General features: G+C 56.8%; 55 protein-coding genes and 3 pseudogenes (1 of these 58 running past the window's edge). 25 read left to right on the top strand and 33 right to left on the bottom strand.

Annotated elements, in window-relative coordinates; genetic code table 11:
* The 3 genes and pseudogenes from AAC076_RS07665 to gshA form a co-directional block, all read left to right on the top strand.
* Nucleotides 1-1,054: pseudogene (locus AAC076_RS07665) on the top strand (Tex family protein); its annotated part reaches 1,124 nt to the left of the window's first position; the annotation flags it as partial.
* 176 nt (nucleotides 1,055-1,230) lie between these two features.
* Nucleotides 1,231-1,617 (top strand): PaaI family thioesterase, encoded by a 387-nt coding sequence (locus AAC076_RS07670; RefSeq protein ID WP_150276626.1) that lies wholly within the window; start codon nucleotides 1,231-1,233, stop codon nucleotides 1,615-1,617.
* A gap of 62 nt (nucleotides 1,618-1,679) precedes the next feature.
* Nucleotides 1,680-3,260 carry a glutamate--cysteine ligase gene (gshA, locus tag AAC076_RS07675; RefSeq protein WP_339844103.1) on the top strand — a complete coding sequence of 527 codons (1,581 nt, stop codon included), beginning with the start codon at nucleotides 1,680-1,682 and terminating at the stop codon, nucleotides 3,258-3,260.
* A gap of 47 nt (nucleotides 3,261-3,307) precedes the next feature.
* Here the strand turns inward: gshA and AAC076_RS07680 are convergent, their stop codons facing one another.
* Nucleotides 3,308-3,709: a flagellar basal body-associated FliL family protein gene (locus AAC076_RS07680; RefSeq protein ID WP_339844104.1), complete on the bottom strand. Its 402-nt coding sequence runs from the start codon at nucleotides 3,707-3,709 to the stop codon at nucleotides 3,308-3,310.
* 163 nt (nucleotides 3,710-3,872) lie between these two features.
* On the opposite strand from AAC076_RS07680, the gene AAC076_RS07685 reads away from it, so the two are divergent.
* Nucleotides 3,873-4,853 carry an NADPH:quinone oxidoreductase family protein gene (locus tag AAC076_RS07685; protein ID WP_339844105.1) on the top strand — a complete coding sequence of 327 codons (981 nt, stop codon included), beginning with the start codon at nucleotides 3,873-3,875 and terminating at the stop codon, nucleotides 4,851-4,853.
* A 7-nt stretch (nucleotides 4,854-4,860) separates the two neighbouring features.
* Here the strand turns inward: AAC076_RS07685 and trmL are convergent, their stop codons facing one another.
* The 5 genes from trmL to glnA all read right to left on the bottom strand — a co-directional run bounded on the left by trmL (nucleotide 4,861) and on the right by glnA (nucleotide 10,537).
* Complete coding sequence (gene trmL, locus AAC076_RS07690) at nucleotides 4,861-5,325, bottom strand: tRNA (uridine(34)/cytosine(34)/5-carboxymethylaminomethyluridine(34)-2'-O)-methyltransferase TrmL (protein ID WP_339844107.1); 465 nt, start codon at nucleotides 5,323-5,325, stop codon at nucleotides 4,861-4,863.
* A gap of 185 nt (nucleotides 5,326-5,510) precedes the next feature.
* Nucleotides 5,511-6,941, bottom strand: coding sequence for a nitrogen regulation protein NR(I) (gene ntrC / locus AAC076_RS07695; RefSeq protein WP_339844108.1), 1,431 nt, complete (start codon nucleotides 6,939-6,941; stop codon nucleotides 5,511-5,513).
* Nucleotides 6,928-8,025 (bottom strand): nitrogen regulation protein NR(II), encoded by a 1,098-nt coding sequence (gene glnL / locus AAC076_RS07700; protein WP_339844109.1) that lies wholly within the window; start codon nucleotides 8,023-8,025, stop codon nucleotides 6,928-6,930. Before glnL ends, ntrC begins: the two co-directional genes overlap by 14 nt.
* 349 nt (nucleotides 8,026-8,374) lie before the next feature.
* A complete protein-coding gene (locus AAC076_RS07705; RefSeq protein WP_339844111.1) occupies nucleotides 8,375-9,004 on the bottom strand; it encodes a DUF4124 domain-containing protein in 630 nt (209 codons plus the stop codon).
* 129 nt (nucleotides 9,005-9,133) lie between these two features.
* Nucleotides 9,134-10,537, bottom strand: a complete 1,404-nt coding sequence (glnA, locus tag AAC076_RS07710) for a glutamate--ammonia ligase (protein WP_339844113.1) — start codon at nucleotides 10,535-10,537, stop codon at nucleotides 9,134-9,136.
* Nucleotides 10,538-10,972: 435 nt separating this feature from the next.
* Here glnA and typA point away from each other — a divergent pair, with 435 nt between their 5' ends.
* Together typA and AAC076_RS07720 are read left to right on the top strand one after the other, a co-directional pair.
* A complete protein-coding gene (gene typA, locus AAC076_RS07715; protein ID WP_339844115.1) occupies nucleotides 10,973-12,781 on the top strand; it encodes a translational GTPase TypA in 1,809 nt (602 codons plus the stop codon).
* Nucleotides 12,782-13,185: 404 nt separating this feature from the next.
* Nucleotides 13,186-15,360, top strand: coding sequence for a glutamine synthetase III (locus AAC076_RS07720; RefSeq protein ID WP_339844116.1), 2,175 nt, complete (start codon nucleotides 13,186-13,188; stop codon nucleotides 15,358-15,360).
* Nucleotides 15,361-15,447: 87 nt separating this feature from the next.
* Here the strand turns inward: AAC076_RS07720 and AAC076_RS07725 are convergent, their stop codons facing one another.
* The 4 genes from AAC076_RS07725 to AAC076_RS07740 all read right to left on the bottom strand — a co-directional run bounded on the left by AAC076_RS07725 (nucleotide 15,448) and on the right by AAC076_RS07740 (nucleotide 21,451).
* Nucleotides 15,448-16,350, bottom strand: a complete 903-nt coding sequence (locus AAC076_RS07725; protein ID WP_339844118.1) for a MotB family protein — start codon at nucleotides 16,348-16,350, stop codon at nucleotides 15,448-15,450.
* A complete protein-coding gene (pomA, locus tag AAC076_RS07730; RefSeq protein WP_339844119.1) occupies nucleotides 16,350-17,123 on the bottom strand; it encodes a flagellar motor protein PomA in 774 nt (257 codons plus the stop codon). Before pomA ends, AAC076_RS07725 begins: the two co-directional genes overlap by 1 nt.
* 249 nt (nucleotides 17,124-17,372) lie before the next feature.
* Nucleotides 17,373-19,280: a hypothetical protein gene (locus AAC076_RS07735; protein ID WP_339844121.1), complete on the bottom strand. Its 1,908-nt coding sequence runs from the start codon at nucleotides 19,278-19,280 to the stop codon at nucleotides 17,373-17,375.
* Nucleotides 19,281-19,357: 77 nt separating this feature from the next.
* On the bottom strand, nucleotides 19,358-21,451 hold the full coding sequence (locus tag AAC076_RS07740) for a hypothetical protein (protein WP_339844122.1): 2,094 nt from the start codon (nucleotides 21,449-21,451) through the stop codon (nucleotides 19,358-19,360).
* A 169-nt stretch (nucleotides 21,452-21,620) separates the two neighbouring features.
* On the opposite strand from AAC076_RS07740, the gene AAC076_RS07745 reads away from it, so the two are divergent.
* The 4 genes from AAC076_RS07745 to AAC076_RS07760 all read left to right on the top strand — a co-directional run bounded on the left by AAC076_RS07745 (nucleotide 21,621) and on the right by AAC076_RS07760 (nucleotide 24,751).
* Nucleotides 21,621-22,265, top strand: coding sequence for a response regulator transcription factor (locus tag AAC076_RS07745; protein ID WP_339844123.1), 645 nt, complete (start codon nucleotides 21,621-21,623; stop codon nucleotides 22,263-22,265).
* A 77-nt stretch (nucleotides 22,266-22,342) separates the two neighbouring features.
* The gene (locus AAC076_RS07750; RefSeq protein ID WP_339844124.1) at nucleotides 22,343-23,362 is read left to right on the top strand and encodes a hypothetical protein; all 1,020 of its coding nucleotides are present in this window, start codon (nucleotides 22,343-22,345) and stop codon (nucleotides 23,360-23,362) included.
* A gap of 219 nt (nucleotides 23,363-23,581) precedes the next feature.
* Nucleotides 23,582-24,424: a DNA ligase gene (locus AAC076_RS07755; protein WP_339844125.1), complete on the top strand. Its 843-nt coding sequence runs from the start codon at nucleotides 23,582-23,584 to the stop codon at nucleotides 24,422-24,424.
* A gap of 195 nt (nucleotides 24,425-24,619) precedes the next feature.
* The gene (locus AAC076_RS07760) at nucleotides 24,620-24,751 is read left to right on the top strand and encodes an entericidin A/B family lipoprotein (protein WP_339844127.1); all 132 of its coding nucleotides are present in this window, start codon (nucleotides 24,620-24,622) and stop codon (nucleotides 24,749-24,751) included.
* Nucleotides 24,752-24,833: 82 nt separating this feature from the next.
* On the opposite strand, the gene AAC076_RS07765 is transcribed toward AAC076_RS07760, so the two are convergent.
* From AAC076_RS07765 to AAC076_RS07775, 3 genes are all read right to left on the bottom strand, one after another.
* Nucleotides 24,834-26,462 (bottom strand): NAD(P)/FAD-dependent oxidoreductase, encoded by a 1,629-nt coding sequence (locus tag AAC076_RS07765; RefSeq protein ID WP_339844128.1) that lies wholly within the window; start codon nucleotides 26,460-26,462, stop codon nucleotides 24,834-24,836.
* Nucleotides 26,463-26,616: 154 nt separating this feature from the next.
* Entirely contained in the window at nucleotides 26,617-27,495 is an 879-nt protein-coding gene (gene yghU, locus AAC076_RS07770) for a glutathione-dependent disulfide-bond oxidoreductase (protein ID WP_339844129.1), read from the bottom strand.
* 84 nt (nucleotides 27,496-27,579) lie between these two features.
* A complete protein-coding gene (locus tag AAC076_RS07775; RefSeq protein WP_339844130.1) occupies nucleotides 27,580-27,891 on the bottom strand; it encodes an EthD family reductase in 312 nt (103 codons plus the stop codon).
* Between the two features lie 388 nt (nucleotides 27,892-28,279).
* Between AAC076_RS07775 and AAC076_RS07780 the strand changes: the two genes are divergently transcribed.
* The 6 genes and pseudogenes from AAC076_RS07780 to AAC076_RS07805 form a co-directional block, all read left to right on the top strand.
* Nucleotides 28,280-30,340 carry an autotransporter domain-containing protein gene (locus tag AAC076_RS07780; RefSeq protein ID WP_339844131.1) on the top strand — a complete coding sequence of 687 codons (2,061 nt, stop codon included), beginning with the start codon at nucleotides 28,280-28,282 and terminating at the stop codon, nucleotides 30,338-30,340.
* A 27-nt stretch (nucleotides 30,341-30,367) separates the two neighbouring features.
* A complete protein-coding gene (locus AAC076_RS07785) occupies nucleotides 30,368-31,228 on the top strand; it encodes a hypothetical protein (RefSeq protein ID WP_339844133.1) in 861 nt (286 codons plus the stop codon).
* A gap of 230 nt (nucleotides 31,229-31,458) precedes the next feature.
* Nucleotides 31,459-31,878 (top strand): hypothetical protein, encoded by a 420-nt coding sequence (locus tag AAC076_RS07790; RefSeq protein WP_339844135.1) that lies wholly within the window; start codon nucleotides 31,459-31,461, stop codon nucleotides 31,876-31,878.
* Nucleotides 31,879-31,967: 89 nt separating this feature from the next.
* Nucleotides 31,968-32,087: pseudogene (locus AAC076_RS07795) on the top strand (transposase); the annotation flags it as partial.
* 62 nt (nucleotides 32,088-32,149) lie between these two features.
* Complete coding sequence (locus AAC076_RS07800; RefSeq protein WP_339844136.1) at nucleotides 32,150-32,560, top strand: RDD family protein; 411 nt, start codon at nucleotides 32,150-32,152, stop codon at nucleotides 32,558-32,560.
* Between the two features lie 35 nt (nucleotides 32,561-32,595).
* Nucleotides 32,596-32,790: pseudogene (locus tag AAC076_RS07805) on the top strand (transposase); the annotation flags it as partial.
* A gap of 97 nt (nucleotides 32,791-32,887) precedes the next feature.
* Here the strand turns inward: AAC076_RS07805 and AAC076_RS07810 are convergent.
* Nucleotides 32,888-33,589: a VTT domain-containing protein gene (locus AAC076_RS07810; RefSeq protein ID WP_339844138.1), complete on the bottom strand. Its 702-nt coding sequence runs from the start codon at nucleotides 33,587-33,589 to the stop codon at nucleotides 32,888-32,890.
* 33 nt (nucleotides 33,590-33,622) lie between these two features.
* On the opposite strand from AAC076_RS07810, the gene AAC076_RS07815 reads away from it, so the two are divergent.
* From AAC076_RS07815 to dtd, 4 genes are all read left to right on the top strand, one after another.
* Nucleotides 33,623-34,162: a DUF924 family protein gene (locus tag AAC076_RS07815; protein ID WP_339844139.1), complete on the top strand. Its 540-nt coding sequence runs from the start codon at nucleotides 33,623-33,625 to the stop codon at nucleotides 34,160-34,162.
* A gap of 95 nt (nucleotides 34,163-34,257) precedes the next feature.
* On the top strand, nucleotides 34,258-34,839 hold the full coding sequence (locus AAC076_RS07820; RefSeq protein WP_339844142.1) for an NnrU family protein: 582 nt from the start codon (nucleotides 34,258-34,260) through the stop codon (nucleotides 34,837-34,839).
* 124 nt (nucleotides 34,840-34,963) lie between these two features.
* Nucleotides 34,964-35,938: a prolyl aminopeptidase gene (gene pip, locus AAC076_RS07825; protein WP_339844145.1), complete on the top strand. Its 975-nt coding sequence runs from the start codon at nucleotides 34,964-34,966 to the stop codon at nucleotides 35,936-35,938.
* A 3-nt stretch (nucleotides 35,939-35,941) separates the two neighbouring features.
* A complete protein-coding gene (gene dtd, locus AAC076_RS07830) occupies nucleotides 35,942-36,379 on the top strand; it encodes a D-aminoacyl-tRNA deacylase (protein WP_339844147.1) in 438 nt (145 codons plus the stop codon).
* Here dtd and AAC076_RS07835 read toward each other — a convergent pair.
* Nucleotides 36,376-36,969: a 2-hydroxychromene-2-carboxylate isomerase gene (locus tag AAC076_RS07835; protein ID WP_339844149.1), complete on the bottom strand. Its 594-nt coding sequence runs from the start codon at nucleotides 36,967-36,969 to the stop codon at nucleotides 36,376-36,378. The genes dtd and AAC076_RS07835 overlap by 4 nt on opposite strands.
* 25 nt (nucleotides 36,970-36,994) lie before the next feature.
* Nucleotides 36,995-37,723, bottom strand: coding sequence for an SDR family oxidoreductase (locus AAC076_RS07840; protein WP_339844151.1), 729 nt, complete (start codon nucleotides 37,721-37,723; stop codon nucleotides 36,995-36,997).
* A 104-nt stretch (nucleotides 37,724-37,827) separates the two neighbouring features.
* On the opposite strand from AAC076_RS07840, the gene AAC076_RS07845 reads away from it, so the two are divergent.
* Complete coding sequence (locus AAC076_RS07845; RefSeq protein ID WP_339844153.1) at nucleotides 37,828-38,307, top strand: helix-turn-helix domain-containing protein; 480 nt, start codon at nucleotides 37,828-37,830, stop codon at nucleotides 38,305-38,307.
* Nucleotides 38,308-38,380: 73 nt separating this feature from the next.
* Here the strand turns inward: AAC076_RS07845 and AAC076_RS07850 are convergent, their stop codons facing one another.
* From AAC076_RS07850 to ubiE, 10 genes are all read right to left on the bottom strand, one after another.
* Nucleotides 38,381-40,057 carry a carboxylesterase family protein gene (locus AAC076_RS07850; RefSeq protein WP_339844155.1) on the bottom strand — a complete coding sequence of 559 codons (1,677 nt, stop codon included), beginning with the start codon at nucleotides 40,055-40,057 and terminating at the stop codon, nucleotides 38,381-38,383.
* Nucleotides 40,058-40,205: 148 nt separating this feature from the next.
* A complete protein-coding gene (locus AAC076_RS07855) occupies nucleotides 40,206-40,913 on the bottom strand; it encodes a 16S rRNA (uracil(1498)-N(3))-methyltransferase (protein WP_339844158.1) in 708 nt (235 codons plus the stop codon).
* Entirely contained in the window at nucleotides 40,910-41,689 is a 780-nt protein-coding gene (gene tatC, locus AAC076_RS07860) for a twin-arginine translocase subunit TatC (RefSeq protein ID WP_339844159.1), read from the bottom strand. The genes AAC076_RS07855 and tatC overlap by 4 nt, the downstream gene beginning before the upstream one ends.
* Nucleotides 41,679-42,071: a Sec-independent protein translocase protein TatB gene (tatB, locus tag AAC076_RS07865; protein ID WP_339844160.1), complete on the bottom strand. Its 393-nt coding sequence runs from the start codon at nucleotides 42,069-42,071 to the stop codon at nucleotides 41,679-41,681. The genes tatC and tatB overlap by 11 nt, the downstream gene beginning before the upstream one ends.
* 6 nt (nucleotides 42,072-42,077) lie before the next feature.
* Nucleotides 42,078-42,320, bottom strand: coding sequence for a twin-arginine translocase TatA/TatE family subunit (gene tatA, locus AAC076_RS07870; protein ID WP_339844161.1), 243 nt, complete (start codon nucleotides 42,318-42,320; stop codon nucleotides 42,078-42,080).
* 22 nt (nucleotides 42,321-42,342) lie between these two features.
* Entirely contained in the window at nucleotides 42,343-42,675 is a 333-nt protein-coding gene (locus tag AAC076_RS07875; protein ID WP_339844163.1) for a phosphoribosyl-ATP diphosphatase, read from the bottom strand.
* Entirely contained in the window at nucleotides 42,668-43,072 is a 405-nt protein-coding gene (gene hisI, locus AAC076_RS07880) for a phosphoribosyl-AMP cyclohydrolase (protein WP_339844233.1), read from the bottom strand. Before hisI ends, AAC076_RS07875 begins: the two co-directional genes overlap by 8 nt.
* 58 nt (nucleotides 43,073-43,130) lie before the next feature.
* Complete coding sequence (gene ubiB / locus AAC076_RS07885; RefSeq protein WP_339844164.1) at nucleotides 43,131-44,669, bottom strand: ubiquinone biosynthesis regulatory protein kinase UbiB; 1,539 nt, start codon at nucleotides 44,667-44,669, stop codon at nucleotides 43,131-43,133.
* Nucleotides 44,666-45,289, bottom strand: coding sequence for an SCP2 sterol-binding domain-containing protein (locus tag AAC076_RS07890; protein WP_339844166.1), 624 nt, complete (start codon nucleotides 45,287-45,289; stop codon nucleotides 44,666-44,668). Before AAC076_RS07890 ends, ubiB begins: the two co-directional genes overlap by 4 nt.
* Nucleotides 45,289-46,050 (bottom strand): bifunctional demethylmenaquinone methyltransferase/2-methoxy-6-polyprenyl-1,4-benzoquinol methylase UbiE, encoded by a 762-nt coding sequence (ubiE, locus tag AAC076_RS07895; RefSeq protein ID WP_339844167.1) that lies wholly within the window; start codon nucleotides 46,048-46,050, stop codon nucleotides 45,289-45,291. Before ubiE ends, AAC076_RS07890 begins: the two co-directional genes overlap by 1 nt.
* Before the next feature lie 153 nt (nucleotides 46,051-46,203).
* On the opposite strand from ubiE, the gene AAC076_RS07900 reads away from it, so the two are divergent.
* From AAC076_RS07900 to AAC076_RS07915, 4 genes are all read left to right on the top strand, one after another.
* Entirely contained in the window at nucleotides 46,204-46,479 is a 276-nt protein-coding gene (locus AAC076_RS07900) for a polyhydroxyalkanoic acid system family protein (protein WP_339844168.1), read from the top strand.
* A 98-nt stretch (nucleotides 46,480-46,577) separates the two neighbouring features.
* Nucleotides 46,578-47,000: a phasin family protein gene (locus AAC076_RS07905; RefSeq protein WP_339844171.1), complete on the top strand. Its 423-nt coding sequence runs from the start codon at nucleotides 46,578-46,580 to the stop codon at nucleotides 46,998-47,000.
* 20 nt (nucleotides 47,001-47,020) lie between these two features.
* A complete protein-coding gene (locus AAC076_RS07910; RefSeq protein WP_339844172.1) occupies nucleotides 47,021-47,758 on the top strand; it encodes a phasin family protein in 738 nt (245 codons plus the stop codon).
* A 163-nt stretch (nucleotides 47,759-47,921) separates the two neighbouring features.
* The gene (locus AAC076_RS07915) at nucleotides 47,922-48,335 is read left to right on the top strand and encodes a phasin family protein (protein WP_339844173.1); all 414 of its coding nucleotides are present in this window, start codon (nucleotides 47,922-47,924) and stop codon (nucleotides 48,333-48,335) included.
* Nucleotides 48,336-48,418: 83 nt separating this feature from the next.
* On the opposite strand, the gene AAC076_RS07920 is transcribed toward AAC076_RS07915, so the two are convergent.
* From AAC076_RS07920 to hslV, 7 genes are all read right to left on the bottom strand, one after another.
* Entirely contained in the window at nucleotides 48,419-49,033 is a 615-nt protein-coding gene (locus AAC076_RS07920; protein WP_339844175.1) for a TetR/AcrR family transcriptional regulator, read from the bottom strand.
* Between the two features lie 8 nt (nucleotides 49,034-49,041).
* A complete protein-coding gene (locus AAC076_RS07925; RefSeq protein WP_339844176.1) occupies nucleotides 49,042-50,679 on the bottom strand; it encodes a class II poly(R)-hydroxyalkanoic acid synthase in 1,638 nt (545 codons plus the stop codon).
* 89 nt (nucleotides 50,680-50,768) lie between these two features.
* The gene (gene phaZ / locus AAC076_RS07930) at nucleotides 50,769-51,626 is read right to left on the bottom strand and encodes a poly(3-hydroxyalkanoate) depolymerase (protein ID WP_339844177.1); all 858 of its coding nucleotides are present in this window, start codon (nucleotides 51,624-51,626) and stop codon (nucleotides 50,769-50,771) included.
* 23 nt (nucleotides 51,627-51,649) lie between these two features.
* Nucleotides 51,650-53,329 carry a class II poly(R)-hydroxyalkanoic acid synthase gene (gene phaC / locus AAC076_RS07935; RefSeq protein WP_339844178.1) on the bottom strand — a complete coding sequence of 560 codons (1,680 nt, stop codon included), beginning with the start codon at nucleotides 53,327-53,329 and terminating at the stop codon, nucleotides 51,650-51,652.
* A 209-nt stretch (nucleotides 53,330-53,538) separates the two neighbouring features.
* Nucleotides 53,539-53,919, bottom strand: a complete 381-nt coding sequence (locus tag AAC076_RS07940) for a DUF971 domain-containing protein (protein ID WP_339844181.1) — start codon at nucleotides 53,917-53,919, stop codon at nucleotides 53,539-53,541.
* An 87-nt stretch (nucleotides 53,920-54,006) separates the two neighbouring features.
* The gene (hslU, locus tag AAC076_RS07945) at nucleotides 54,007-55,347 is read right to left on the bottom strand and encodes an ATP-dependent protease ATPase subunit HslU (protein ID WP_339844183.1); all 1,341 of its coding nucleotides are present in this window, start codon (nucleotides 55,345-55,347) and stop codon (nucleotides 54,007-54,009) included.
* Between the two features lie 19 nt (nucleotides 55,348-55,366).
* Nucleotides 55,367-55,897, bottom strand: coding sequence for an ATP-dependent protease subunit HslV (gene hslV / locus AAC076_RS07950; RefSeq protein WP_150276671.1), 531 nt, complete (start codon nucleotides 55,895-55,897; stop codon nucleotides 55,367-55,369).
* Nucleotides 55,898-56,020: the final 123 nt, after the last annotated feature.

A 56,020-nucleotide genomic window follows, 5' to 3' on the forward strand; every position in this document is an offset into this window, starting at 1 on the left:
CAGCAAGCACAGCGTGACATTGCTGGCGATTGGCAACGGCACCGCCTCGCGGGAGAGTGACAAGCTGGCTGGCGAACTGATCAAGCTATGCCCGCAACTGCCCATGCAGAAAATCATGGTGTCGGAGGCGGGCGCCTCGGTGTATTCCGCGTCGGAACTGGCAGCCAAGGAATTCCCGGAGCTGGATGTGACCTTCCGCGGCGCAGTCTCGATAGGTCGGCGCCTGCAGGACCCCCTGGCCGAGCTGGTCAAAATCGAGCCCAAGGCCATTGGCGTCGGCCAGTATCAACACGATGTCTCCCAGGTAAAGCTGGCCCGCAGCCTGAACGCGGTGGTGGAAGATTGTGTGAACGCGGTGGGTGTGGATCTCAATACCGCGTCTGCGCCACTGTTGACCCGCGTATCAGGTCTGAACCCGACGATCGCCCAGAACATTGTCGACTACCGCGACCAGCATGGCGCCTTTGGCAGTCGACGCGAGTTGCTCAAGGTAGCGCGTCTGGGCGACAAGACCTTTGAGCAGGCAGCAGGTTTCTTGCGGGTCATGAACGGTGACAATCCGCTGGACGCCTCCGCGGTTCACCCTGAAGCCTATCCGTTGGTCGAGCGTATTGCCGGCGAGACCGGGCGCGATGTGCGCAGTCTGATTGGCGATTCGGCTTTCCTGCGCAAGCTCGACCCGAAGAACTTTACCGATGCGCATTTTGGTATCCCGACCATCAGCGACATTCTGCTCGAACTGGACAAGCCGGGCCGCGATCCGCGTCCGGAGTTCAAGGCAGCTGCGTTCCAGGACGGGGTCGAGACCATCCGTGATCTGAAGCCGGGCATGCAGTTGGAAGGGGTAGTGAGCAACGTGGCCAACTTTGGTGCCTTCGTGGATATTGGCGTGCATCAGGATGGTCTTGTGCACATTTCCATGCTGGCCCATCAGTTCGTCAAGGATCCCCGGGACGTGGTCAAGGCCGGCGATATTGTCCGTGTGAAAGTCATGGAGGTGGATATCCCGCGTCAGCGCATCAGCCTCAGCATGCGCATGGACGACGAGCCCGGCGCCGCAACCCAGGGACGTCCCGGTGACTCGGATCGATCCAGCAGGGCGCAGGGCGATCGTGCCAAAAACAAAGGCCAGGGCCGTGGCCAGAGTGCTGGCGCTGGTGCGCAGCCAGCCGCCGGTGGTACCTTTGCCAACCTGTTTGCCAATGCCAAAGACCTGAAGAAGCGCTGAGAATGAGCCCACATCCCACATTAAATCGCATGAGCGCCTTTACCCGGATGCTCGGTCTGGAGTTCAAGTCCATTGAAGTCGGCACTTGTACGCTGACGCTCCCGATCCGCGAAGATCATTTTAACTCGACCGAAAGGGTGCATGGCGGGGTGATTTTCTCGCTATTGGATTCGGCCATGGGCGCTGCCGCTTTCAGCGTGCTGGAGCCTCACGAATCCACTGCTACAGTGGAGTGCAAGATCAATTACACGCGCGCGGTGGTGGGTGGTGAACTGGAATGCATTGGCAAGGTTGTGCATGCAGGCACCCGCACTGTCGTGGTCGATGGCGAGATACGTCAGGACGGTGCTCTGGTAGCCAAAGCCCTGGGCACTTTCGCGCGGATCTGATCCGGTATTCACTAGCTGCAAGCGCAGTGCGCGGCGGCCCGTACGGCTAAGGAGTGACAACCTTGTCACCAGCATTCAGCAAGACTCTTGATCTGTTCGCCACCAAGGCCGGGCGCGAAGTGCTTCGCGGCTGTCGCCATGGCATTGAAAAGGAAAGCCTGCGCACAACGCCGGATGGCACACTGGTGCACACGCCGCATCCGGTTGCCCTGGGCTCTGCACTGACACATCCGAGCATCACCACTGACTATTCGGAAGCACTGATCGAGCTGATCACGCCAGTCAATACCAGTCTGACAGGGTTGTTCGACAGTCTCGATATGACCCACCGATTTGTCTACGCGCAGCTGGGCGACGAGTTGCTCTGGACCGAGTCGATGCCCTGCCGCCTGCCCGCGGATGCCGACATTCCGATCGCCTGGTACGGCACTTCCAATGTAGGCATGCTCAAGAACGTTTACCGTCGTGGTCTGGCAATACGTTATGGCAAGGCCATGCAGTGCATTGCGGGTATTCATTACAACTTCTCCTTGCCGCCGCAACTCTGGGCGACATTGCAGGAGCAGGACAAGGATCTGCGCTCAGCCCAGGATTATCAGTCCGACCGCTACATGGCGATGATTCGTAATTTTCGCCGTTATGCCTGGCTGCTGATGTATTTGTTCGGCGCCTCGCCAGCCGTCTGCGCGACCTTTTTGCAGGGGCGTGATCACAAGCTGGAGAAGTTGGGCGACAAGACGCTCTATTTGCCCTATGCCACCAGTCTGCGCATGAGCGACCTGGGCTACAACAACAACGCCCAGTCGGGCCTGAACGTCTGCTACAACACGCTCGATAGCTACATTCACAGCATGCAGGAGGCGATCGGCCTGCCCTTTACGGCTTACGACCGCATGGGCACCCACGACAGCAACGGCCAATGGCAGCAGCTCAATACCAATCTGCTGCAGATCGAGAACGAGTTCTACAGTCCTATCCGTCCCAAGCGCGTGACCCACAGCGGCGAGAAGCCAGTGCACGCGCTGGCCTCGCGTGGTGTGGAGTACATCGAAGTGCGTTGCATGGATATCGATCCGTTTGTGCCGCTGGGTGTCGAGCCGGCTACCGCGCGTTTTCTGGACAGTTTCCTGCTCTACTGCGCCCTGCAGGACAGCCCCTCGCTTACTGAAGAAGCCTGCACGGAGACGGGCGATAACTTCGCCCTGGCAGTCAAGCGTGGACGCGAGCCGGGTCTGCAGTTATCTGATGGTGGGGTAGGTCGCGGTCTGGTTGCCTGGGGTGAAGATCTGCTGGAGCGCATTGGTGACTGTGCTGCAATGCTGGACGGCGTGCATCAGACGGAGGTCTATACACAAAGTCTGAACGCGCAGCGTGCCAAGCTCGCCGACCCTGCATTGACGCCTTCAGCGAAGGTGCTTGAGGCTATCGCCGAACACGGCAACAGCTTCTTCAGTTTTGCCCTGGAGCAGTCCCGGGCGCATCAGGCGTACTTTGCTGACCGGCCGCTGGATGAAAAAGCGCTCGCAGCCTATCAGGCAGAGGTCGCTACATCACTGGCTGATCAGGCAGCAATCGAAGCCGCCGACACGGTGGACTTCGACAGCTTTGTCGCCAGCTATCTGAGTCAGGGAATTGACGACTAGTCGGCTGCGGCCATCGGACCCGGCCGGTCCGATGGCGTCTGATAGTTTTACTGGGTGACCAGGTTGGTGAACAGCAGATCATCAACCAGCGGCTCTCCCTCTTCCTCCTCAAGTACCTCGCGCACTGCCTCCAGCGCCTTGCTACGCAATTGCTCCTTGCCTTCCAGGGTCGCCACGCTCTCCAGAGTTTCATGGCCAAAGAGGCTCACCAGAGTATTGCGGATCAGCGGGTCGTGATACTCGATGCGCGGCACTGCAGCCGGATCGTTTGTACGCAGCGCTACATCCACTTTCATGTATTGGATCTTCGGCCCAGGCCCGACTGTTCCAACGAAGGCTGGTTTAAGCTCCACATACTGGGCGCCAGCGGCTGGGGCAGCATCTTCTGCCTGGGCAGGCAATACAGCAAACAGACTCAGCAGCAGGGGCAGGGCGAGGATCTTGCGCATGGGTTAGACTCCTTTTGGTAAGTCACAGGATAGCCGAGCCCGGACCGCCAGCCAACCGGCGCCGCGACGGATCTTATGAATGGCAATCAATCAAGGGCATGGTCATTGACCCGGCTGCCCTGCTTGCGACTAGACTGTGTGAAAATCTGACAATGGAGTCATCATGAAAGCCGTATTGTGCAAAGAATTTGGTCCTGCCAGCAGCCTGGTACTGGAAGAAACCGCCGATCCCGTGGCCAAGGCCAATGAAGTGGTCCTGGATATCCACGCCGCAGGGGTCAACTTTCCCGACACGTTGATCATTGAAGGCAAGTACCAGATCAAGCCGCCCTTTCCGTTTTCCCCCGGTGGCGAAGCGGCAGGCGTGATCGCCAGCGTCGGCGAGAAGGTTCGTCACCTCAAGCCGGGTGATCGGGTCATGGGACTGACCGGCTTTGGCAGTTTTGCCGAGCAGATCGCGGTCGATGCCATGCGCGTGTTGCCGATCCCCAAGGATATGGACTTTGTCACTGCCGCAGGTTTCAGCATGACCTACGGGACATCGATGCACGCGCTCAAGCAGCGGGCCAACCTGCAGCCGGGCGAGACGCTGCTGGTGCTGGGCGCCTCTGGTGGTGTGGGCCTGGCTGCAGTTGAAATAGGCAAGGCCATGGGCGCACGCGTTATCGCTGCCGCCTCCACTGCCGAGAAGCTCGAAGTGGCTCGCGCCGCTGGCGCGGATGAGCTGATCAACTACACCGAAGTCAGCCTCAAGGATGCAGTCAAGGAGCTGACCAAGGGCCAGGGCGCAGACGTGATCTATGATCCGGTCGGTGGCGACCTTTTTGACCAGGCAGTGCGCTCGATCAACTGGAAGGGCCGTCTGCTGGTTGTCGGCTTTGCCAGCGGTCGTATCCCCGAGTTCCCCGTGAACCTGGCGCTGCTCAAAGGCTCGTCCATCGTCGGTGTGTTCTGGGGCTCCTTTGCTGCCCGCGAACCGCAAACCAACCTGGAGAACTTCCAGGAGCTGTTCGCCTGGTTCAGCGAGGGCAAGCTCAAGCCGCTGGTCTCGGAAAAATTCCGCCTGAATCAGTACGAAGATGCGCTCAACATCCTCACCTCACGTAAAGCTGTGGGCAAGGTTGTAGTTCAGGTTCGCGACTGAATCGGCGTTACTGGCTGCCGGCAAACCCTTGCTGGCGCCAGGCTTCGAATATCAGCACCGCAGCACTGTTCGACAAGTTCAGGCTGCGGCTGTCTGGTAGCATCGGGATGCGCAGCACCTGATCCTGCGGCAGGCTCTCACGTACCGAAGCTGGCAGACCCCGACTTTCGGGACCAAACAGAAACAGATCCCCTGGCTTGAACGCCACCTCACTGAAATGGCGAGTGCCCTTGGTGCTCAGCGCAAACACGCGCTCCGGCTGCACCGCTGCCAGGCATGCCGCCAGATCCGCATGCGTCTTTACCGCTGCAAACTCGTGATAATCCAGCCCCGCTCGACGCAGCCGCTTGTCATCCAGCTCGAAACCCAATGGCTCGATCAGATGCAACTGACAGCCGGTATTGGCGCACAGGCGAATGATATTGCCGGTATTGGGCGGGATTTCCGGTTCGAGCAGGGCGATGTGGAACATGGTGTGTGCCATCAGAGGGTATGGGATGGCGAAGTCTAGGCTTTGAGGCGTACAGCGACAAGCTATCAGCTACTTTCATCTCGCCCATAAAAAAAGGCGACTCCAGCCTGCCTGAACTGGAGTCACCTCAAATACACCCATAGTTACTAAAGCATCAAGTATGCCAGAACTGAGAGATGCCGAATTTATTCGGCATCGTCCTCGTCATGGCCGTCGATATTCATGCCCAGTTCCTTGATCTTGCGGGTCAGGGTATTGCGGCCCCAGCCCAGTAACTGCGCGGCGTCGCGGCGTCTGCCGGCGGTGTGCTTGAGGGCGGTTTCGATCATGATGCGCTCGAAGGCGGGGACGGCTGTTTCCAGCAGGCTGGTGACGCCGCGGTCCAGTTCCTGGTCCGCCCAGATGCGCAAACTGTGCTCCCAATGACCATCCGCTGCACCGTCCTGGTGCTGTGTAAGCATTTCCGGGGGCAGGTCTTCAACCAGAACTTCGCGGCTGGATGCCATGACGGTGATCCAGCGGCAGGTGTTTTCCAGTTGGCGGACGTTACCGGGCCAGGGCAGGCTGCGCAGGTAGTCACGCGTCTGCGGCTTGAGCACCTTGGGTTCGACCGATAGCTCCTGGGCGGCGCGGGCGAGAAAGTGCTGGGCGAGTGCGGGAATGTCTTCGCGGCGTTCGGCCAGTTTTGGAATATGAATACGGATCACGTTCAGACGGTGGAACAGATCCTCGCGGAAATTGCCGGCCTGTACCAGATCCTCGAGGTTCTGGTGAGTGGCGGCGATGATGCGCACGTCCACCTTTATCGGCACATGACCACCGACACGATAGAACTCGCCATCAGCGAGTACGCGCAGCAGGCGAGTCTGGGTTTCGGCGGGCATATCGCCGATCTCGTCAAGAAACAGTGTGCCACCGTCGGCCTGTTCAAAGCGGCCTCGGCGCTGCACGGCGGCGCCAGTGAAGGCGCCTTTCTCATGGCCGAACAGTTCCGACTCCATCAGATCCTTGGGGATCGCCGCCATGTTCAGTGCTATAAACGGGTTACGTGACCGAGGACTGTGGCGGTGCAGCGCATGGGCAACCAGCTCCTTGCCGGTACCGGATTCGCCGTTGATCAGCACGGTAATATTGGAGTGGGACAGACGGCCGATGGCGCGGAAGACTTCCTGCATGGCCGGCGCTTCGCCAATGATTTCCGGTGTGCGTGCGTCGCTTACCTCTGGCCCCTGACCTTCCTGCTCGCGACTGTGGGCAAGGGCGCGACGGACCAGGGCAACGGCTTCATCCACGTCGAACGGTTTGGGCAGGTACTCGAAGGCGCCGCCCTGATAGGACGCGACGGCACTGTCCAGGTCGGAATGGGCTGTCATGATGATGACCGGCAATTTCGGCATCCGCTCACGCAGGGTGGAAAGCAACTCCAGGCCGCTGGTGCCAGGCATGCGTATATCGCTTATCAATACGTCCGGTTGTTCGCGCTGCAGGCGGGCGAGTGCGGCGTCGGCATTGTCGAAGCTGACTGACTCCATGCCCTCCTGCTGAAGAGCTTTTTCCAGGACCCAGCGTATCGAACGGTCGTCATCGACGATCCAGACGTTTTCAGTTCGGCTCATGGGTTTTGTCTCCGGGTACGGGTTCCAGTGGCAGGAACAAGGTAAATACGGTGCGGCCGGGTTTGCTTTCGCATTCAATCAGGCCCTGGTGTTGACTGATGATGTTCTGGGTAATGGACAGCCCCAGGCCGGTGCCTTCAGGCCGGCCGCTGACCATGGGGTAGAAAATGCTATCGAGTATCTCTGCGGGAATGCCGGGTCCGTTATCGATGATCTGCACCCGGCAGACCAGACGGTGCCTTACCTGTCCAATGGTGAACTGGCGCAACGCCCGCGTGCGCAAGGTGATGCGACCCTTTTGCAGACCACTGCGCTCGGCAATGGCTTGCATGGCGTTACGGACGATATTGAGCAGCGCCTGAATCAATTGCTCACGATCGGCCATGATTTCCGGAATGCTCGGATCGTAGTCACGGCGCAGAGTCAGCTCCCGCTGAGTCTCTGCCTCTACCAGGCTGTAGATCCGCTCGGTGATCTCGTGAATGTTAAGCGGTTGCAGGTGCGGTGGTCGGTAGGGTCCGAGCATGCGATCAACCAGATTGCGCAGTCTGTCTGCCTCCTCGATGATCACGTCGGTATAGTCTTTCAACGATTCTTCGGGGAGTTGACGCGCCAGTAATTGAGCTGCGCCCCGGATGCCGCCAAGCGGATTCTTGATCTCGTGGGCCAGACCGCGCACCAGAACCTTGGTTACTTCCTGCTTCGAGAGCTGCGCTTCTTCCTTGGTGATGCGCAGCAATCGGTCACGCGGGTGCAATTCAAGCAGTAGCCAGTGAGTATCGGCGCTGATTATCGGCGTTACCGAGTAGTCGACCATCAGGCTCTGCCCGTTGTTCAGGTCGAGCTGGGCTTCGCGCTTGGTAAAGGGGTTGCCGTCCAATACCGCGTTACGCAAGGATTCCAAGGCGGCGGCGTCGTCATTGAATAGTTCTCCGATCGGCTGCTGCGATACGCGTTGGCCGCTGACTTCCAGCAGTATTTCCGCAGCAGGATTCAGATACCGCAGACACAAACTGTCATCAAGCAGAAGCACCGCTGTAGTCAGGTTATCGAGTATCTGGCGTAGAAATCGGTCAGGCAGCATAAAAGGTCCCGTGGTTTGTGCAGACAGTTGCAAGAAGCGAACCAATACAGGGCGTTTATGCCGGATGCGACGGTGGTTTGATCCGGTGTTCGGTCGATCGCCCCTTCCTGCTTTGTTGTGTAGTCGTCTGTGCAGACGTACATCGCCCCTGGAATGGGCTTGGGAGGCAGGGAGTGCACCAGAAACGGGTGTCAGTGCGTATGGATGTCTGCCATGGTCGGCCTTGATCTCAGGGGGTCGACTCACGCATTTATGCACAAAATCCGACGCACCAGTAATCAGTATGCACTAATCTGGTGCGACGGGTCGCGATGGCATGGCTGGGTCGGGCACTATCGAGGTGCTGGACTCAGGGAGCCGGATTGCCTGCGGCTGGCACCTTTGGGGCCTGCGGAGCGCTATTGGCGCCAGTACGCCCGGGCTGCAGCACGGATGTGCGTTGCAGGTGTACGGTGATGCCCTGGCTACGCTGCACTTCTTCGCCCCGGGTGTTGGTCACGACCACGGCCACGGTATGCGAGCCTCTGTCTAGCTCAGTCAGTGTCAGGCGCTGGGTTGGTTGTCCATTACCGGCTACGGCCTCCTGCCGCATTTCACCATCCACATTTGCCCGCAGGATGTGACCAGGCGACAAGGGTGGTTCGGTGTTGATCGTCAGGGTGAGGTTGCCATCGTTGGCTCGTATTGCTTCATCGTTCTCGGGGCTGGCAATCTCCAGCGTGCGATAGCCATTACTTAGCTGGCCCGGTTGGTTGTTATTCTGATTTTGCGCGCTTTGCCGGTTTTCCGGCATCTGAGGCACTACCGATTCGAGCGTGTTGGTTGGTGGCAGGTCGATCTGGCGCGAGTCTGGATGGGGTTGGTCTGAATAGATCGTGTTGCCCTGCGCATCTGTCCAGGTGTAGATCTGGGCGTGGGCAAAGCCGGCCAGCGAGATGAGCAAGGCGCTCATTGCCCAGCACATGTGTGTTCGCAGCATGATGGTCACTCCTGTGAGTCGAGCTTTTAGCCTTGCACCTAGGCGCTGATCTGGCAAGGTCTGGCGGACGGGCGAAAAAAAAGGGTGCCTGAAAGGCACCCTTTTTTGACCGCAGTTACGTAACCGGGTTCAGACGCTGTAATACAGATCGTACTCGAGCGGGTGAACGAAAGTACGTACTTTTATTTCTTCAGCCGCCTTGAGTTCGATGTAGGCATCGATCAGGTCGTCGGTGAATACGCCGCCCTTGGTCAGATACTCACGGTCAGCGCTCAAGGACTCGAGTGCTTCTTTCAGGCTGCCACAGACCTGTGGGATCTGGCTCGCCTCTTCAGGCGGCAGGTCATACAGGTTCTTGTCGGCCGCATCGCCAGGGTGGATCTTGTTCTGGATGCCGTCCAGGCCAGCCATCAACAGTGCAGCGAAGCACAGGTAGGGGTTAGCTGCTGGATCAGGGAAGCGTGCCTCGATGCGACGTGCCTTCGGGCTGGAAACATACGGAATCCGGATGGATGCCGAACGGTTACGGGCTGAATAGGCCAGCATGACCGGCGCTTCGAAGCCAGGCACCAGACGCTTGTAGGAGTTGGTGGCCGGGTTGGTGAACGCGTTCAACGACTTGCCGTGCTTGATGATACCGCCAATGAAGAACAGGGCGGTGTCGGACAGGCCGGAATAGCCTTCGCCTGCGAAGGTGTTCTTGCCATCCTTGGAGATGGACATGTGCACGTGCATCCCGGAGCCGTTGTCGCCGTACAATGGCTTGGGCATGAAGGTGGCAGTCTTGCCGAATGCGTCGGCAACATTGTGCACGCAGTACTTCAGGGTCTGAACTTCGTCAGCCTTGGCTACAAGCGTGTTGAACATCACACCGATTTCGTTCTGGCCGGCGGTTGCAACTTCGTGGTGATGGACTTCGATGGTCAGACCCATTTCTTCCATGGCGTTACACATTGCAGTACGCACTTCATGGTCATGGTCGACCGGAGGCACGGGGAAATAACCGCCTTTAACTGCGGGACGGTGGCCCTTGTTGCCTGTTTCGAAGTCAGCGTCGGTGTTCCAGGAAGCCTGTTCGGAAATGATCTTGAACATCGAGCCGGAAATGTCGGATTTGAACTTCACTTCGTCAAAAACAAAGAATTCGGGTTCTGGACCAACAAATACCGCGTCACCAATACCGGTGGACTTCAGGTATTCCTCGGCGCGACGAGCGATGCTGCGTGGGTCGCGCTCGTAGCCCTGCATGGTGGAAGGCTCGATGATGTCGCAGACGATGATGACGGTGGGTTCTTCGGTGAAGGGATCCAGTACAGCGGTGCTGTCGTCAGGCATCAGGATCATGTCGGATGCTTCAATGCCTTTCCAGCCAGAGATGGACGAGCCGTCGAACATCTTGCCTTCTTCGAAAAAGTCATCGTTCACATCACGGGCGGGCATAGTCACGTGCTGCTGCTTGCCCTTGGTATCGGTGAAGCGCAGATCTACCCACTTCGCGTCAAATTCTTTAATCAGTTTAACTGTCTTCGACATGGTTTCCTCCAGAAGGACTCATTAACCGGGAATCTGGCCCGGGATAGCTAAATTCGAGCGGATTACATCCGCGCTCCGCTTGCTTTGTCTGGGAGCAAAAGATGTGCCATTTCAGAGCATGCGCTGAAAGGCCCGCACCATAAGCCTTACAGCCGGCTGAGAGAATTAGTGCACCCATTAAGTGCGCACTTATATAGCGCACAAAAACACTATATTGACCCATTTTGGTGCGTTACGGCCAGTAGCTGCAGGCTTGCCTGCTTCGCCCCTAGGTGGCGAGGTCTATAATGCTCTGCTTTGCCCCTTCTTGCACCCGCCAGGTTATAAAACACCCCTTTCGTACAAAAAACATACACTGTCACGCGCTGGTCTGTATAATACCCCCCTCTTTTTTCAGTTAGCCGGGCTGCCGCCTGGCCACCCAGGATGTCCATAGTGATCGAGAATCTCCGCAACATCGCCATCATCGCCCACGTTGACCACGGCAAGACTACGCTGGTCGACAAGCTTCTGCGCCAATCTGGCACCCTTGAGCGGAATGAGCTCGACACTGAGCGCTTGATGGACTCCAACGACCAGGAAAAAGAACGCGGCATTACTATTCTGGCCAAGAACACCGCCATTAACTGGCACGACCACCACATCAACATCGTAGACACCCCCGGCCACGCCGACTTTGGCGGCGAAGTAGAGCGCGTGATGTCGATGGTCGACTCAGTGCTGTTGCTGGTCGATGCGGTAGACGGGCCCATGCCGCAAACCCGATTCGTGACCCAGAAAGCCTTTCAGGCCGGCCTGCGTCCGATTGTGGTAGTCAACAAGGTTGACCGTCCCGGCGCGCGTCCGGATTGGGTTGTTGACCAGATGTTCGATCTGTTCGACAACCTCGGTGCTACCGAAGAACAGCTGGATTTTCCTATCGTGTTTGCTTCCGCGATCAACGGTATTGCCGGCCTGGCACATGATGACCTGGCCGAAGATCTGACGCCCCTGTTCCAGGCCATCGTCGATAATGTTCCGCCGCCGAACGTTGACCGTGAAGGTCCTTTTCAGATGCAGATTTCCGCACTGGACTACAACAGCTTCCTCGGTGTGATCGGTGTGGGTCGTATTGCACGTGGTCGGGTCAAGGCCAACACCCCTGTGATTGCTATCGATATCGATGGCAAGCGCCGCAATGGTCGCATCCTCAAGCTGATGGGTCACCATGGCCTGCACCGCATTGATGTGGATGAAGCTGCAGCCGGCGACATCGTTTGCGTCAGTGGTTTTGACCAGCTGTTCATCTCCGACACCCTGTGTGATCCGATGAACGTCGAAGCCATGACTCCGCTGTCCGTTGACGAGCCCACTGTGAGCATGACCTTCCAGGTCAATGACTCCCCGTTCTGCGGCAAGGAAGGCAAATTCGTTACCAGCCGGAACATCAAGGAGCGTCTGGACAAGGAGCTGCTGTACAACGTGGCTCTGCGTGTTGAAGAAGGCGACAGTGCCGACAAGTTCAAGGTCTCCGGTCGAGGCGAATTGCACCTGTCCGTATTGATTGAAACCATGCGCCGTGAAGGCTTTGAAATGGCCGTCGGCCGTCCTGAAGTCATCATCCGTGAAATCGATGGCGAGAAGCAGGAGCCCTTCGAGAACGTAACCATCGACCTGGAAGAGCAGCACCAGGGCGCGATGATGGAGCAGATGGGTCTGCGTAAGGGCGATCTGACCAATATGGTTCCGGATGGCAAGGGCCGTGTACGCCTGGAATACACCATCCCGGCGCGTGGCCTGATCGGCTTCCGCAACCAGTTCCTGACCCTGACTTCCGGCTCGGGCATCATCACCAGCATCTTCAGCCATTACGGGCCGATCAAGTCTGGCGAGATGTTTGGTCGCCAGAACGGCGTACTGGTGTCGGTTGCTACCGGCAAGGCGCTTACCTACTCCCTGGAAACCCTTCAGGCACGTGGCAAGCTGTTCCTTGGCCACGGCGACGAAGTGTATGAAGGCATGTTGGTCGGCATCAACAGCCGTGACAACGACATGGGCGTTAACCCGACCAAGGGCAAGAAGCTCGACAACATGCGCGCGTCCGGCAAGGACGAGACCATTGCCCTGGTACCACCAGTTCGCTTCACTCTGGAGCAGGCGCTGGAGTTCATCGAAGACGACGAACTGGCAGAAATCACGCCCAAGTCGATCCGTCTGCGCAAGAAGTTGCTCAGCGAGAACGAGCGTAAGCGCTCCAACAAGTAACAACGGTAAGCATCACGAAAAACCCGCCTCTCCGGCGGGTTTTTTTTGCCTGCTGCATGTGCTGGCCCGCTGGTGTCGACGCTGAAGGCCAGTAGGTCAGAACATACCCCAATCCTGCTCCTTTTTATGCCAGGCGGGCATATTCACCGGTCTGAGCGCACTCTTCTGGTACAGGCAGAGCGACTCCTGCGTCTGCCCAGATATCCTGTATTTTGCGGATGGGCCCCTAGATCCGCAACTTGAGCATGATGGTGTGGTTTTTGCTTGGATCAGGGGCTAGCAAAAAAATGATGACCTACTTCATGCGTTTCTCTGCTCAACCGATGCTGATGAAACTGAGCTACTCACTGGTGAAGGATGAACATCGCACAGGGTTAAAACAACCAGCACAAAAGGGAATGAAAATGAGTGGAAATGAATCTCGCCTATCAGCCATTTCACGGATCAGCAACCACCAGCGGATCGCAGTTGAGGCCACGCAGTCATTAGACGATATCTGGGCAACGGATGTCTTCAATCTGGCCAGAATGGAACAGATGCTCAGCAAGTCCGCGTTCAAGGCGGTTAGAACTACTGTTCAAACCGGTGCACCATTGGCGCCAGCAGTGGCAGACGTTGTGGCTGCAGCGATGAAGAGTTGGGCCCTGTCCAAGGGTGTGAAGTTTTTCTCACATATTTTCTACCCGATGACCAACATCACCGCGGAGAAGCATGACGGTTTTATTCTGACCAACTCCGACGGTAATGCCATTACAGAATTTTCCGGTAGCCTGCTCATCAAGGGTGAGCCCGACGGTTCATCGTTCCCGAACGGTAGCCTGCGCATGACCAATGCGGCTCGTGGTTATACTGCCTGGGACCCGACCAGCCCCGCTTTCATCATGCACACGGACAATGGTTCGACGCTGATGATACCCAGTGTGTTCATGTCCTGGACGGGTGAAGCGCTGGACAAGAAAATCCCGTTGCTACGTTCCAACGCAGCGATGGACAGCGCCGCTCGAAAAGTACTGACGTTGATGGGTGAGACCGATATCGCCACCTTGAACTCGAGTTGCGGGGCGGAGCAGGAATACTTTCTGGTTGATATCAATTTTGCCAATGCCCGCCCGGATTTGCTGCTGGCGGGTCGTACCTTGTTTGGTGCATCGCCTGTCAGGGGGCAGCAGTTTGATGACCATTACTTCGGCGCTATTCCCGAGCGCGTGCAGATTTTCATGCAGGACTTCGAGGACCAGCTCTACAGGCTCGGTATCCCGGCCAAGACCCACCACAATGAAGTTGCGCCAGGCCAGTTCGAAATCGCCCCCTACTTTGAGTCTGCCAATATCGCGGCTGATCACCAGCAGCTGATGATGACGCTAATGAAGAGTACGGCGAAGCGACACGGGTTCATGTGCCTGTTACATGAGAAACCCTTTGCCGGCATCAATGGTTCGGGCAAGCACGTCAATTGGTCTGTAGGCAACGCTACCCAGGGTAATCTGTTGGACCCCGGTAGCACCCCTCATGACAATCTGAACTTTCTGCTTTTCTGTGGTGCGGTGATCCGCGGCGTACACAAATACGGAACGTTGTTGCGGGCTGTCATCGCCTCTGCGTCAAATGATCATCGTCTCGGTGCTAACGAGGCGCCGCCAGCTATCTTGTCCGTTTACCTGGGAGACCAGTTGGAAAACGTGTTCCAGGATATCAAGGACGGCAAGATTGCGTCCTCGATCCAGGGCGGTGAAATGGACTTGGGATTGACGCAGATTCTCAAATTCGAGCGTGATCCAGGTGACCGTAACCGGACCTCTCCTTTTGCCTTCACTGGTAACCGGTTTGAGTTCCGTGCAGTAGGCTCATCCCAATCGGTGTCCGGGCCTCTGGTGGCCATGAACACTATTCTGGCTGACTCGCTGGAATGGATTGCAGAAAAGCTCGAGGCCGAGCTGAATAAAGGGACAGCGAAAGCCGCCGCGGTTCTATCGGTGCTGAAAGGCTTGATGGAGGAGCATGGCAACGTCGTATTCGGCGGCGACGGTTATTCAGCCGAGTGGCACAAAATGGCGGTTGAAGAGCGTGGTTTGAAAAACCTGCCAACGACCGCTGATGCGCTACCTTACCTTCGTGATGAGGCCATCCGCGAACTGTTTTCCAGAACCAACGTCCTTTCACCGGTGGAGTTGGAAAGCCGTTTTGAGGTCTACGCCGAGCAATACGTTCTATCTATCGAGGTAGAAGCAAAGCTGGTTATCGAAATGGCGAAAACGATGATCTATCCCTCTGCCAGTCAGTATCTGGGTGACCTGTCGACCACTCAATGTGGCTTGAAGGATCTGGGGATCGAAATGGACGGATCTATTGCTAAATCTGTCGCGGCCGAGACTAACGCGATGGTCGCAGCCGTTGCCGAACTGTCGACAGCCATCGCCAGGCACGAGTTCGATTCCGTTGAAGCGCACATGAGTTATTGCGCAGATCAGATCAGACCGTTGATGGACAAGGTCCGTACCCATGCGGATGCCCTCGAAACGGAGGTTGCCGACAGCCTGTGGCCACTGCCGAAATACCGCGAGATGCTGTTTCTCAAATAGCGTGCTGTAGCCTTTCCAGGCTGGCAAAGCCCCATTTGGGGCTCTGCCAGCTGGCTGTTGTACATGTGCGTACGGCTGCTTTTTTACTCAGGGCGTGTCCCTGATTTCAAAGTCTTGAATCACGTCGTCCAGATCATCCTCCATCAATTGCCGCAGACGGGTTTCATATTGGTCAGCAGCCTCGGCCAGATCCACCACAATCTCCACCCGGCGGTTCAAGGCGCGGGTTTCAGGCCATTCGTTGCTGGCTCTGGGGCGGGTGTCGGCATAGCCTTGAACCTTTAGACGTTGCGGTTCCACTGCGCCGGTAGCGAGCAGGGCGTTGGCGACAGATGAAGCCCGCGCTGCGGACAGATCCCAGTTGGAATTGAAGCGTGGGGTATTGATGGGAATGTCATCGGTGTGACCCTCAACGGTTATTTCCCCCGGTAACTGACTAATGACTTCAGAAATCTTGAACAGCATATCTTCGAAGTCTTCGGTCATGACTGCGGACCCGGACTGAAAAGAGCCGCGCTCCTCGACTCGAATAATAACGCGCTTGCGGTCCTGCTCAAGCTGCATACGACCTTCGCTCAGCTCCTGTTCGAGCACATTCTTGATCGCTTCCAGATTGGCCTGTAATTGTTTCTCTGTTGTCGATGCCACCTGTTCCTGGAGCTCTTCCTCCATCTGTGCCCGCAGCGTATCTATCTGCGGTAGCTCTTCGGTGGTTTGCTGCCGGACCTGATCTACTGGGGTGGGCTCGGGCTTACCGGGTGAAAAGTTGTCGAAAATCGGGCTGGTGCCCATGGGGATATCCAGCGCCGCAACGTCTCGCTGTACGCCGAATGCCTTGCTCAGCTCCCCGGCGATCTGCTTGAACTTCATTGCATCTATCTCGGAGAAAGAGAGCAGCAGCACAAAGAAGCACATCAGCAGAGACATCAGGTCGGCGAAGGTCACCACCCAGGCCGGGATGCCGGGTTTGTCCTCTTCCTCCGAATCCATCAGGCTTCCCCAGTCTCGCTGGGTGCCTTGTCCCGCTTGTTGGGGGGAAGGTAGCTGGCCAGCAGCTGTTCCACAACGCGCGGGTTCGTGCCTTCCTGTATCGCCAGCACGGCATCCATCCAGAGGCTCTGCATACGCGCTTCCTCAGTCATGCGTAACGACAATTTATCTGCGATGGGGATACAGATCATGGTCGCCAGCATGGCGCCGTAGAGGGTCGTCAGCAGAGCTACTGCCATGGCGGGGCCAATTGATTTCGGGTCCTCCATGTTCGATAGCATCTGTACCAGCCCGATCAGGGTGCCGATCATTCCCATCGCCGGGCCCACGTCGCCCAGTGCAGTAAATACCTTGGCACCCCAGCGATTGCGGTCCAGGGTTAGCACCCGTTCCTTTTCAAGGATGGCTCGCACGGTTTCTTGTGGATGGCCATCAATCAACAACTGGATGCCGCTTTTCAGAAAGGGGTTGCTGATTTCCTGATCTTCCAACGCCAACAGACCCTGCTTGCGCGCTACGGTTGATAGCGCTACAAGCTCGGCAATGCTTTCCTCGGTATCAGGCAAGCGAAACTTGAAGGCGCGACCGGCAACCTTGATTGCGCCGAGGAACTGGCCGACGCTGAATTTGGCCAATACGACCAGTAAGCTGCCGCCAATCACGATCAACAAAGAAGGAACGTTTACGAAGACCAGCGGCGAGGCGCCCAGAACGACGGCTGAGCCAATGATACCCAAGGCACCTAGAAGGCCGATGAGAGTAGCTAAATCCAAACCGTTCTCCTTGATAAAAAAGAGGCGCTCAGCGCCGCGCAGTCGTGTTCTCTTTTTTATAGGGGAATGTTAAGGCATTCATGGCCTGCCTACCACGCTATAACCAGTCAGATAGGCATTTATCTCGCGCTGACAGCTGTTCATCACCGATTTTCTGTCAACAACTACGCCCCCTGTTCGGGGGGCGGGTCTGATCGGAATGATATGGAAGACTTGAGTGGCGCAACTTGCGACGGCTTCGGTGTGGGCTCAGGGCGGGGTGCAGCCAGCGCTGCTGATCTGCGTGAGATCAGTAGTGGCGCGGTCCCGCTCGACGCCTTCGAAGGAGCGAACCACCAGATCCAGTTGTCCGTCGTCGGTCAGGAGTAGATCCCTGCTGCGAAGTCTCAGAGCGAGACGTCTTGAACCGGTTTCATCGCTGTAACGTGCGTAACTCCGACGGTAAACGTCAAACCCCAATGCTCCAGTCGCCGCTCCGGGCGTGGTGAAACCGGGAGGATTCAGGTCATAGGTCCAGGGGCTGGTGACACTGCCATCACCTTCAAGAGTAAGTACTACCTGGTCGCACAGGGCCAGGCCGCTGGAAAAGGTGGGCTCGTCGACAACCAGTGTGAGCACTACCGGGCTCAAGGCCTTCAGATCGGTGAAAAAGTCGTTCACATCCTGTGGGATCGGGCGCTCTTCCAGATCCAGCTTGCTCACGGAAAAGGAGCCCGGCCCAAGCTGAGTGGTTCGCGTCAGTCTCCATGCCACCGGCTGCCGGTCGTTTGCATCAAGAAGAATCGCAAGACTCAAAGTGACGCCCTCCGCCTCAGTCACAGTGGCCTGATAGTAGAGCTCGGGCTGCGAAGTGGAGGTGCTGGCGTTGAAGAAGTCGTAAGTCGGCTGGCTTGGGTCAAACTCGTAGCCATCGATACTGACAACACCGTCGTTCGACACGATGACTTCTACGGTGTCACCCAGGGGCAAGCTGCTGTTTCCGGTGAATCGTGAGCTTTTCTCGACAACGACGGGGCTGTAGCTGCCAGCCAGTGGGCCAATAAGCGCGGAGGCGGGTGAGCTGATCACGTTTTCGCGTAGTTGACCAATAAAAGTCGGTACGTTGAAGGGACCGTTGGGGCGAGCGCTGTCCCCGATGTTGATTTCGCTGAACTCACCCGATTCATTATTGGTCAGGGCGTATTCAATGTTGCCATCCTTCCAGATGATCTCGGCACGGTTGGGTGTGTTGGAGAAAAGTCGGTAGTAAGGATTAGTAAGGGTCTTGCCGTTAATGACCAGAGAATTATCCGCGTTAACCACAACGGGCACCTGCTGGTTTTCAGTGAAGCTGCAGAGCGTGCCACAGCCTTCGCCTATACCGGCCTTGAATATCAGCGTGGTATTGCCTACCAACTGTGGGTTGATGGTCGCGGCGACTGTACCGCCTCCGGCGGGAGGGCTGCCCGGCGCACTAGGAAACGACGCGCCCGCGACTATGGAGCTGAGCAGGGCAGGATAATCTGCGAGGTTGACATCTTCGGCAATGGACTCGGCGAGACTTTCCAGTAACTGGTCGTAAGGGTCAGTTGCCGGGTCGGCAACAAAGGGAGCGTTGAACGGTGTCGTTGCCCCGGCGCTCCAATTGGCGGGCAGGGTAAAGCCCGCACCCAGCAGAAGGCCGCGCAGCGTATCGGCGGCCTCGGTGAGGGTGCTGCTAAGGCTGGCCAGGTTGGAGCCGCCTTCGCGGGGGGCGGCGAACCAATCGGTCAGTGTCTGTCCTGACAGCAGGTTGATTTGAAGTCCCAGAGCCAGGTCGGTCAACGGAGTGATATTGACCGTGCCTGCCTGAGTGGCCAGGCTGTGCAGGGTGATATTCGGAGTGCCGCCAGTGAGCTGCAGCGCGCAGGGTAATGCGGAGCTGGAGGCGATCTCTCCACTCCAGGAGCCGTCGGCGCCAGTACTGACGGTCTGGATGAATCCACTGCCATCGGCGCAAGAGGCGGTTATCGTGGCATTGTTGATGCCGCTGCCGGTAGCGGCTGTACCGCTCAGGCTGATACTGGTCGTGCCGCCCGGATCACTGCCCGATCCGCCACCGCCCAGGCAGCCACCGAGCAGCAGGCCGCAGAATACGGTCGCTGCGAGTTGAAGTCTACTTCCTTGATAGATGTTCATAATCAGGCTCACATCAGAGAGAGGAGCCGTTAGGCTAGCGACACTCCAATAGCGCCGGCAGCCCTTGAACAGGGGGGCTATTGATCCGGTGAGAGAGGTATGCGGACGGTGATGCGCCAGCAGTCACCCTGCTGATCCTGACTGAAGTTTCCACGCAGTTCTTGTGCCCTTGAGGCCATAATGGCCATACCCCTGCCTCGAGAATGGACAGGCTTGTCCACCAGTCCATCGTTTTCGACGTCAAGGTGCAACATCCCGTGATCCAGGTGCAGATGGACGCTCAATCGAGAAGCTTTGGCATGCTTCAATACGTTGCTGACGGCCTCGCGCAGAAGGCGGGTCAGGTGACTGAACTGGGTCGCCTCCAGGGCGTGGCCGGCCACCTGATCGACCCATTCGAGCAACACGCCTGCCGCCTCGCACCGTTGCTCTGTTTCGTTGCGCCAGTGAGCCACGGCGGACTCCACCAGAACCGGCTGGCCGTCCATGTTCTGCAGCAGTTCCCGTAGATCCCTTATGGCTTCGCGCACCAGGCTGCGCGAGTTATCCGGAGAGGTATGCAGCAGTTGCAGCAGTTTTGCTCCAAGATCGTCGTGAATGTCTTGGCGTATGCGCTTGCGTTCTTCATTGGCCCCTTCGGCACGGGCCTCGAGCGACTGTCTGACAAGGCCATCGAGCGCCAGCACCAGTCTTGCCTGACGAACATCCTGTCGTGTAAAAAGCCGAGCACCTTGATCTGCATGGCGCAGCAAATAGCCGTTGGAGTCGGAGGCGCCGGGAACCCATAGCGCTTCGCCGTTCTCTCTGACCGTCGGGTGCGCGGACAAAGGGGTGTGTAACTCCAGGTGCAAGGGTTGGAACACTGCTTCCAGCGAGGCTAGCACGGCACCGTCCTCGGAGTTGCTCTGGCGGGCATGAAGCATCGCCGGTAATGCCTGTGCCAGCCATTCGTCCAGACCTCGACCCGTGCGCGCAAATATCAGCCCCCAGATAAACTGACGGACGGGAAAGTAGCACCAGCCAACCAGAGCCAGCGAAATGGCCAGCACTTCAGGTCCGGAAAGTGATAACAGCGAGGCGAGCATCAGGTCGGCCAGCAAGACTGCCAAGCCCCCGAGCAGCCAGGACCAGATGGAGAACCACCAGCGTTCCAGTTCGAACAACCGGTAACGCGTCACTCCCAGCGCCATGCCTGCATACATCAGTAAAAAGGTGGCCAGTAAAGGCGCCTGGGTTGAAGGCTGAGCTATCTGCAGAATTGCCGGCAGTATCATGCCAGCGGAAAAAAACACCGTACCGGCAAAGATCGACAGCAACACCCAGCGAAATGCCGAACGGTCTGCCGGGCGCTGACGGGTCTCCCGCCATTGCAGTGCTGCGCCGACAAGACCGATCAGGAATACAACCAGCACCCAAAGATGAAAGCCCTGCACCGGCGATGTAACCCACTGTCCCTGATCGATCAGCACGCAGGCAAGAAAGCAGGCGTAGAGAAAGATCGACAGCCAGAGCGGCGCGATCTTGCGTGGATAATTCCACAGGAACACGCTCACCGCCGACGAAAACAGCATCGCACCGGCATGATTGACTGCGCTGAGCCATTGGAACATATCACCCGCGATGAACAGGGCTCGAGTGCTGTAGATCGAGGCCGAGGAGGAGGCCAGCAGATAGCCTATACCGGTCAGCGCGAACGCATGGGTTGCCAGATTGCGCTCCCCTGGTATCCATACCAGCAGACAGATAACCGTACCGAGCAGGCCGCAGATCAGCTGTACCCAGAACAGGAAGGGCAGCATGCCCAGCGTTCTGGGCTGCGAAGCAGCATCCCAAGTCTCACCATTACTCAAGCGGACCTTCAATTGTCCTTCCATCAACCCATCGAAGAGACGCTGGTGCTGAGAAAACAGGACGTTGATCTGTTGATAGGAGGGGAGCACATCTGGCTCTTCGATCATCAGAACCGAATGGGCGGCAATCAGCTCCCTCTCGACGATGAATTGCTCAACCTGTTCGTATTTCTCCTGACCTTTACTGACCAGTAGGTGCTCACCGTCGGTGTCGAACCGAAGGTCTGCAACCGGCAATGACAATGCGAGGTATACCGCCATACAGCCGTAAGCCAGTATGAATGCGAGCCCGGCAATGATCTTCGAGCGCAGTGAAAACATGGTAATTATTCTCTTCCCTGATCCCTGTTCACGGGGTTGAACCTCGGTCGAATGGCCGCCATCTTGTTAGCGGCGCACTGCAGGTGTGGCCAGGAAGAGGGCTGTGGCACCCGATACTAGCGCTATCATTGTGATATTGCCTACTGTTTCTCACGCAAGGACTGCCCAGATGAAGTCAATAGAAAGCGTTCTGATTATCGAAGATATACCGGAGGTGGCAGACTGGCTGGTCGATCGAGTCGAGGATGCCCTGGAAGCAGGGAGGGTCAGGGTGGCGTTCAATCTGGCCGCGGCTGTTGAGGCTCTCCAGTTGGATGTCTATCAATTGGTACTGATAGACCTCGGTCTGCCGGATGGCGACGGCACCACGTTGATATCCGGGATCAAGGCCGGCAGGCCAGAGACGTTGTGCGTCGTGACGACCATTTTTGATGATGCCAGTCATCTGTTTGCAGCGTTGCGGGCTGGGGCTGACGGCTACCTTCTGAAAGACGAGAGCGACCAGGATTTTTGTGCTCAGCTCAAGGGCATACTTGCTGGCCGTCCGCCTCTGTCTCCGTCCATTGCACGTCAGATTCTGCAGCAGTTCCAACCTCTTGAGGGCGAGGCTCAAAACAGGCTTACCTCTCGCGAACAAGAGATTCTGGTTCTGGTGGCCAAGGGTCTGAGTGTAAGACATGCAGCCGAAAAGCTCGGCATTACCTACCACACTGCTGCCAGCTATCTGAAAATAATCTACCAGAAGCTGGAGGTGAACTGTCGGGCAGAGGCCACGGTAAAAGCAATCAATCTAGGACTGATCAATCGTCTCTGACCCCCTTGAACACGGGATGGTCTGGGGGGCTGCTTTTCACTAGCCTCACAACAGATATCAATCCAGGGGAGACAGAAATGAAATATGCATCAGCGCTTGTTGTTTCACTTGCACTGGTTCTGACAGGGTGCGCTACTGGCGGGGGTGGTCCGGGAGCGGGATCCAAGGTCAAAATCGACAAGCCAGAGACACTGTCCTCCAACAAGGAAGTCTATATCGGCGACTTCAGGGTCACCTTCTTGACCCAGGACAAAAGCTCGGCCACTGCACGCAGTCCGATGATGCGGGGGGCTGAAGCTACTGATTACGCCAAGGTCACGTTGCGAGCCAAACTGACTGGTGTTCCCCAAGATATCATGCAGTCGATTACTGATCAGGCTTTTGCGGACTTTCAGGCCGAGCTAAGGGCGAAGGGTTACACCATACTCGACCCTGCCGGTCTCCAGAAACTCGATGCCTGGCGCAAGCTGGGCACTACACCAAGTCCAAACCCACCCTTCGACGTCGCCAACGGTGAAACCACTTCGCAGAAAGTGATGCAGACGTTGATTGGTGCCGACAGCGAAAGAAATATCACGTTCTCGCCCAGCGGGATGTCGCTGCTCAGCACCGGCATGAACAATCTGTTGCCATACAATTACGGGTTAGCCGCAGAGCAGAGCGGCAAGGCAATTGTGCGCGCCCACTACAAGGTGCACTTTGTCTATTTTGGCTCAGAAACTGACCACCGTATTGATTACCTCAGCGATGATCGTAAACAGACTCTTACTGCGGAAATGAGTCTGGGACAGGGAATCCAGGTTCTATCCGGTTCTGCGATCGAGTTTGCAGTCGATCAGGGTGGTACCTTCAGTAAAGGTGGCAGCGTCAGTCTGGTCGACCCGGTAGCCGTTGGCGGTGCCTACGGGGAGAACCTTGATACCACTTCGATGGCAACAAAAGCAGCCAACGTCTTCAGCTCAGCCGTCGGAGTATTGAGCGGCGGTAGCGCTACGAGCAAAGAAATATCAGTCCGGGCTAATCCTGATTTTTACCGGGAGGGCGTTATCAAGGCACTGGATGTGGCCAATAGTCGCATGGTCAGAGCTATTCCCTGAGCCATTAGTTCAGGGCTTGGTGCAAGCGCATGTACTTAACAACCCGCCGATATCGGCGGGTTTTCTCTTTGCGGTATTGGTTGGCAACTCTCTGGTTTTCCGATTGGCAGTGACTGAGCAGTATCGCAACATTGCACAAAGGCTTATCTGCCAGATCTCGAGGGCGAGGAAGCTGCTGCATGCCTGGTTTGTCGCCCTGCCAGTGAAAAGGATGTCACCATGCGTCACATTATTCTGTTGTGTTTTTATTGCGTTGTTGCGATTGGCACTCCTGTCGCCATTGCGTCGGGTCCGGCTCACCAACCCATGCTGGCTAGCGTCTATCCCGGCGACGCACCTGTTACCGAGTACTGGGTCAGTGAAAAGCTTGATGGTGTCCGGGGGCACTGGGATGGGAGGGCCCTGTGGACTCGCGGTGGATATCGGATCAACACCCCTGTCTGGTTTACTCGAGGTTGGCCTGAGATGGCCATGGATGGTGAGCTGTGGATCGCCCGTGAACATTTTGATCAGGTCAGCGCCATTGTGCGCACTGCCGAACCGGATGAGGGCGATTGGCAGGAGGTCAATTTTATGGTTTTTGATCTGCCCGGGCGCAGTGAGTCTTTCAGCCAGAGAGTGCGTGCGATGCGCCGCATAACCGCGTACAGCATTCCGTGGCTGCAACCGATCAGACAATTCAGGGTCGACTCCATAGAAGAACTCGACAGACGCCTGGACAAGCTGGTTGCGGCGGGTGGGGAAGGATTGATGCTGCATCATCAGGATGCACTGTATTTGGAGGGACGCAGTCAGCATCTACTCAAATACAAGTTGCATGAGGACGCCGAAGCACAAGTGACAGGTTATACCCAGGGCCGAGGAAAATATGTCGGGATGGTGGGCGCATTGGAGGTGCAAAGCAAAGACGGCAGGCGCTTTCGTCTGGGCAGTGGGCTGAGCGATGAGGACAGACAGCAGCCACCGCCCGTGGGCAGCTGGGTCACTTATCGCTTCAATGGGCTAACTTCAAACGGTTTGCCTCGCTTTGCGCGATTCGTAAGAGAGCGAATAGAGCCCTAGATACCCGATTGAAAACAGGGAATTTGCCGCGAGATAGATGCGGGGAACCGAATTGACCAAGCATGCTCTAATTATTCACCGGAACCAAATCCCCGCGCCAATCTGTGGCGTGGTGGGGGTTCCGGCAAGAGGCGCAGTGGCATTGCCGCGGCGATACTTGCTTCACTTTTTGAAGCGTTGGATAAGGAGTTTGTTATGAGCCTGGAAATGAAATCGATTCTGCTGTGCCTGGCTTTGCTGTTTGGTGTGGCTGGCTGCAACACCCTGGAAGGCGCTGGCGAAGACATCGAGCAAGGTGGCGAAGCCATTCAGAGAAGTGCCGGTTAAGGCTTCAATGCATTGCCTGCCAGGGTGAGTCGGCCCTGGCAGGTATTTTCGCTTTCTTCCTCGCAAGACGCTGATCAGCTGATCAGTCCGCAGAAGATGCCTTATCCGCCAGCATGGCCAGCGCGACGGCTTCCGCCACCTTGATGCCATCGACCCCGGCCGAGAGAATACCCCCCGCATAGCCCGCCCCCTCGCCTGCGGGATAAAGCCCACGAGTGTTGATACTTTGCAAAGACAGATTGTCGCGCTTGATGCGTATCGGTGAGGATGTCCGGGTTTCGATGCCCGTAAGAATCGCATCGTGCCGATCAAATCCGCGAATCTGCTTGCCGAAAGCGGGAAGGGCCTCGCGCACGGCTTCGATCACATAGTTAGGTAAAGCCGAAGCGAGGTCACCCAGTAGCACGCCAGGCTTGTAGGAGGGTTCTACCTCACCAAATGCAGTGGATGCCTGACCGCGAATGAAATCGCCGACCAACTGCCCAGGCGCACAGTAGTCATGGCCGCCGAGCTTGAATGCATGGGATTCCAGTTTTTCCTGTAAATCGACCCCCGCCAGGGGACCTCCGGGAAAGTCTGCTTCCGGGGTAATCCCGACAACGATGCCGGCATTGGCATTGCGTTCGTTACGCGAATACTGGCTCATGCCGTTGGTGACGACCCGATTGGGTTCGGAGGTGGCCGCAACCACAGTCCCTCCGGGGCACATACAAAAGCTGTAGACCGCTCGGCCGTTTTTTGCGTGGTAGACCAGCTTGTAATCAGCCGCACCGAGTTCTGGGTGGCCCGCGTATTTGCCCAGGCGCGCCTTGTCGACCAGCGATTGCGGATGCTCGATTCTGAAACCGACTGCGAAGGGTTTGGCTTCGATATAGATGTCTGCCGCATGCAGACTACGAAAGGTGTCCCTGGCACTATGCCCCAACGCAAGCACAACATAGCGGCTGCGCAGTTGCTCGCCGCTGGCCAGGGTAACGCCCTCAATGCGGCCGTCTTCAGTCAGAAAGTCCGTAACGCGACTCTCGAAGCGCACCTCTCCGCCCAGCGCGCGAATTTCCTCACGCATGGTCGAGACCACACCGGTCAGTCTGAAGGTACCGATATGTGGCTTGCTGACGTACATGATTTCCGCCGGGGCACCGGCTCGGACAAACTCGTGCATCACCTTGCGGCCGTAGAACTTGGGATCCTTTATCTGGCTGTATAACTTGCCATCGGAAAACAGTCCTGCGCCGCCCTCGCCGAATTGCACATTGGACTCGGGGTTCAACACCTTGTTGCGCCACAGGGCCCAGGTGTCCTTGGTACGCGTGCGAACATCCTTGCCGCGTTCCAGCACAATGGGTTTGAAGCCCATCTGCGCCAGACTCAGCGCAGCAAACAGACCGCACGGCCCAAACCCGATCACCAGTGGGCGTTCGTTCATGTCAGCTGGCGCCGTTGCTACCGGGTAGTAATTGGTATCCGGCGCTGATCGGACATTGCGGTCCTGGGCGAATCGCGCCAGTACCTTTGCTTCCCCGCGCACCTGGGCATCAATGATGTAAACGAAGGTGATTTCACTGTTCTTCTTGCGCGCATCGTAGCTGCGCTTGAATACAGTGAAATCAATCAGGTCGGTATCCATTATCTTGAGCCGCGCAAGAATGGCCTCTCGCAGGGCTTCTGGCGGATGATCGAGGGGCAGTTGCAGTTCGTTGATACGGATCATGGTAGGTCCTGGCCGGTGTCTCCGGCAGAGGGCCAGAGCGACCAGTGGGTGTCAGCCCGAGGGTCGTCTGGGTACGTCAGTCTGGCGCGCATTGTAGCGGTGCTCGCCCGGACTGTCATGCGCTCCGGAGGAGTGCAGCCTGCGACGTGCGGTGCTACTGGTTACTATCGCGTTCGAGCTTGTCCTGGGTGCGCGTTTGAAAATCGCTTGCGTCGTGCCGTTCACGCAGTTGCTCGCTTGGCTCACCCCAGGCGCGATTGACCATACGCCCGCGCTGTACGGCGCTGCGCTCTTCCAGTTGTTTGGTCCAGCGCACGACGTTGGTGTAGGTGTGGGTCTGCAGAAACTCGGCGGCCTCGTACACCTTGTTGTCTACGAGCGCGCCATACCAGGGCCAAATGGCCATGTCGGCAATACTGTACTGGTCGCCGGCGATGTATTCGTTGCTAGCCAATTGACGATCAAGGACGTCTAGCTGGCGTTTGACTTCCATCGCATAACGATTGATCGGGTATTCATATTTTTCCGGTGCATAGGCATAGAAATGACCGAAGCCGCCTCCCAGCATCGGCGCACTGCCCATTTGCCAGAAAAGCCAGGACAGGCATTCTGCACGCCCAGCCGGATCGGTCGGCAAGAAGGCGCCGAACTTCTCGGCCAGGTACATCAGAATCGCGCCCGACTCGAATACGCGAATAGCCGGATCGCTACTGCAGTCGAGAAGAGCTGGAATTTTCGAGTTCGGATTGACGCTGACAAAACCGCTGCCGAACTGATCCCCTTCGGTAATTCTGATCAGGTGGGCGTCATACTCGGCGCCTTCGAAGCCCTTCGCCAGCAGCTCCTCGAGCATGATGGTGACTTTTACGCCGTTGGGTGTGGCAAGTGAGTACAGTTGCAGCGGGTGCTTGCCGACGGGCAATTCCTTGTCGTGGGTAGGGCCGGCAACAGGACGGTTGATACTGGCGAACCTGCCGCCGCTTTCAGCGTCCCAGGTCCAGACCCGTGGCGGCGTGTAGGTAGGATCGGTCATATCTGTTTTTCTCCTGTGGGGCCGGCGATGTTGCCGGTTGTCTTGGGGGTTCTAAGCTCCGGTCTGCCTAGTGGCGCAACCGGTTCAGCCTTGAATCTCGCTGATCTGCACTTGCGCATTGATGTCAGTGTAGTTGGGAATGTCTTCGGCAAACTTCTTCGCGTTGGGCGCAAAGGCCTGCTGAAAGCTTTCCAGACTGTCGAAATACAGATTGGCAATGGCCACGAAGGGCGCCTCTGCACCGGGTGTCCCGCCCGCCACGCCTTTTTCTATCTCCGCTTTCAGGCACGCCGCGCCGAGCGCGCCGGTGACCATTGGCATATGCGTATTCAGATAGTACGTCATGTCGAACCGGGCATTGGGGTTGTTGGGGTACATCACACTGGCTTTGATCATCGGTTATCTCCTGGGTTGATAGTGCTCAAGGTAGCGTCTCGGCCGTAGTTAGGCGAATTGCGTTTGTATCAGAAAAGCGAGTAAGAATGTGCGCGAAGTCACAATTTCAGGATTGATTTCGTACGGGCGTTGAAACAATGCAACAGGGCGCTAAAATGCTGGCAGCTTAAGATCAATACCTCGTATTAGACGGTTTTCGGTGCTCTGTCAGGACGCACAGACTCCGCCGCATGCAGACGTAGATCGCAGCGCCACAGTATTCAGGAAGCACTACCGACATGACGTCACTGGCAGTAGGAAGTAGTCAGTTGTTGTTGAAGGTCTTTCGGAAAAGGAACGATTCCGGAACCTCTTCAGGCTCCGGATCAGAAGCAACGGAGCACAACCCATGACTTTCCCCAAGCCGACCCTACTCGCTACTCTTATCAGTACCGTTGTCGCAAGTACCACGCTGCATGCCGCATCATCGCTGGACATGGTTGTTGCGATTGATGAATCAGGCTCCATGTCAGGTGAGCACAATGCGTTCATCGGCACCTATGTAAAAAACCTCGATAGCCTGCTCAATGACCAGAACGTTACCCTCAACCAGTTCGGACTGGTGGGTTTTGGCGCCAGCAGCGGTCAATCAGCAACCACCAATGAAGCCGGTCGCGAAACCGGTAGAGCGTTGTATCGCCACTTCAATCTCAACAGTGGGATCAGTCCGCTTTGGGGTACCTCCGCCGAGTTTGATGCGATCACCCCTGAGCTGAGGACTAGTGGTGGGACGGAGGATGGATACCGGGCCATTGACTATCTGTACCGATACTTTCAGTTCCGTCCCACCGCAGGCTCGTCGATCATGTTGATCACGGACGAGGATCGTGACAATGACTCCTTTGATCTGGATCTGAACAACCTGCCCACAGGTATGACCGAGATCGACAAGAGCTACATTCAAGGCCAACTGGCACAGTACAAGACAGTGGTCCATGCGGTTGTAAGCCAACGCTTCACTGATAAAGCGGGTAATACGGCTATTGCTGTGGTTGGTAGCGATCCTGATACCGGTTTTGCCTATGTTAAAGACAGCTCTGGCGTTATTACCAAGGTACAGGGATATGTTTTGGCGTCTGCCGACGGTACAACAGAAACAGATTACACCGAGCTGGCGCTGGCTAGCGGCGGAACTGCCATGGATATTGACGGGTTGCGCAGCGTCTACACCGACGCGGCTGCTCTGGCAGCGCTCAGTGGCGAGCTGGCCAAGCTGGTGGCGGACATTGCGGTGGGTCAGGTGCCGGTTGTGGGCATCGACTGCAATGCAGCCACCGGAATAGCTGCCCAGATATGTTCTGCGATCGCTGGTTCGAGCAACACCCAACTGCAGCAGATCGGACAGCAGATCAATGATCCCCAGCAGTATCGTCAATTGAGCCAGTACCAGGTCAGTCAAATGCTGCAGACGGCTGTTTCCAATGCGCGCAATGTGCGCAGAGTGGTTCTCGGTCGACTGGCAGATTTGCGCCGCAGCGGTATGGCCACGACCGATATCGATGTGATGGATTACTCCAATGGCAACATTGCCTTGTCTGCCGACATGACCGAGCAATTGCAGTATGCCCGCGGCGGGGCTGCCTCGGCGGACCGGGGTGATGTGGGTTATTTTATCCGCGGTATCTATACTCGCGGCGATTATGAAAGCACTGCAGTGGCTAACGGTTTTGACTCGACCACCTACACGTTTGTGGCCGGTGTTGATAAATTCATCAGCGATGCAACGCAGGTTGGTGCGGCTATCGCGTACGCCGCCTCTGATTCGGACTTTTCAGGTGTTCGTGGTGGTACCGAGGCAGATACCTACGGCATAACGGCCTATGCTTCCCACGAGCTGGGTCAGGATTTTTATCTGGAAGGCAACCTGGGTTTCAGCCGCGCGAACTTCGATACGGATCGCGATACCGGTTTCGGCATGGTTGAGGGCAATACCAAAGGTGATATCTGGAATCTGTCCGCTGGGGTAATCAAGTCCTATCCGATGAATACACTGATGCTCGAACCTTTTGCCTACCTGCATTACACGAATGTATCCGTGGATGGCTTTACCGAGAAAGGGGGGGCAGCCGCGCTGCGAGTTGGGCACAGCAACTTCGACTCTCTGGTCTCGGAACTGGGCTTTACTGCAGCCTATCAGCTAAGTGATAGCGTTACCGGTGACTTGCGCTTGGCATGGGAGCACGAGTTTGAAAACTCAGGCACTTCAGTGGCCTCATCCTTTGTCAGCGCCCCGGGTAATGTGTTCGACAGCCGTACGCCTTCACAGAGCGCCAATTATGGACGTGTGGGCCTGGGGCTGACCAAGGCGATGGATCAGGATCGCAGCATCGCTTTGCGCGGAGAAACCCTGGTAGGACATGACCGCTACGATGAATATTCAATTGAAGTACGCTTCCGTCAGAATTTCTGACCCTGACTGCAGTGCAACAGATTTGCCGTGCGTGTGAGTAAGCGCGCGGTCAAAGGGCTGGTCGTTTTGCGACCAGCCCTTTTTGCACTTATCTCCAGCATCGCGCTGCTGACCAGTTGTGCCTCGACATCTGAACGTCCTGACGCCTGGGCGCGTGAATCGGGGCTGGATAATCTCGCAATCGCCGGCGGTCCGTTCACCTTGCATGCTTATGAGCGCGTAACGCCGGGGTCACACGCTCATGTTTTCATCGAGGGCGATGGTCGGCCCTGGCGATCAGGCGGCAGGATTATTTCCGAAGATCCAACCCCCAAGCGTCTTCTGGTGTTGGGATGGATGGATAAGGTTCCGGGGCCGACGCTCTACCTGGGTCGCCCCTGTTATTTCACCTCGGTAGCAGATCAATCCTGCGACGCTCTACTGTGGACCTATGGTCGCTACTCGGAGCTTGTGGTGCAAAGCATGGCTACAGGGCTTGAAAGCTGGTTGCGTCTACGGCCGCAGATTACTTCGCTGACAGTGGTAGGGCATTCAGGGGGAGGGGTATTGGCTCTATTGCTGGCTGAGCGAGTGGTTTCAGTTGATCAGGTTATTGCCGTCGCGACGCCCGTGGATATTGACCTGTGGGCTGCGATGCATCGTTATACACCGTTATTTGCCTCCCTCAACCCGGCACGCCAGCACACTTGGAGAAAAAATGTGCAGCGTCGTTTGTATTTTGGTGAGCATGATCGTGAAGTCCCTCCGGAGGCTTTTTTGCCTGCCGCCCGGGCTTTGCCGGGCGTTTCGGTCCGGATTGTGGAGGGCGTTGATCACGATTGCTGTGGACCAGATATCTGGTTTGTAGATCCGGACCGAAAGTCAATTACATCTCAGATTAAAAAATGAATCTCACCCAAACAAAGTGAAATAAAGTCATTATTGTGAGCCACTTAACGGTTATGGCTTTTTCTCCTAGATCCCCTGCTCTTCTGACCCAACAATGCTGCGCAGTTGATGTCCGACTGCAAAGGCGAAAAAAGGGGACAGATTTACTTTCTGAGCCCGGGTCGTCCGAAAGCTGGAAAAATCCGTCCCCTTTTATTTTTTACCCAGGACTCAATCGTAAGGAGTGCGCTATGAAGGAAGAGCTAAGAAAGTTGCTCAGCACGCAGCTAGTCTTCCGCGCAGGAAAAGTCGGGCTCCCGCTCTTGCTCGCGTCGATAGTGTCGACCGCTCTTATCCGTTGGTATTACGAGAGCGTCCTATTGAATCTTGCGCGAATGATCGAGAGTCCTGGGCTGTTCAAGATGTATTTTGAGTTGGCCGCTACAAGTTTGTTACACGGCGTCCTGATCGCGGTGCTGCCCCTTTTTGCGGCGTCAGTCCTGCGCATTTGGCTAGGCTGGGCTTTGCTGGTGGGTATCTTGTTGAATTACTTACTCTTGATATTTGGAATGCAAAACGACCAAGTATTGTTTCCGGTAGTAATAGTGTCGGGTGTTGTACTCGTTCTGGTCGCTCAGCGTGCGATGCAGGTAGCTCGTGCTCGCGGGTGATTGCAGGTCATTCCTTTAAGACCCAGTCGGCATCTAGGCCGACTCCAGGGCAGGAAAACGGGGACCGATTTATTTTAAGGAGGGTGTAGATGCCCAGGATGGGGCGAGTGGTATTGCCTAACTACCCACATCCCATTGTGCAGCGAGGGCATAACCGCCAGGTGGTGACTGCTTGCGAGGACGACTTTCAGCGCTACCTGTCAGCTATCAGCAGTTTTGAAAAATAAGCGGCTATTTGTGCCGGTTTTGATTGTCACGGAGGATTGAGGCTATGGAAAAGTCATTGCCTGCACCAAGGCACGCGAGGCGCTTCAGCGCTTACTTGCTTGATATCTTGATCTGCTTGTTGGTAGCCAGGCTTATCCCCTATGCAGCTGGGCTAATTATGGGGTCCCATGCATTTGTACTATCAAGCTACGCGCATTGGGTTGCACTTGCCTACTTCCTGCTTAAGGATTCTCTGCCTAATGGACAGAGTATAGGCAAGCGCATTCTGGGTATTGCCGTTATTGGTACCGTGACTTATCAGAATTGCAAATGGTGGCAGTCGGCGCTGCGTAACTTGGTCTTGATGGTTTTACTGCCAGTCGAGATTCTATTTGTGCTGCTCAACAATCGGCGCCTCGGTGACGCATTGGTATCCACCATGGTTATCGAAACCAAAGGTGAAATAATGAAATAAAAATAAAGGGAATAGATTTTTTTAGGAGCTTGTAGATGCCCAGGATGGGTCGCATGGTACTGTCGAACTACCCGCACTATATCGTACAGAGAGGCCATGATCGTCAGGTTGTGTTTGCTTGCGCCGATGATTTTCAGCGCTACCTGACGGACATCAGAGAGCTGAAAGTGCAATTTGGCGTCAAACTCTATGCATGGTGCCTGATGACCAATCATGTTCATCTATTGGTCTGAAAAAGGGGCTGCGAAAAACAACTCCTTCCCCCTTTTTCTAGCCGTAATGCTGTGGACCCTCTATCTGGCTTGAAACTCATCGCCCGGATACGGATTATCCCTTCGTGTCAGGTGGTTCTTGACCTGATCTTTGGGGCTGGGCGTGTGTTTTGAACCAGTAACGTTTCGCAATGCTACCCATCACCAGCAACACGCCCAGTATGACGAGCGGTAGAACAGCTCTGAACTCCAATGCTTCATTGGCCTGTGTAGCCGACACCATGCCGTGTACCGCATGTGAATATACGGTCCATTTGATGCTCAAGCCGATGATCGCGGCACTCACAAAAGTCACCAGGCGCAGGCCCAATATGCCTGCGGCGAGGTTGATGAGTGCATGGGGCACGCCGGGCATTATTCTCAATGCGCACTGGGTTAATAGATCGCTACGCCTGGTGAGTAGCTGTATTAACTGGCCTGAAATGTCGCCAATATGCCAGGCACTGCCCAGGCCCATCCCCACGCGATAGGCTCCCAGTGCTCCACCAACGCTCCCTGCCAGCAACATGCAAACGCTCAACAGAAGCGGCTGAAATGGGGCTATTATCCAGAAGCAAAGGCTGCCGGGCAGGCCGAACGTCATCAGCGCGGCCATCAGTATAACGACGCCCAGCATGGCCAACGGGTGACCCGAAACGCGGGAACCCCATTCCCATAGCTCGGCAATGGTAATGGGCGATAGCCAGCCCAATACGAACAACAGCGTTATGCTGCAGGCGATGAGGGTGGTCTTCTGGCGACGGTAAAGTCTGGGCACGAGTCTCCAAATGGGGCTGACAAGGAATTAATGATGGCATATGACGATATCATTACCTTCTGGTTCGATGAACTTGATCCTTCACAATGGTGGAGGGTGAGTCCCGAGCTCGATCGTGTGGTGGCCGCACGCTTCGGCGCGGAGCATGCGCGGGCTGCCCGCGGCGAGTTGGTCGCTTGGCGCGACACCCCCGAGTGGCGCCTTGCGGAAATCATTCTGCTCGACCAGTTTTCGCGCAATATCTGGCGCAACACGCCCCGGGCCTTCGCCACGGATATGATGTCGCTGGTGCTGGCCCAGGAAGCAGTTCGGTGCGGAGCTGACATTCTTCTGGATATCAACAGGCGGCGATTCCTGTACATGCCTTACATGCACAGCGAGTCCGCAGTGATACACCAACAGGCTGTGCCGCTGTTCCAGCAGGTAGGCCTGGAGGACAACTTACGGTTCGAACTCAAGCATCAGGAGATCATCGAGCGGTTTGGTCGTTACCCCCACCGCAACGCAGTTCTGGGGCGTCCATCAACCCTGGCGGAGCTGGAGTTTCTCAAGCAGCCGGGTTCAAGTTTCTGAATACACAGTTGAGCAGATGCACTGGCCAGTCGCGACGGCTATAGTGGTCGCCATCTGCCGATGGTTAGCGGTTCAATGATAAAAAGGATACGACGATGCTGGTTCTGGTAATAGGTCTGCTGGTATTTCTCGGGGTGCATTCCCTGCGAATGTTTGCTCCGCAGTGGCGCGCGACAACAATCGACAAAAAGGGGTTGGGGCTCTGGAAGGGGCTTTACTCGGTTGCTGCCTTGATTGGCCTTATCATGATCATCTGGGGCTATGGTCAGGCCCGATTGGACCCTGTTCTGTTATGGGTTCCACCGGTCTGGACCCGTCACCTGGCTGCTTTGCTGACCATCCCTGCCTTTATTCTGCTGGTCGCCACTTATATTCCCCACACTCATATCAAGGCCCGGGTCGGGCACCCGATGTTGTTAGCGGTCAAATTCTGGGCGGTCGCCCACCTGTTGGCTAATGGCATGCTGGCGGATCTGTTGCTGTTTGGTGGATTTCTTGCCTGGGCAGTACCGCTCTACATTGTCTCGCGTAAGCGCGACCGCATGGCCGGAGTACGTTATCCGAAGGGGCAGATCAGTCGGGACGCGATCACGGTCGTCGTTGGCCTGGCACTCTGGGTCGCTTTCGCTCTGTGGCTTCATGGCATGTTGATTGGCGTGAAACCATTTGGTGTCTGAGCCGGATGACAGAATGTCCGCCGGGCAGTAATGTTGTAGGGGAAATACGTCGGCTTACCTTGCTGGCGTCTGTCCCCAAGGAATTGGCCCCGCGGGGCTGTCATTCAGGCCAGGAGCCTTTGCCATGCAGCTGTTGTACCCCGAGATAAAGCCCTACGCCCGTCACGAACTAGCAGTACAGGCGCCCCATGTGCTGTATGCGGATGAGAGCGGACAGCACGCCGAAGGGCTGCCCGTAGTCTTTATTCATGGGGGGCCCGGTGCCGGGTGCGACAGCCTGAGTCGGCGCTTTTTTGATCCCTCTGTCTATCGGATCATTACCTATGATCAGCGGGGCTCTGGGCGTTCGACGCCACACGCCAGCCTGGAAAACAACACCACGCAGCATCTGATCGAGGACCTTGAGGTACTGCGTGAGCATCTGGGCATCGACAAGTGGGTGCTGTTTGGTGGCTCCTGGGGCTCGACGCTGGCGCTGGCCTACGCTCAGGCCCATCCGGAGCGGGTAATGGGCATGATCCTGCGGGGTATTTTCCTGTGCCGCGATCAGGATATTCAGTGGTTCTATCAGAGGGGCGCGAGTCATGTCTTTCCGGATTACTGGGAGGATTACCTGTCGATGATTCCCGAGGCCGAGCGCGGTGACATGGTTTCGGCTTACTACCGGCGCCTGACCGGGGATGACGAGATTTGTCGGATGCATGCCGCCAAGGCCTGGTCGTTGTGGGAGGGCCGTTGCGCAACGCTGCGACCCAGCCCAAAGGTGGTGGATCGTTTCAGCGATGCCCGGCGCGCCTACGCGATCGCGCGGATCGAATGCCATTACTTCGTTAATCATGCTTTCCTGGCACCTGATCAGCTGCTGGATAACATGCATCGTATAGCCCATATTCCCGGCATCATCGTGCATGGCCGATACGACATGGTCTGCCCGTTGGACAACGCTCACAGCCTGCATCACAAGTGGCCTGCCAGCGAATTACAGATTATCCGTGACGCCGGTCACGCAGCCTCGGAAACAGGCATTGCTGACGCACTGGTCAGAGCCAGTGAGACGCTGTCACGGCAACTGCTGGGTCTTCCGCCGCGGGTCGAGTAACGGGTGAAAGTTTTATTGCAGAGAGTCAGCAGCGCCCGAGTCGAGGTGGCTGACGAGGTCGTAGGGGCAATCGCGCAGGGATTGCTGGTACTGGTAGGTGTCGAGCCCGAGGATAGCCAGGCCTCCGCCGACAAGATGCTCAAAAGATTGCTGGATTACCGGGTATTCAATGACCCACAAGGCCGCATGAATCTGTCGCTGCGGGATATCGACGGAGGGCTGCTGCTTGTCTCGCAGTTCACCCTAGCCGCAGATACCCGCAAGGGTCGGCGGCCGGGATTTTCCACTGCTGCGCCCCCTGAGCAGGCGGCTGCGCTCTTCGATTATCTGCTTGAGAGGGCACGGACACAGCATTCGGTTGTCGCCAGCGGCCGTTTCGGTGCGGACATGCAGGTGCACCTGGTTAACGACGGTCCGGTTACTTTTCTCCTGGAGGTCTAGCTGCCGGAACGGAGTTTTTCCTCGACGAAGTCCAATCGGTCCTGCCCAAAAAACATCTCGTCGTCGATAAAAATCGTTGGGGCACCAAAAACGCCGCGTCGCACTGCCTCCTCGGTCGTTTCTTTGAGCCCCTGCTTCACCTCTGGATCGCTGAGGCGCTCCCCCAATGCGGAAGGATCAAAATCTGCCGCTGCCAGGACCTTGCCCACCACCTCTGGCTGCCCCATATCCTGCTCGTCTACCCACATCGCTGTGAATACTGCTGTCAGATAGGGTTGCAACTGATCTGTCTCGCGCAGAGCTTCTGCCCCGCGCATCAGCTGCAGGGTGTTGATCGGGAAAAAGGGGTTGTGGTTAAGCGTTACACCGTAGCGCTGTGCGAAGCGCTGAAAGTCACCGCGGGTATAGGCGCCCTTGGCTTCGATATTGGCGGGAGACTGGTTACCTGTAGCCTGAAATACGCCGCCCAGTAACATCGGCCGGTATACGATAGTCGCGTCGTGACGCTCTGCCAATGCTGGAAGTTGTGTCCAGGCCAGATAGCTGGCCGGGCTGCCGACATCGAAGAAAAACTCGATCTGTTTGCTCATGTGCTTATCTCTTGTTCAGGGGTGCTCAAAAGGTTTCCATCCACGGGCGCAGATCCAGCTCGTGGGTCCAGGCGTCGCGAGGCTGGCGATGCAGCTGCCAATACTGTTCGGCGATATGTTCCGGATTGAGAATGCCGTCCTGCTCCTTTAGTGCATAGCGTTCTGGAAAGGTATCGCGTATGAAAGCGGTGTCGATAGCCCCGTCAATGATCGGATGGGCAACGTGGATTCCCTTGGGGCTCAGTTCCCGAGCCATGCTCTGAGCCAGTGCGCGTAACGCAAACTTGGCGCTGGCAAAGGCCGCAAATCCGCTTGATCCGCGTAGCGACGCGGTAGCCCCGGTAAATATGATAGTACCTCGACCGCGCGGAAGCATCACCTTGGCCGCTTCCCTGCCGGTGAGAAAGCCTGCCAACGCAGCCATTTCCCAGACCTTGCGGTATACCCGTTCGGTGGTATCGGTAATCGAAAAGCGTACATTGGCGCCAATGTTGAAGATCACTACCTCGACCTGGCCGATATCGCGCTCGATACGCTCGAACAATTCGACCATCTGTTCCTCGACCCGAGCATCGCAGCCGAAGGGATAGGCGGTACCTCCCGCGGCACGGATTTCCGTTACCAACGGATCCAGTTGGTCAGCGTTTCGGCGGGTCACGCACAGGGTGTATCCCTCGCGGGCGAAGCGCTTGGCAACGGCGCCGCCCGTTGCGTCGCCGGCACCGATTACCACAACAACAGGTGATCCTGTCATGAGTCTTTCCTCTTATGGTTCTTTTTTGGAACTGACTCCATAGTCGGTTTCTTTTTGGAACCTGTCAAGCTACTCTGGAGCTCTGATGTTTTCGAGGATAGACCATGCGATGGGAAGAACTGGATCAGCAGCCTTGCTCGCTGGCGCGAACACTTGCGGTGATCGGCGACAAGTGGACACTGCTTGTCCTGCGCGATTGTTTTCTCGGGGTCCGCCGCTTTGATGAATTCGAGCGACGCCTGGGAATTACCCGACACTTATTGGCGGGACGGCTGAAAAAGCTTGTGGAGCACGGTGTGTTGACCAAGGTGGCCTACCAGCAACGGCCTTTGCGTGAAGAGTATCGCCTGACGGAGAAGGGGCTGGATTTGCATCCGACCATACTCGCGCTCGTGTCCTGGGGCGACCGGCATATGGCCGATGAGCGGGGGGCTCCGGTGCTGCATGTGCACAAGGGCTGCGGCAAGGTGATGCACCCGGTCACTGTCTGCTCTGAGTGCGGCGAAGGGGTGGGCGCACGCGATGTGCGGGTTGAGGCAGGCATTGGTTGGGCCAAGGACGCTCAGCTACCCAGTCAGGCTTGATGTCAGCTATACACTTATGACAACGCCGGCATCAGCCGGCGTTGGTTCCACTGCTACATGTTGCTCTTGTTGACTAGGGACGTGCAGCCAGATTCAGCGGCGGGGCTGCCCAGTAACCGCAGCGGTGGAAGCCGAGGAAAGCAGGGCTGGTTACGGCCTGGCTATTGGGCAGGTCGAGTTGCATCAATTGTCCGGCGGCTACCTGCGGCCAGGCTGCTGCGACGCCGTCGGCGGTATTCGGATCTCCATTTTTGGCAAAGGTGGTCCAGTAGTCGACCATCTCTGACGCCAGGGTATCTACATCTGCCTGGTCTCCGGTATAGCGATCCTGCATCACTGTTTCGGGGTAGAGCACATAGGGGATCTCTCCGGCATGGGTTGCACCCAACTCAAAGGAAACAGCCGTTGGCGGGACCAGGGTGTAAGGTGCGTCCTCGTCCCGGAACCAGTACTGGAAGGTATTCATGCTGGCGCCGGCGAAAGTACCCGCATGCAGGCTGCTGTTGCAGGCAAACATGAATTCGGTCCAGATCGCTGAAAGGGCCAACGAAAAGGGCGTTGCCGTGTCCTTGTAAAGCTCCAGATAATCGTCCGCAATTTGCTCGGAGTCATAGGGTACCAATGCCTGGTAGGGCGCAAAAAATGCTGTAACACGGCGGCGGTATTCTGCTTCACCCTGGGTTTCGAGGGACGAGCCTGAGGTGAGCTCATCGAGGGCAACAAACAGGGTTCCCTCGTTCTGGTTGCTACCAATCATCACATCCAGGCTGGTATTGAATTTGCCGCTGGCCAGTGCATCCATGATTGAAAGGGGGAGCAGATTGGTGTCTGGATCTACAGCAGGAATACCCTGGGAACCCTGCAGGGCAAGCAGGGCCGGCACACTGGCCGAGCGCAGGCAGCTAACCAGGGTCGCAGGATCGGTGCATCCCAGGCCTGCTGCTATGGCACGCCCCTGGCCTTGAGCTACCACTTTGGGCTGCTGGAAGGGGGCATAGGAGCCGCTTTGGACAATCGCCCGCTGGAACAGTGACTCAGTTTGTGCGCGGGGAGAGACGATGTGGCTCATTACGCTGTGGCCGCCAGCGGACTCACCAAACAGCGTCACGTTGGCCGGGTCGCCACCGAATTCGGCAATGTTCTTTTTGACCCAGCGCAGGGCCTCTTGCTGGTCCATCAGTGCGAAGTTGCCGGCGTCATCGTCGAGGGAGGGATGGGCGAGAAAGCCCAGGTTGCCCAGCCGATAGTTCAGCGTGACGACAATGACGTCCTTCTCAACGAGTCGCTGCGGGTCGTACTCTCCACCGCCGTTGCCGAATACGAACGCGCCACCATGGATCCAGACCATGACTGGAAGATCTTCACCCTCGGCCGGTGCGTACACGTTCAGGAACAGGCAGTCTTCTTCACCCTGTATCTGCCTTGTTGAAATATTGGTTTGTGGACACATGGCACCAAACTCGTCACTCAGCTCGAGCGTTGTGTTGCGTTGCGCGGGGGGGCGAGTGCTGGCAAAACGCAGTTCGCCGACGGGAGCAGCTGCGTAGGGAATACCCCGGAAGACCCGCATGCCGTTGATCACTACGCCTTGAACTTCACCTTCGGTAGTAGTGGCGGCTGGAGGTGTGGCAGTCGGATCCGAGCCGCCGCCACCGCTGGACAGGCAGCCGGTCAGGGATACTGCCAGTAGAGCCGCAGCAAGGGTGCTAAGGGTGGTGTGCAAACGGGGGATCTCGATCAAGGCTTTCATTATTCTTGTCCTTTACATTGACTTCAAAGTCGGCTCCTGCCCTGTCACACCTTATGCGGTGAGACATGAAAGCAAACAGTCGTTAACAGGGACAAAGACTATATTTGAAGCGGGCAAAGTACTATGCACCCAAATGGGTGATGATCGTTCAGAAAAGGCGACTGATCAGTGCCGTAACGGCCGTTTCGACACGCAGGATGCGCTCACCAAGCTGCACGGGTTGCATGCCGGCCTCGACCAGTTTATCCACCTCGTAGGGAATCCATCCGCCCTCCGGCCCGATGGCCAGGGTCACTCGCTGGGTGAGCTGATGGGGGCAGATGGGGTAGTTGCCCGGATGCGCGACCAGCCCCAGAGAGCCCTCGACGATGGCCGGGAGCTGATCCTCGACGAAGGGCTTGAAACGTTTTTCGATGCGCACGCTGGGCAGCACGGTGTCGCGCGCCTGCTCAAGACCCAGTATCAGGTTCTGCTGGATGTGCTCGGCTTGCAGAAAGGGAGTCTGCCAGAAGCTTTTTTCCACTCGATAGCTGTTGAGCAGAACGATATCGGCCACACCCAGGGTCGCACAGTGTTGAAGAATGCGCCGAAACATCTTGGGGCGTGGCATGGCCAGTAGCAGGGTCAGGGGAAGCTTGGCTGGGGGTGGCTGATCGAAGTTTACTTGCAGCTCGGTGCTCTCTTCATCCAGGCGCAGTATTCGACCTTCACCCATCAGCCCACCGAGACGACCGACCCGGACAGTGTCGCCGTCTTGGGCCTGAAGCACCTCTCGTATCTGCCGCAAACGATGATCGCGCAACAGGATACGGTCACCGGAAAGAAAGTCGCTTTGCTGTACAAGAACCAGATTCATGCTTCGGGCTGGTCTTCCGGGGCCTGTTCGGCCTGCTTGCGTTTCTTGATCAGCATGCTGAACAGGATGCCCAGCTCGTAAAGCAGCCACATCGGAATGGCTAGCAGCGCCTGGGAGATCACGTCGGGTGGCGTCAACACCATGCCGATAACAAAGCAACCGACGACAACGTAAGGCCGAATCTCCTTCAATTTAGCCACATCGACGACGCCTGCCAGAACCAGCAGGATAGTTGCGATTGGAATCTCGAAGGACAGCCCGAACGCCATGAATAGCGTCAGCACAAAATCCAGGTACTTGTTGATATCAGTCATCACCGCCACGCCTGCAGGAGCCGTGCTGGTGAAAAAGCCGAATACCAGGGGGAATACGACGAAGTATGCGAAGGCCATACCCGAGTAAAAGAGCACTATGCTCGAGGCGAGCAGGGGTATTGCCAGACGCTTTTCGTGTTTGTAGAGACCCGGGGCTATGAAGCTCCAGAACTGGTGAAGAATGAACGGCATGGCCAGAAAAAGCGCACTCACCAGCGCCAGCTTGAAGGGCGTAAGAAAAGGCGATGCCACATCGGTGGCGATCATGCTGGTGCCTTCCGGCAGGAATACCCGCAATGGCTCCGAGATGAAGGTGTACAGGTCGTTGGCGAAATAAAACAGACCGGCGAAGATTACCAGCCATATGACAACGATACGCAGCAGTCGCGAACGCAGCTCGGTGAGATGCGCGACCAGGGGCATGTCTTCGGCCAGTTGACTGGGCGTACGTTTATCCGTCATTGCGGGAGTTTTGCTGGGTGGCGGCACTGGCGTCTGCTTCATTTTGTTCGGTGTTCTGGCCCGGAGGCTCAACTGGAGAAGCAGTTTGCTCTTTTTCCGTGACAGCCGGATGACGCTTGGATTTGACGTTCGAGGCGGGCGTGCTTGTCTCCTTGGCCTGTTTTTCCAGGTTGCTCATCACGCGCTCATTGTGCAATTGCTGACGTATTTCATCAGCCCCGATCTCACGCTCCACTTGGGACTTTACGTCCGCAAAGCCCCGTTTGATCCGGCCGATGGTCAGGCCCACCATGCGTACAGCGCCAGGCAACCGCTCAGGGCCGAGTACCAGCAAGGCAATAATGCCAATGAGCAGTAATTCGAAGAATCCGACGTCGAACATGGACGATCAGTCTCCCGACCGTGTTTCCTGCTTTTTGGGTTCGGCCTCGGCGTCAAGAGTTTCGCCACTGGTCTTGTTTTGCACAGAGGGCTTTTGATCATCCTCTTCGGTATTGACCGATTTGCGGAACCCTTTGATAGCTTCGCCCAGGTCGCTGCCTACACCCTTCAAACGCTTGGTACCAAAGAGCAGAATAACGATCACCAGAACGATCGCAAGTTGCCAGATGCTTATGCCCCCAAAACCCATTTTAAACCTCCAGGGCTATGCCCTATTTCGTTTGGCGAGATGCCTTTTCGGTCAGACCGGACAGATCGAAGCGTCGCTCCAGTTCTTTGAGAACATCGTCTGGTCCCAGCCCCAGGTGGCTGAGCATGACCATGCTGTGAAACCAGAGGTCGGCAGTTTCACCGATCACTTCGGACTTGTCCCCGCGGTGTTCGCAATCCTTGGCGGCGAGTAGCGTTTCAGTACATTCCTCTCCCACCTTCTCGAGAATCTTGTTCAGACCCTTGGCATGTAGACTGGCGACGTAGGATTGCTCGCTGCTGGCCTGCTTGCGCTGTTCCAGCACATCGGCAAGGCGGCTGAGGGTGTCATTCATGTTTGTGCTCATAAATCTCGTCAGGGTCCTTGAGAACCGGATCCGCTGTTTGCCACTCATTATTGCGCAGCACGCGGTAGAAACAACTTTCCCTTCCGGTGTGGCAGGCCATGCCGCCAATCTGCTCGACCATCAGGATGATGACGTCAGCATCGCAGTCAAGCCGTAGCTCGTGCAGAACCTGAACGTGGCCTGATTCTTCGCCCTTGCGCCAGAGTTTCTGTCGTGAGCGCGACCAGTAAATGCCGCGGCCCTCAGAGGCTGTGAGCTGTAATGCCTCGCGATTCATCCAGGCAACCATCAACACCCGCTGGGTGTGGATGTCCTGTGCGATAGCGGGGATCAGGCCGTCTGAGCCCCACTTAACGGTATCAAGCCAGTCGGTATTTGCAATCATGTCAGTCATGCGCAGAAGTGTGCCAGTTAAGGGTCAGGTTGCGCCAGTGGTAAGTAAGTTAACCGCGGCCCAGCACCAGCCAGCCGCCAAGGGCCAGTAACAGCCAGTTGGTGGGCGCTGCTTCGCTCCACAAGGCTGGATCGCCACCCAATTGGCTGGCTCCCAGTAATACCAGTAGCAGGCCAGCCAGGCGCAAACCGGTATTACCTTTAGGGACCACCACCTGTGGCTGGCGCTCGGGCAGATTATTCAGCGCATGCCTGGCGCTATGTAGCAGTGCCGGGACCTGATCGAGCTGTTGCTGCCAGTGGCGTAGTTGCTGAGCAGGCATTGCACGCTCACGCATCCAGCGTTCCAGATAAGGTTGGCCGGTGCTCCACAGGTCCAGGTCGGGATAGAGTTGCCGCCCCAGGCCCTCGATATTGAGCAGTGTCTTTTGCAGCAGAACCAACTGTGGCTGAACTTCCATATTGAAACGTCGCGCGGTCTGGAAGAGGCGCAACAGCAGCTGACCAAACGAGATATCTTTCAGTGGGCGCTCGAAAATGGGCTCGCATACGCTTCGAATGGCGGCTTCAAATTCGTTTACCCGGGTCTCGGCAGGCACCCAACCGGAGTCGATGTGCAACTGTGCCACCTGCCGGTAATCGCGTTTGAAAAAAGCCATCAGGTTGCGTGCCAGGTAATTCTGATCTTCCGGCGTCAGGCTACCAACAATGCCAAAGTCCACCGCCAGATATTGCGGATCCCAGGGATGACTGCGTGAGACAAAAATATTGCCCGGGTGCATATCGGCATGGAAGAAGCTGTCACGGAACACCTGGGTAAAGAATATCTCGACCCCTCGCTCGGCGAGCTTCTTCATATCGGTACGCTGGTCCATCAGGCTGGCCATGTCGGTTACCGCCAGACCATTGATGCGCTCCATCACCAGCACCTTGTGACGGCTCCAGTCCCAGTAGATCTTGGGTATGTAGAGTAGTGGCGAGTCCTCGAAATTGCGCCTCAATTGGGAGGCGTTAGCTGCCTCGCGATACAGGTCCAGTTCGTCGAATATGGTGTTCTGGTAGTCACTGACAACTTCGACCGGACGTAAACGACGTCCTTCGACCCATACCCTTTGAAGCAGCTTGGCGGACAGAAAAAGCCACTGCATATCCTGGTGAATGGTTTGACCGATCCCAGGGCGGATGACCTTGACTACAACTTCGCTGCCATCATGCAGGCGGGCCGCATGGACCTGTGCGACGGAAGCAGATGCCAGGGGTTCATCGCTGAAGGTGCTGAACACCGAGTCGATCGACTGACCCAGTTGCTCCTCGATGCGTTTACGCGCTTGCGCAGCCGGGAAAGGTGGAACCTTGTCCTGCAGGCGGGCGAGCTCAAGGGCAATATCGTCTGCCAGCAGATCACGTCTGGTCGACAGGATCTGGCCGAACTTGACGAATACCGGTCCGAGGTCCTCACAGGCCAGACGCAGGCGGAGCAGAAGGCGGGCGAACCACGGCAGTGGAACCGCCCACAGCAGTTGGTCCAGACGGTAGCGCGTGAATATACGGGCGATGCGAAAGAGGCGCAGCAGGGCAATCGAATTCATGCTTCTGGGGTTTCCGGGTCATTGTCGCTCAACTGCTGTACTCGCGCTTCGAGGCGGTCCAGATCCAGACGCAACTGATATAACTGGTCAGCGGAGACTTGCGCTTCAGCGTTGCCGACAAGTTGGCCGCTTTCTTCAGTCAGGTATTCGGCAAGGCTGCGACTCAGGCTTTGCTTTGCTTCGCCGCCCCAGACCCATCCCCCGCGCGCCACTTGCGCAATGGCATGTGCAGGTACGGGCCCCAACCAGCGTGCGAGTTCTGCTTCGCCGTCCAGGCGCAGATCGGCCATGGCGTTCTGCAAGCCAACCAGAACCTGGCTGTCACCGCTAAGCTGTAACTCTGGGTCCTGCAATAGCCGCTGGCGCTGATTGCTGAGCAGAAGTCGGGCAAGCAGGCCGCTGGGTGCGCTGAGGGTGCAGTCAGGCTCAGCCACACTGCTTGTCGCCAAGCCTATGCCATCGATACCCGGCTGCAGATAAAGCTGCCACTGCGGCTCCCGTGCCTGCACCAGGATGGTTTTGCCCTGCAGGGCAGCCAACCGGCCAGCCGTGAGCGAATCACGCTCCAGTGCGAGTTTCAGGCTGAGCTTTGCGGCAGCCAGCATGGCGCGGGTCAGCATCAGGGCTTGATTCCCCGATGTAGCGCGACCACGCCACCGGTCATGTTGTGGTAAGTCACTCGGGCAAAGCCAGCCTCTTCCATCATTGCCTTGAGCGTTTCCTGGTCGGGATGCATACGAATTGACTCTGCGAGATAGCGATAGCTTTCGGAGTCGTTGGTTACCAGCTTGCCCATCAACGGCAGGAGCGTGAAGGAGTACTGGTCGTAGGCCTTGGACAGCAACTTGTTGCCGGGTTTGGAAAACTCAAGCACCAGCAGGCGACCACCGGGTTTGAGCACACGAAGCATGGATGCGATGGCGCGATCCTTGTGGGTCACGTTGCGCAGTCCAAAAGCGATCGTTATACAGTCAAAATGGTTGTCCGGAAACGGCAGAGCCTCTGCATCAGCCTGGACAAAGCGCACGTTGCGGGCAATGCCCTGATCCAGCAGCCGATCGCGGCCGACCTTGAGCATGGACTCGTTGATATCGGCGAGGACCACTTCGCCCTCGGTACCCACCAGTTTGGAAAACTTGCGAGTGAGATCACCGGTGCCGCCTGCTATATCCAGCACCCGATTTCCTGGCCGAACACCAGAGAGCTCTATGGTAAAGCGCTTCCACAGGCGGTGAACGCCACCGGACATCAGATCGTTCATCAAGTCGTAGCGCGCAGCTACGGAATGGAATACGTCAGCTACCCGCGACGCCTTCTCGGATTCGTCGACAGTCTGGTAGCCGAAGTGCGTGGTGCGGTCTGTTTTGTGCTCGTCTGTCATGGACTCATCTGCCTGGCAAATCAGCCCTCATTCTAACCACTTTTTAGGCCCCAGCGGGGGTTTTCAGGCGTACAGACTGTTGCACAGCCTTGATGACGCTGGACCGGCTTTGCGGCATGCTAGGGAACCCTATACCAATAAGAGATATCTTCGATGGCAACTATCGACATCACTCGCGAGCACAACATGGGTAAGGAAGAGGCGCGATTGCGCGCCCAGAAACTGGCCGACAAGCTCGCGCAGAAGCTGGATGCAAAATGCACCTGGGAAGGTGACGATCTCAAATTCAAACGCAGCGGCGCTGATGGTTGCATTGAGGTGCGGGAAGATCAGGTGCGCGTCACGGTCAAGCTGGGTCTTATGCTCACGCCGATGGCGGGTATGGTCAAAGGTGAAATCGAAAAGGCGCTCGATAAGTATTTGGGCTGATATTGGCTTTTAGTATGTGTTTTCTAATTCTGCTAGGTAACGTGCTTCTCAAGGATCGATAACCGGTCCACTTTTGATCCATTTGAGGAGTTTCTACCATGGCCAAATCTACAGCCAAGAAAGTTGAAGAAAACACTGCATCAGTCACCGGTGACATGAAGAACTACGCTCACCAGATCTGGTTGGCCGGCCTGGGTGCCTATGCCAAGGCAGGCAAGGAAGGCGCAGATTACTTCAAGAAGCTGGTCAGCGAAGGCGAAGCGGTTGAGAAGCAGGGCAAAGAGCTGGTTTCCACCCAGGTTGAGTCAGCTACCAGCCGTGTAAATAGCAAGGTTGAGAGCATTCGTGAGCGCTTCCAGACGCGCACTGGTACCAGCCTGAACAAGGTTGAGGAAGTATTCGACGAGCGCGTCGCTTCTGCCCTTAGCCGTATGGGTATCCCCAGCAAGAAGGACGTTGACCAGTTGTCTGCTAAGCTGGATGATCTGACAGCTGCAATCAAGTCGATGGAAAGCAAGTAAGGTCACAGAGGAGTCACTCCATGGCGGGCAAGAAAAAGCAGGACAAGGACACTGGTTGGGTCAGCGATATAGAAAACTATTCGCGGCAAATCTGGCTGGCTGGTTTGGGCGCGTATGCCAAGGTCGGCAAGGAGGGCGTCAAGCTCTTCGATACGCTGATCAAGGATGGCGAGCAGGCTGAAAAAGCTGCCAAGGCGGAAATCGACAAACAGGTCGATGTCGTCAAGGGCAAGGCAGGCAAGGGCAAGAAGGATTCCGTCGATGCTACCAAATCCAAGGTCGATAAGGCCTTGGGCAAGGTATCGGGTCGCTGGGATGAGCTCGAAGCTGCCTTTGACAAGCGCCTGAACAGTGCTGTCTCTCGCCTCGGAGTGCCTTCGCGTGATGAGGTGAAAGCCCTGAACGCCAAGGTTGACGAACTGGCCAAGTTGATCACTAAGATGAACAGCGCCAAGACGCCGGCCAAGGTAGCTCCCAAAGCGGCGCCCAAGCCGGCGGCGCGAGCTGCTGCCAAGCCGAAACCGGCTGCGAAGCCTGCGGCCAAGCCTGTTGCCAAGACTGCGCCGGCCAAACCCAAGGCCCCGGCGGCAGCCAAGGCCCCGGCCAAGCCTAAGGCGCCAGCCAAACCTCGAGCGGCTTCAAGCTCCAGGACAGCTGCCAAGCCTCAAGCAGCGCCAGGCAAGACAGCCGCAACCGCTCCGGCGGCCCCTGCAGCGTCCAGCCCGGCAACGCCGGCTGAGAAGCCAACCAACAGCTAAGGCTTGCTGGTTGACTTGAACCCGATCCGCGCAAGCGGATCGGGTTTTTTATTGCCTAAAGAACAGAATTAGTATGTTTTTTCTAAAATGACTGGTTAGTCTGATTCTGAGGCTGCGGTATCGCAGTAACCTGAAGTTCTCTTTCAAACAGGGAGTAATGATCATGGCTAATGCAAAAAAAGACAGTGTTCTGGAGTCCGGGACACACTTTTTTAACGAAATGGCAGAAGGTATGAAGGCGCAGACGCGTCAATTCTGGCTGGCAGGGCTGGGAGCTTATGCCAAGGCCGGCAAGGACGGCATGGAGTACTTCAAGACCCTGGTGGCAGAGGGTGAAGTGCTGGAAAAGCAGGGAAAAGAGCTGTTCTCGGAACAGGCGGATAACGCCAATGAGAAGCTGGCCGAGCTGAAATCGCGGTTCGAGGGTGTGACCGGTGGACGTTTCCAGAAAGTTTCCAAAACCCTGGAGCAACGCCGCGAAGAGTTTCTCGGCCGTTTTGGCGTTCCCAGCAGCACCGAGATGGAAAAACTATCTGCCAAGCTCGATGAAGTTTCCACTTCACTGAAAAAAGCATAAGAGCGCTGCTTGTGATCGGGAGTTATTGCCCGATGCTGAGACCCGGCCATGGCCGGGTTTTTTGTGCGCAGGGAAACGTAATGTCAGTCGTATCTCTGCATCAGACTGCTCATCCAGTCCCGGGTATCCGTTTCCAGGTAGGGGAGCAATAGTCCGAGAACCTGCTGGACGGCCTGAGTGGGCTCATCGTCCTGGCGTTGGCTGACCCGCTGATAGTCAAGCCAGAACAGTACTGTCTGGCAAAGCACGTCGAGCAAGCGCTCCAGAGCCTCTTCATCACAGAGTAATCGTTGCTGCTCGTGCAGTGCGAACAACAGCCGGTAAAGCGTAGCGCGTAGCGCGTTCACCCACTGATGCATACTGCGGGCGATGATGCTGTAGCGCCCCATCAGGTTCGAGAGGTCCTGGAAGAGGAAGCGGTAAGCGATTATTGACTCAAACAAAAGGTGAAGAAATAACCAGTAGTCCTCAGGTTCCAACTCTCCTGCGTGGGTATCCAGATGAAGAAGGCCATGGGTCTTGTCTATGAAGTCAGCGAGTAGCTCGTCCAGTAACGCTTCCTTGCCGCGAAAATGGTAATAAAGGTTGCCGGGGCTTATATCCAGCTCATTGGCTATATCCAGCGTGGTTACGTTGGGTTCGCCATGCTCGTTGAATAGTTCCAGAGCGCACTGCAGGATTCGCTCACGTGTTTTCATTCGGGGCCTCATGATTTGTGCACATAGCGACCTGGAGCTGCTTGTAGCGGTGGAAAGTCGGAACTGCCCAATATGGCAGGGGCAGGACCAAGCCCGCCGCTATGTTTCTTGACCCAGGTACCCCAGTGGGTCCGCCAACTCCCCTGGACGGGCCCATGCTGCTGCAACCAATGTTTCATGGGTTCGTCAGCTACCGTTCCTGCTCGGAACCAGGCTCCTGGATGCTGCTGTGGATTGACCAGGCTCTGAATATGCCCGCTATGACTCTGCACAAAGGTTTTGTCCCCGCCCATGCGCCGCAAGGGGAAGCTGTTGGCGCATGGAACAATATGGTCATGTTGTGCGCCCAGGTGCCAGCTAGGGGTAGTGATAGAGCTCAAGTCCACAGCCTGGCCCTGCACCACGAGGCTCCCCGGGCGGGCAAAGGGATCACGTTCGAAATAATCCATTAGATCTTCAACCAGTCTTGCCGGCAGACGGGTACAGTCCTGGCTCCAGGACAGAACATCCCGTGGTCTAGGGTCCTGACCCAGTGCATAGCGCTCCAGCATCTGGGGCCACACGAATTCTTCCGGCCTCTGCCAGGAAAAGGCCCTGGCGAGCTCGCGGGCAGGCAGAAACCCATGCTTCCAGAGTCTGGTGCGCAACTGTTGACGCGCGGCGGGTCCGAGCATGCGCACCAGGCCCGTATCCAGGCGTGCGTCTATGGGGGTCACCAGATAGCTGGCACTGGATATCCGGTGGCCTTGCCCGCGGCTCTGCAATACTCCCTGCAAAAGAAGGGCGAGAAGCCCTCCGGCACAAACACCCATGAGATTGACCGGTCCATTGGCGGTTAAACTGCTGGCCGTTTGCAGTGCTCGATTGCAGGCGTTGACGTACTGATTGAACCCCCACTCCCGGTGATCTGGGTCGGGGTTGCGCCAACTGATCATGAATACCTGCAGCCCCTGATCCAGGGCATGACGGACCAGGCTGGCCCGTTCGGTCAGGTCCAGAAGATAGAAACGGTTGAGCGGCGGAGGCACCATCAGCAGCGCTCTCTCGTGGGTCTGCGGAGTGGTTGGCCGGTACTGAATGAGCTCAAAAAGCGGTTCGCGCTGGATGACCTGCCCCGGGGTGCTGGCCAGATCACGACCGACTTTGAATGCGCCATCGGCGCACAGGGGGGCCATTGGCCTGCCTAGCACCAGGTCAGTGAGCAGGTTTCGGGTTCCCTGGCAGAGGCTGCCACCACGCGTCTGGCGTAGCCGCTCAATGAAAACAGGGTTGGCTGGCGAGTTGCTTGGCGCAAGTGTCGCGCTGAGCATGTCGCCCAATTGCCGTAGTCGTGCGCGGTCCGGTTCGGGAACCTCGAGCTCGTTTAGCCACTGTCGGTAATGCGCGTTGCAGCCAAGCCAGCTTTGCAATGCGCGCCGCAACATCGGGTTGGTTTGCCAGGCTGGATGGTCGAACCGTCGGTCACGTGCCGCGACGGCCAACTCGCTGTGCCCGAGCAGCGATCTGGTCAGATGGGCAGCAAGGTCGCTCAGGTGGCGAGCGTGGTGAGGGCTCTGATCTGGCAGCGTCCGCAGGACGGCAAGCAGGCTGTTGGCGAGATCGCCAGCCAATTCTGCTGCTCCGTTTTGGGCACTGCTTTCAGGCATCCAGCGTTCCTTGTCCAGATACAAAAGGGATGTTTAGTAGTGTACTCCATCTATCCCGCCGCATGTCCTTCTGCTGCGGCGGGGCGTTTTCAATGCTTGGCTGCCGTTTCAGAGCGCGGTCGTATAACCGCTGGCTGCCGCTCTTCGGCCAGAAAACCCATGATCAGGGGCGCGACCGAGCCGGCACGGGTAATCAGAAACAGGTGCCCGTCATCAATAACGTGAAGCTCGGCGTTGGGAATACGCCAGGCAATCATGCGCATGTTGACCAGGGGAATGATCGGGTCATCGTCTCCGGCAAGCACCAATGTAGGCTGCCGGATTTTATGCAGCCAGTGGATGCTGGTCCAGCCCAGGCCCGCAGCTAACTGCCAGTAATAACCAACCTTGCCGGATGATCTGACCTTTGAAGCGTGGCCTCGGGCCAGCTCGGGGTCACGGCGAAAGGCGCCGCCGTAGATGTCAGGAGCGATCTTGACCACATGGGACGGTTGAATATAACGCCTTGGGCTGGCCATCTTCAAAAGAACATGGGGCTTGCCTGGCACCATTATCATTCCAGGTGATGTGGCGGCCAGAATCAACTTCTTGCAGCGCTCGGGGTAGTCATGGGCGAACTGTTGAGCCAGCGCGCCACCCCAGGAGACGCCGATTACGTTGACCTGACCGTAATCGAGATAGTCGAGCATGCGCGCCGCCAGCTTGGCCAGGCCCGGAAAGCGAAAGGGCGTTCCGGGCGTGGATGAGCCGCCGACCCCGGGTGCATCGAATACGATGACTTCCAGGTCCGGATCCAGGGCCTTGACGAACGGGAACACCAGCTCGAGGTTCGCCCCAATGCCATTGAATACCAATAAAGGCGGCAGATTGCTGCTTCCCGGGCGAACGGCCGTTCGCAGGAACTGACCGTCCAGTTCAATAGTGCGAAATACAAAATTTTGAGGCATGTATCGTTCTCGTTTGCACGCTCCTAGCGTTCGTGGACATAGGTCCCGGGCGCCGCTTCCATCGGCGCATAATCTGCATTACCCAGCGCTGCGGGGGCGGGTTTGATCTTTCCGCCGCGAGCGTGCAACCAGTCACGCCAATAAGCCCACCAGGAGTCTGCCTGCTTGGTAGCTGTCTCAAGCCACTGTTTCGGATCCTCGGGCATGTGGGTATTGGTAAAGAACCTGGACTTGGGGTTGCCTGGCGGATTCAGGATACTTTGTATATGACCGCTTGAGGACAGCACAAATTCACATTTGCCACCCAATAACTGCGCCGATTTATAACAGGCATCCCACGGGGTTATGTGATCGTTGAGTCCGGCAATACAGAAAAAATCAGCCTTGACCTGCTTCAGGTCTATGGGCGTGCCGCACACTTCCAAAGCCTTGGGCCGGGTCAGCGGATTGGTTTTGAACATCTCCAGGAACTCACCGTGGAGAGCCGCTGGCAACCGGGTAGTGTCGTTGTTCCAGAACAGGATATCAAAAACTGGCGGCTCATTACCCAGCAGGTAGTTATTGACCCAGTAATTCCAGATCAGATCGTTTGGCCGCATCCAGGCGAACACCTTGGCCATGTCTCGGCCTTCGAGTACGCCGTTCTGATAGGACATCCGCCGCGCCGCCTCGATTGAACGCTCGTCGGCAAATAGCGCCACCTGCGTCTTGATCCCGGTATCCAGTACGCTGACCAGTAGCGTGAAGGCGTGTACCTTCTTTTCCTTCAGCGCTGCATAGTGTCCCAGCAAAGAGGCAGTGGTGATGCCGCCCGAGCAAGCACCGAGCATGCTCAGGTCCTTGCTACCGGTGATTTCCAGAACGATGTCGATAGCTTCTTTGAGAGCCTCGATGTAGGTCGACAGCCCCCATTCGCGTTGCGCCTTGGTCGGGTTACGCCAGCTCACCACAAAGGTTTGCATGTGATTTGCCGTGAGATATCGGGCCAGACTCTTCTCCGGCGACAGATCGAATACGTAGAACTTGTTGATCTGTGGTGGGACAACCAGAACCGGGCGCTCATACACTTCTTCGGTCAGGGGCTTGTATTGAATCAGCTCCAGGACTTCGTTGCGAAAGACCACCGAACCCTTGGTGATAGCGAGGTTCTTGCCAACTTCAAAGGCGTTCATGTTGACCTGGCTGGGCATGCCGCCGTTGTTGGCGATGTCCTGGGCCATATGGGTCAGCCCGTCCAGAATGCTTTTGCCACCGGTCTCGAAAAAACGCTTCACTGCCGCCGGGTTAAGGGCCGTATTGGTCGGCGCCATGGCTTCGGTGAGCAGGGAAATGACGAATTGGGCTCGTGCAACGTCCTGCTCGGGCAAATTGGAAGAAGATATCCACTCGTTCAGCTCGGTGCGCCAGGCAAGGTAGCTCTGCATATAGCGGCGATACAGCGGATTCTGACTCCAGGTCGGGTCGAGAAAACGCTTGTCTTCCGCGCTGGGGGTGATTTCGGAGCGACCGATCATCACTTTGGTGACTGCTACGGACAGTTTGCCTATATGCCGAAGGCTGTGTACCGGTTGCTTGATCGTTTGCCGCATTACCTGCCTGGCGGTGCTGATAATGTCGCGTGTCGGCGCGCCAATTACCGGGTTGGGTCCGAGAATACTCTCGCTGGCTCTCTTTCCGAGCTCTTCATTCTTGTTCTGGGCCATCGGGTAAAGCTCCGTAGTAGCAGTTTCAGCCTTGGCTGAATGGTCAGGAATACGGCAGGGCGGCCAGATGAAACATAGTCAGGCCGCCAGAAAGTGTGTTCGCCTGAGACAAGTTAGCATGGCCTGACGTTGCTGTTAAAAGGATTTATGTGGCAATTCTGACCTGAATGCCAATGACTGGAGCCAACGGCGGGGGCTGGGCGCGGATTTTAGGGAGTGAAGCGGACTGTGCTGACGTGTGGATCGCGGGTAGCGCCTGCCTTGTGTAGCTGATCCAGATAGATCTGCCAGCGGCTTTCCTGGTTGACCGCTAGCTCATGCAGGTAGTCCCAGGTGTACAGACCGGTATCGTGTCCGTCGTCAAAAATAAGCTTCAATGCATAGCGGCCCGCCTGCTCGATTCCAGTCAAAGCGACATGCTGCTTACCGGTTTGTAATACCGGCTTGCCATGGCCGCGAACCTCAGCCGAGGGGGAATGCACCCGCAGGTATTCGGCAGGTAGCACGTACTCGTTGCCATCGGCGTAACCCAGACGCAGGCTGCGCGACGCTTTCTGGAGTCTGATGGTTGTGGGGATCGGTGTGGTCACGGGAGGTCCTGGTTGGCAAAAGTCAAAGCTAGAAGCTAGAAGCGCAGTATGCACGGCTTACTTCTAGCTTCTATCTCTTCGCTTGTTCTAGAGAATATAACGCGACAGGTCCTCGTTGACTGCCAGCTCACCCAGATGCTCATCTACGTAGGCCGCATCGATCACCATGGCTGCGCCGTCCTGGCTGGAAGCGAGGTCGCCGGCGCTGAAGGATATCTCTTCCAGCAATCGCTCGAGTACGGTGTGCAGGCGACGTGCGCCGATGTTTTCGGTTTTTTCGTTCACTTGCCATGCAATTTCTGCAAGCCGACTTATCGCGTCATCGGCAAATTCGATGGTCAGACCTTCGGTATTCATCAGCGCGCGATATTGTTCGGTCAGTGATGCGTCCGGTTCGGTCAGGATGCGCTCGAAGTCGCCCGGTGTCAGGGACTTGAGCTCTACCCGGATGGGGAGGCGACCCTGTAGCTCGGGGATCAGGTCCGATGGTTTGGTCAGGTGAAACGCGCCCGACGCGATAAACAGAATATGGTCGGTCTTGACCATGCCGAACTTGGTATTCACCGTGCAGCCTTCAATGAGTGGCAGCAGGTCACGCTGAACGCCTTCGCGTGAGACATCGGCACCGCTGCCGCTGTCCGCGCGCTTGCTGACTTTGTCGATCTCGTCGAGGAAGACAATGCCGTTCTGCTCGACCGCTTCGATGGCCTTGGATTTCAACTCGTCCTCATTGACCAGTTGAGCTGCTTCTTCGTCGCGAATCAGCTTGAACGCGTCCTTGACGGTCAGCTTGCGTGATTTGCGCTTGTCCTTGCCAAAGCTGGAGAACATGTTCTGCAGCTGGCTGGTCATCTCTTCCATGCCCGGCGGAGTCATGATTTCCACGCCGACCGGTGTGTCGGCTACCTCAATATCGATTTCCTTGTCATCCAGCTGACCTTCGCGCAGGCGCTTGCGGAAAAGCTGGCGCGTGCTGTTGTCTTCCCGTACCGGCTGGTCATTTGCGCCTTGGCGAGCAGGCGGCAGAAGCGCGTCGAGAATGCGTTCTTCGGCAGCATCTTCGGCACGATGTCCAACCTTGGCAATCTCCTGCACACGGAGCATCTTCAATGCCGCATCGACCAGGTCACGAATTATTGATTCGACGTCGCGGCCAACATAACCGACCTCGGTAAACTTGGTGGCTTCAACCTTGATGAAGGGTGCCTGCGCCAGTTTGGCCAGACGCCGGGCGATTTCTGTCTTGCCGACCCCGGTCGGGCCAATCATCAGGATGTTTTTGGGGGTCACTTCGTTACGCAGGGCATCGGGTAACTGCTGACGCCTCCAGCGGTTGCGCAGGGCGATGGCTACAGCGCGCTTGGCGTCCTGCTGGCCGATGATATGGCGGTCCAGTTCATGGACAATCTCGCGTGGGGTCATGGACATGCTTGTGATTCCGGCCGCCTCAGGTATTGGCGTCCAGCTCCTCGATTGTCTGGTTATGGTTGGTATAGATGCAGATTTCACCCGCTATGTTCAAACTTGATTCGACGATTTCGCGGGCCGACAACTCGGTATGACGCAGCAGTGCGGTGGCGGCAGACTGTGCAAAGGGGCCGCCGGAGCCGATGGCGATCAGGCCCTCTTCGGGCTCAATCACATCGCCATTACCGGTGATGATCAGGGAAGCATCCTTGTTGGCTACCGCTAGAAGCGCTTCGAGTCTGCGCAATGCGCGGTCTGTGCGCCAATCTTTCGCCAATTCCACGGCAGCGCGCACCAGGTTGCCCTGGTGCTTTTCCAATTGGGCCTCAAAGCGCTCGAACAGGGTAAAAGCATCGGCAGTACCGCCGGCAAAGCCAGCGATGACCTGATCCTTGTACAACCGGCGTACTTTACGGGCGTTGCCCTTCATGACGGTATTGCCCAGGGAAACCTGGCCATCACCGCCGATCACGACCTTGCCGTGTCGACGAACTGAAACGATTGTAGTCACGCGCAACTCCTGGTTGGCTGGTCTGAATGAACCTGCAGGGCACGGCTCAACGTACCCCTTTCAACCTATCTTGGGGCACCCATGACTATTTCAAGCTGCAATTGGGGTTCTGAGCGTTGGAAC

The organism is uncultured Halopseudomonas sp. (assembly GCF_963977355.1).
GTDB lineage: Bacteria > Pseudomonadota > Gammaproteobacteria > Pseudomonadales > Pseudomonadaceae > Halopseudomonas.

Bases quoted from the DNA above. Each gene is read 5' to 3' on its own strand.
- AAC076_RS07670 (WP_150276626.1), top strand. From the start codon at position 1,231: ATGAGCCCACATCCCACATTAAATCGCATGAGCGCCTTTACCCGGATG.
- AAC076_RS07680 (WP_339844104.1), bottom strand. From the start codon at position 3,709: ATGCGCAAGATCCTCGCCCTGCCCCTGCTGCTGAGTCTGTTTGCTGTA.
- AAC076_RS07685 (WP_339844105.1), top strand. From the start codon at position 3,873: ATGAAAGCCGTATTGTGCAAAGAATTTGGTCCTGCCAGCAGCCTGGTA.
- trmL (WP_339844107.1), bottom strand. From the start codon at position 5,325: ATGTTCCACATCGCCCTGCTCGAACCGGAAATCCCGCCCAATACCGGC.
- ntrC (WP_339844108.1), bottom strand. From the start codon at position 6,941: ATGAGCCGAACTGAAAACGTCTGGATCGTCGATGACGACCGTTCGATA.
- glnL (WP_339844109.1), bottom strand. From the start codon at position 8,025: ATGCTGCCTGACCGATTTCTACGCCAGATACTCGATAACCTGACTACA.
- AAC076_RS07705 (WP_339844111.1), bottom strand. From the start codon at position 9,004: ATGCTGCGAACACACATGTGCTGGGCAATGAGCGCCTTGCTCATCTCG.
- glnA (WP_339844113.1), bottom strand. From the start codon at position 10,537: ATGTCGAAGACAGTTAAACTGATTAAAGAATTTGACGCGAAGTGGGTA.
- AAC076_RS07720 (WP_339844116.1), top strand. From the start codon at position 13,186: ATGAGTGGAAATGAATCTCGCCTATCAGCCATTTCACGGATCAGCAAC.
- AAC076_RS07725 (WP_339844118.1), bottom strand. From the start codon at position 16,350: ATGGATTCGGAGGAAGAGGACAAACCCGGCATCCCGGCCTGGGTGGTG.
- AAC076_RS07735 (WP_339844121.1), bottom strand. From the start codon at position 19,280: ATGAACATCTATCAAGGAAGTAGACTTCAACTCGCAGCGACCGTATTC.
- AAC076_RS07740 (WP_339844122.1), bottom strand. From the start codon at position 21,451: ATGTTTTCACTGCGCTCGAAGATCATTGCCGGGCTCGCATTCATACTG.
- AAC076_RS07745 (WP_339844123.1), top strand. From the start codon at position 21,621: ATGAAGTCAATAGAAAGCGTTCTGATTATCGAAGATATACCGGAGGTG.
- AAC076_RS07750 (WP_339844124.1), top strand. From the start codon at position 22,343: ATGAAATATGCATCAGCGCTTGTTGTTTCACTTGCACTGGTTCTGACA.
- AAC076_RS07755 (WP_339844125.1), top strand. From the start codon at position 23,582: ATGCGTCACATTATTCTGTTGTGTTTTTATTGCGTTGTTGCGATTGGC.
- AAC076_RS07760 (WP_339844127.1), top strand. From the start codon at position 24,620: ATGAGCCTGGAAATGAAATCGATTCTGCTGTGCCTGGCTTTGCTGTTT.
- AAC076_RS07765 (WP_339844128.1), bottom strand. From the start codon at position 26,462: ATGATCCGTATCAACGAACTGCAACTGCCCCTCGATCATCCGCCAGAA.
- yghU (WP_339844129.1), bottom strand. From the start codon at position 27,495: ATGACCGATCCTACCTACACGCCGCCACGGGTCTGGACCTGGGACGCT.
- AAC076_RS07775 (WP_339844130.1), bottom strand. From the start codon at position 27,891: ATGATCAAAGCCAGTGTGATGTACCCCAACAACCCCAATGCCCGGTTC.
- AAC076_RS07780 (WP_339844131.1), top strand. From the start codon at position 28,280: ATGACTTTCCCCAAGCCGACCCTACTCGCTACTCTTATCAGTACCGTT.
- AAC076_RS07790 (WP_339844135.1), top strand. From the start codon at position 31,459: ATGAAGGAAGAGCTAAGAAAGTTGCTCAGCACGCAGCTAGTCTTCCGC.
- AAC076_RS07800 (WP_339844136.1), top strand. From the start codon at position 32,150: ATGGAAAAGTCATTGCCTGCACCAAGGCACGCGAGGCGCTTCAGCGCT.
- AAC076_RS07815 (WP_339844139.1), top strand. From the start codon at position 33,623: ATGGCATATGACGATATCATTACCTTCTGGTTCGATGAACTTGATCCT.
- AAC076_RS07820 (WP_339844142.1), top strand. From the start codon at position 34,258: ATGCTGGTTCTGGTAATAGGTCTGCTGGTATTTCTCGGGGTGCATTCC.
- pip (WP_339844145.1), top strand. From the start codon at position 34,964: ATGCAGCTGTTGTACCCCGAGATAAAGCCCTACGCCCGTCACGAACTA.
- AAC076_RS07835 (WP_339844149.1), bottom strand. From the start codon at position 36,969: ATGAGCAAACAGATCGAGTTTTTCTTCGATGTCGGCAGCCCGGCCAGC.
- AAC076_RS07840 (WP_339844151.1), bottom strand. From the start codon at position 37,723: ATGACAGGATCACCTGTTGTTGTGGTAATCGGTGCCGGCGACGCAACG.
- AAC076_RS07845 (WP_339844153.1), top strand. From the start codon at position 37,828: ATGCGATGGGAAGAACTGGATCAGCAGCCTTGCTCGCTGGCGCGAACA.
- AAC076_RS07850 (WP_339844155.1), bottom strand. From the start codon at position 40,057: ATGAAAGCCTTGATCGAGATCCCCCGTTTGCACACCACCCTTAGCACC.
- AAC076_RS07855 (WP_339844158.1), bottom strand. From the start codon at position 40,913: ATGAATCTGGTTCTTGTACAGCAAAGCGACTTTCTTTCCGGTGACCGT.
- tatC (WP_339844159.1), bottom strand. From the start codon at position 41,689: ATGACGGATAAACGTACGCCCAGTCAACTGGCCGAAGACATGCCCCTG.
- tatB (WP_339844160.1), bottom strand. From the start codon at position 42,071: ATGTTCGACGTCGGATTCTTCGAATTACTGCTCATTGGCATTATTGCC.
- tatA (WP_339844161.1), bottom strand. From the start codon at position 42,320: ATGGGTTTTGGGGGCATAAGCATCTGGCAACTTGCGATCGTTCTGGTG.
- AAC076_RS07875 (WP_339844163.1), bottom strand. From the start codon at position 42,675: ATGAATGACACCCTCAGCCGCCTTGCCGATGTGCTGGAACAGCGCAAG.
- hisI (WP_339844233.1), bottom strand. From the start codon at position 43,072: ATGATTGCAAATACCGACTGGCTTGATACCGTTAAGTGGGGCTCAGAC.
- ubiB (WP_339844164.1), bottom strand. From the start codon at position 44,669: ATGAATTCGATTGCCCTGCTGCGCCTCTTTCGCATCGCCCGTATATTC.
- AAC076_RS07890 (WP_339844166.1), bottom strand. From the start codon at position 45,289: ATGCTGACCCGCGCCATGCTGGCTGCCGCAAAGCTCAGCCTGAAACTC.
- ubiE (WP_339844167.1), bottom strand. From the start codon at position 46,050: ATGACAGACGAGCACAAAACAGACCGCACCACGCACTTCGGCTACCAG.
- AAC076_RS07900 (WP_339844168.1), top strand. From the start codon at position 46,204: ATGGCAACTATCGACATCACTCGCGAGCACAACATGGGTAAGGAAGAG.
- AAC076_RS07905 (WP_339844171.1), top strand. From the start codon at position 46,578: ATGGCCAAATCTACAGCCAAGAAAGTTGAAGAAAACACTGCATCAGTC.
- AAC076_RS07910 (WP_339844172.1), top strand. From the start codon at position 47,021: ATGGCGGGCAAGAAAAAGCAGGACAAGGACACTGGTTGGGTCAGCGAT.
- AAC076_RS07915 (WP_339844173.1), top strand. From the start codon at position 47,922: ATGGCTAATGCAAAAAAAGACAGTGTTCTGGAGTCCGGGACACACTTT.
- AAC076_RS07920 (WP_339844175.1), bottom strand. From the start codon at position 49,033: ATGAAAACACGTGAGCGAATCCTGCAGTGCGCTCTGGAACTATTCAAC.
- AAC076_RS07925 (WP_339844176.1), bottom strand. From the start codon at position 50,679: ATGCCTGAAAGCAGTGCCCAAAACGGAGCAGCAGAATTGGCTGGCGAT.
- phaZ (WP_339844177.1), bottom strand. From the start codon at position 51,626: ATGCCTCAAAATTTTGTATTTCGCACTATTGAACTGGACGGTCAGTTC.
- phaC (WP_339844178.1), bottom strand. From the start codon at position 53,329: ATGGCCCAGAACAAGAATGAAGAGCTCGGAAAGAGAGCCAGCGAGAGT.
- hslU (WP_339844183.1), bottom strand. From the start codon at position 55,347: ATGTCCATGACCCCACGCGAGATTGTCCATGAACTGGACCGCCATATC.